Genomic DNA, 56,878 nt, shown 5'->3' with positions numbered 1-56,878 from the left:
TCTGTCCCTCGAGACCGCCGGCGTCGAGCTCCTCGGCCAGGCACGCAAGGTCGTCGTCACCAAGGACGAGACCACCATCGTCGAGGGCGCGGGCGATCCCGACGCCATCGCCGGTCGCGTCAACCAGATCCGCGCCGAGATCGAGGCGTCGGATTCGGACTACGACCGAGAGAAGCTGCAGGAGCGCCTGGCCAAGCTGGCCGGTGGCGTCGCCGTCATCAAGGCCGGCGCTGCGACCGAGGTCGAGCTCAAGGAGCGCAAGCACCGCATCGAAGATGCCGTGCGTAACGCCAAGGCAGCCGTCGAAGAGGGCATCGTCGCCGGCGGTGGCGTTGCACTTCTGCAGGCCGCTCCGGCTCTGGACGAGCTCAAGCTCGAAGGTGACGAGGCAACCGGTGCGAACATCGTTCGCGTCGCCCTCGAAGCTCCGCTGAAGCAGATCGCCTTCAACGCCGGCCTCGAGCCCGGCGTCGTTGCCGAGAAGGTTCGCAACCTGCCCGCCGGCCACGGCCTCAACGCCGCGACCAACGAGTACGGCGACCTGCTCGCTGCCGGCATCAACGACCCGGTCAAGGTCACCCGCTCGGCACTGCAGAACGCAGCGTCCATCGCGGCTCTGTTCCTGACCACCGAGGCCGTCGTCGCCGACAAGCCGGAGCGCAACGCTGCTCCCGCAGGCGACCCGACCGGCGGCATGGGCGGCATGGACTTCTGATCCAGCCCCCGGCATACGCCAGGTAGTCCTCCGCGAGGCCCGAACCCATCTCGATGGGTTCGGGCCTCGCGGCATGTCCGGAGCCTCTTCTGTTCCTGATGCGTTGGGCAGGAACGCATTCGCGGGATTACCGAGTGGACGATCTGCACAACTCGTGGCCGGTGAGTGCCCGCGCAGAGGAGTGCCCGCGTACTGGACGAGTAGCTCCCGCCCGGCTATCGCGTCTTCCTGTTTTCGCAGCCCGAGATGGGGTTCGTACGTCGGGCCCGAAGCCTTCCTTACGGCTGCGACCCCTACGGTTGCGACTCGGAATCCCACGCACAGCCCCGCTGTCCGATTCGTTCCCATTGGGAGGTCTATGGTGTATCAATTGACAGGCCTCGACTATTCGGGGCGGTAACTCAGCGTCGCCGCTTGGCTGACGAAGGCATACGGGAGGTCGGTCGAGTGATCTCGGCGTTGTTCCGGCGAGTGATTGCCACTGTAGGGATAGGGGTGCTGGTTCTCCTCGGAGCACCGGGCATTGCTTCCGCCGAGCCTGTTTCGCATCTGTCCCGCGTCGAGGTCGAGAGCGATCGCGTCGTGGTGGCCCATGTGTACTCCGCAGCGATGGATCGTGAAGTGCCGCTGCGTGTGTACACGGCGGCGGACACGAGCGTGCCGAGTCCGACGCTCTATCTGCTGAACGGTGCCAGTGGCGGGCAGGGAGTGGCCACCTGGGATGCGCGGACGAACATGGACGAGTTCTTCGCCGACAAGAACGTCAACGTCGTTACTCCGTTGGACGGCTCGTTCACCTACTACACCGATTGGCTCGAGGACGACCCGATTCTGGGCCGGAACAAGTGGACGACCTTCCTCACTCGTGAACTGCCGCCGATCATCGATGCCGAATTCGGCACGACCGGTACCAATGCGATCGCGGGACTGTCGATGTCGGGGACTTCGGTTCTGAGTCTCGCGATCGCGGAGCCGACGTTGTACAAGGCGGTGGGTGCCTACAGTGGCTGCGCCGAAACGAGTACCGAACTCGGGCAACTCTATGTCCGGACAGTGGTGGAGAGTCGCGGAGAAGCGAACGCGGAGAACATGTGGGGTCCGTACGGCGGCCCCGGATGGGCCGAGAACGATCCCTTTGTCAACGCCGAGAAGTTGCGTGGCATCGATCTCTACATCTCCTCGGCTACCGGGCTGCCGGGTGAGCATGATCGTCTCGGCGCTACCTCGGTCGGCGACGATCCGGGCTTGTTGGCGAACCAGGTGGTTGTCGGAGGCGTGATCGAGGCTGCGGTCGACAACTGCACCCGCCGGTTGGCTGCGCGCCTGGAGGAGTTGGAAATACCCGCTGTGTTCGACTTCCGTCCGGCGGGAACGCATTCCTGGGGTTATTGGGAAGACGATCTGCACAACTCGTGGCCCATGCTTGCGAACGCACTCGAGTTGAGCTGAGGCGACACCCGCCCGGTGCGCTCACTTTCGAACCGGTCATTACCTTTGATGGTGATGACCGGTTCGTTGTATGACGGCGGGACGCGCTAGCGGACGTGGGATTCGCCGGCACGCACTGCGGCCATGAGTCCCGAAGTTCGGGACTCATGGCCGTCTTCGTTCCGTGGGCCGGTTCGTCTGCGTCGGACCGAACGATTCCCCGGTCTGATCAGCTTTGCAGCGCCGGCTCGGCCGATTGCTTCGCGAGCCGGGCGGCGATCGCTGCACACACCAGCAGCTGAATCTGGTGAAACAGCATGAGGGGAAGGACGATCAGTCCGATGGGTTCTCCGGGAAACAGGACCGTGGCCATCGGCAGGCCGGTTGCGAGGGACTTGGTGGAACCGCAGAAGAGGATGGCCGTCCGGTCCTCGTACGAGAATCCGAGCTTGGGGGGCGCGTACCAGGTGAGTGCCAGCACGATCGCCAGCAGGAGGATGCACACCCCGACGAGTGCAAGCAGGCGCAAAGCAGACAACTGGGTCCAGATGCCCTCGTTCATACCGCGGCTGAAGGCCACGTAGACGACGAGCAGAATCGAACCGCGGTCGACGAGCTTGAGGGGCTTGCCGTGTGCGGTGACCCAGCCCCCGATCCAGCGGCGCAGAACCTGGCCCGCGACGAACGGGGCGAGCAGCATGAGCACGATGTCCAGCACTGCCGCGGAACTGAAGGTGACTCCTTGCGTACTCATTGTCACCGCCACGAGTGCCGGGGTGAAAAGGATGCCGAGCAGGCTCGAGGCGGATGCCGAGACGACCGCACCGGGAATATTGCCACGCGCAACGGAGACCAACGCGATCGACGACTGCACTGTCGAGGGCAACAGACACAGGTACAACACGCCCAGATAGAGCGGCTCACTGAGCAGCCACGGAACGAAGACCTTTGCCGCAAGGCCGAGGAGCGGGAAGATCACGAATGTGGTCGCGAGGATGGTCGCGTGCAGCCGCCAATGCCTCAGGCCCGCCACGGCTTCCGCGGTGGACAGGCGCGCGCCGTACAGGAAGAAGAGCAGGCCGATCGCGATCTTCGATGCCCATGTGAAGACATCGAGCCCGACGCCGTGTGCGGGCAGGGCCGCGGCGACGGCAACTGTCAGCACGATACCCACAAGGAACGGGTCGAGTCGGTTGAGTAATGGGATCTTCGCCAGCATGGTTCGACGCTAGGCCATCGCAGGTTGATTCGAGAAGCCGATTACCGTGATCACTGTCATCACAGATTGTGATTGAATGCGGGGGTGTTCGATCCCGTCCACCTCCGTAGTTTTCTCGCCGTCGAAAGCGAACGCAGTTTCACGGCGGCGGCGCGACGCCTTGGCCTGCGGCAATCCACCGTGAGTCAGCATGTCGCCAAACTCGAGGCGACTGCGGGGCGCCGGCTGTTCGTGCGCGACACCCACACCGTCGAGTTGACCGCCGACGGGAGCGCGATGCTCGGTTTCGCGCGTGAGATCCTCGAGCGCCACCACACTGCCCAGCGCTACTTCACCGAATCCACTGTCAGCGGTCGCGTGCGGTTCGGCGCGTCCGACGACCTGGTACTCCACGAACTTCCTGCCGTACTCGCCGAATTCCGGCGCGGGCATCCACGTGTGGATTTCGAACTCACCGTCGGGCTCAGTGAAAACCTGCATCGCAGCCTGGAGGACGGCGATCTCGATCTCATGTTCGGGAAGCGCCGGCCCGGCGAGCGTCACGGTGAACTGATCTTCCGTGACAAGCTCGAGTTCCTCGGGGCATCCGGCTTCGTGCCGGACCCGGAAGGTCCGATACCGCTCGTCACCTATCCGCACCCGTCGCTGACTCGGGAGATCGCGCTCGACGTGCTCCAGCGGTGCGGATACGGAGCGCGGGTGACGTGCGTCGCCGACAGTCTCATCGGGTTGAGAGCCGCCGCATTGGCCGGGCTGGGTGTTGTCCTGCATGCGAGCCGGCTTCCACCGACGGGTCTTGTTCCTGTTCGGTCCGCAACCCGCCGGTTACCCGATGCCGGTCATCTCGATTTCGTGCTCGTCTCGCGCCGGAGCGTGCTCAGTGAGCCGGAGCGTGCGCTCCGCGCAGCGATTCTTGCCAACGCCGACCGGTTGGTGCGCGACACCCACCACACCGACCCTCATTCCGGCAGCAGCATCCACAGGGCGAGGTAGAGAAGCACTGCCGTGCCGCCGGTGACGAAGGCTGCGAGCACCGCGCCCGCACGGACGAGATTGACGTCCACGTCGAAGTATTCGGCGAAGCCTCCGCAGACGCCACCGAGCATGCGCTGCGACGAGGAGCGGACGAAGGGCCGGGGGTTGTTGTTCTCGAATGTCATGATTCGATCGTGCCGGTTGTGAGCCTCCCGCACATCGGGGAGGAACCCGGATCTCTACCCTGATCTTTCTCTCGGGGTGCGATCGGATGAACCAGGATCAGGGTGAGGCCAAGTATCGCCGGGCGTGATGGGGAGGCGCAGACTCGGTGTCGTCATTCTTTTCGAGAAGGAGCTCACTTCTATGTCCGGCACCGTCAGCGATCATCGTCTCGTCGCCCTGCGTCGCCGCTATGGCGCCGACGAAGCCGAACGTGTGGGCGCACGCATCGACCCCTCGCTGTGGAATGACGTTCTCGCTGTTCAGCTCGCGCACCGGTCTGTACGGAAGTTCCTGCCCGAGAAAGTGTCCGAAGACCATCTCCGTGTGATCGTTGCTGCGGCTTCGTCGGCCGCCAGCTCCAGCAACCTGCAGTTGTGGAGTGTGATCGCGGTGACCGATCGTGAACGCCTCGGCCGCATCGCGGAACTCGCCGGAAACCAGGAGACGGTGCGCAACGCATCTCTTCTGCTGGTGTGGGTCGCCGATCTGGCGCGTGCCGCCCGGTTGGCGACGAGGCGTGGCGGAGACCTCGTCAACGTGGATTATCTCGAATCGGCACTGCTCGGAATCGTCGACGCGACCCTGGCCGCGCAGAACGCCGCACTCGCCGCGGAATCATTCGGGCTCGGCACGGTATACATCGGCGCGCTCCGCGACCACCCCACCGAGCTTGCTTCCGAACTGGCCTTGCCCGACCACAGTTTCGCCGTGGTCGGGCTGGTGGTGGGCCGTCCCGACCCGGCCGGGTATCCGGAGGTCAAGCCGCGGCTCGGTCAGGACGTCGTGCTGCATCGAGAGCAGTACGGATCTGGCGCGGAGGATGCGGAGGACGAGGGAGTCGCCGCGTACGAGGACGCCATTGCGCAGTTCTACCGGGGCCAGGGCCTACCGGACAGCTGGAGTGAGCGCGTCCTCGGCCGTTTTGCCTCGCCGGGTGCGCTGGGGCACCGGGAAGGCCTTCGGCAAGCGTTGCTGCAACGAGGTTTCGGATTGGACTGAGGACTCGGGTCACAGGCAGGTGCTCAACGACAGACGACGGTGAGTCCGATTCCGCGCCAGACCTCGGTTTCGACGCGGTCGAATGCCTTGTCCTTGTGGTCGTACTCGTAGTCGACCTCGACCCGGTTCCCCTTGTCGCGTTGGTCGGTGACGACGCAGTGGCCCGACAGGTTGCCCGACCGGTTCGTGATCGAAAATGGAACGTTGCGTTCGGTGAGTAGCTCGGCCGCCGACTGCTGGCTCATGCCTACAACGACAGGAACGGTTTGTGCTGTGGCAGTGCCGGTTCCGAGAGCGACTGCTGCCGCGCCGGCGAAGAGTGTTGCAATGACCCTGGTGCGCATGAATTCTCCCGATGGTGAGTGACCTGCGAAATCGAACACGTCGATCGTGCGCCGGACATGCACCCGAACACATCCGGGCACGTCCCCCATCTCGACCCTGAACTCGACCTCGGGGTCGAGCGGAATCCGGTCCGATGCGGGCGGATCTGCGTACGATCGGGTCCATGGCGGGACGAACGCGAGTGGCGCTTGCGCTGGGGAGCGGGGGCGCCAGGGGGTATGCGCACATCGGCGCGATCCAGGTGATCGAGGAACGCGGTCTCGAAATCGTGGGTTTGGCAGGCGCTTCGATGGGTGCGCTGGTCGGAGGTGTCTACGCGGCGGGCAAACTCGACCCGTACACGGAGTGGGCGCTGAGCCTGTCCCAGATGGATGTCGTACGTCTGCTCGACGTCTCGGTGTCGGCTCCCGGTGCCATCCACGCCGAGCGGATCCTGTCGAAGATGCGCGACATACTCGGAGAGGTCGCAATCGAGGATCTGCCGATCGCGTTCACGGCCGTGGCCACCGATCTCGCGGCGGGACGTGCGGTGTGGTTCCAGCGAGGTCCCGTGGACGCGGCGATCCGAGCGTCCATCGCAATTCCCGGTGTCATCACTCCGGTGGTGCTCAACGGCAGGGTTCTCACCGACGGAGGCACACTGTCGCCGTTGCCGATCGCACCGACCGTCGGAATGCACGCGGATCTCACGATCGGCGTCAGTCTCGCCGGAGAGGACGACGGCCGGTCGCACTCGCCCGAGAACGCGAGTTCGGAACCGCGGCCCGCCGAGGAATGGATGGGACGTTTCCGTCGTAGCGCTGCCTCGGTGCTCGACACCGACATTGTGCGATCGGTGGTCAACCGGTTCTCGGCGAGCGGCGCCGACAACGACGACTCGTTCGTGGACAAGACGGTCGTCGAGGCGGATGCCGGCACCGACGACGTGCCTACGCCGAAGTTCGGACGCGTTGCGGTGATGAACCGGTCGTTCGACATCATGCAGTCGGCCCTGTCGCGATTCCAGCTGGCCGCCTACCCGCCGGACGTGTTCGTCGAGGTCCCGCGGACCGCGTGCCGGAGTCTCGATTTCCACAGGGCCGCGGACATGATTGCTCTGGGAAGAGCGCTCACCGCGGCGGCACTCGACGAGGCCGGCATCCCGGACCCCGGCACGCGGGAGGTCGCGGCCGAACCGGCGAACGACGAGCCCGGATCGGCCTAGTCTGAGCCGGTGCAAACCGTACCGATCCAGCTACCCGACGGCACCACTACACCGGTGCGGTTGTTCGCGGGCCCCGACCACGAGCACGAAGCCCGTCGCGACTCGTCACGCGCAGTGGTCGTGATCGTGCCGGGACTCGGTGTTCCCGCCGGATACTACGAATCGTTCGCCGAGGCGCTGACCGGGTACGGGTTCGATGCGGCGATCTGCGAACTGGCGGGGCAGGGGGACAGCCGCCCCAGGCCCGGCCCCGAGAGCACCTACGGCTACCACGACATCGTCGCAGTGCATCTGCCTGCCGTGTTCGAGGTGGTACGGGAGCGCTTTCCGGATTCGACGCCCTATCTGCTCGGGCATTCGATGGGAGGCCAACTCGGCGTGCTGTACGCGTCGCGGATCCGCGGCCGGCTCGGCGGGCTGATTCTCGTCGCTGCGGGCACCCCGTACTACCGGCACTACCGGGGCGCCCGCCGCCCCGGGCTCCTGCTGGGTTCGGCGGCGATGTCGTTGACATCGAGTGTCGCGGGTTTCTGGCCCGGTGACCGGATCGACGTGGCGGGATTCGGCCGACAATCCCGCGTCCTGATTTCCGACTGGGCGCGGCTCGCGCGCGGAGGCCGGTTCGATCCGGCCGGTGCGGACATCGACTACGAGCAGCGGCTCGCCCGTCTCACCCTGCCGGTCCTGTCGATCACCATCGAAGGCGACGAGCTGACGCCCGTGGAGTCGGCCCGGCACCTGCTGGGCAAGCTGCCCGCCGCGGACATCACGACGTGGCACAACCCCCGGCAACTCGGACACAACGGCTGGATCCGCGACAACGCCGACACGGCGGCGAAGGTCGCCGCGTGGTTACGCGACCGCTAGCTCAGCTTGTCCGCCAGAAATGTGAAGGTCAGCGCAGACTTGAACGCCGCTTGCGCATTGTCGGCTGCACCGCCGTGTCCACCTTCGATGTTCTCGTAGTACCAGACCTCGTGACCCTCCTCCTCGAGGCGGGCGACCATTTTGCGGGCATGGCCGGGATGGACGCGATCGTCGCGGGTGGAGGTCGTCACGAGGATCGGCGGGTACGTCGCGTCGGCATCGGTGTTCTGGTACGGCGAGTATCCGCTGAGGAACTCCCATTCGTCGGGGTTGTCGGGGTCGCCGTACTCGGCCATCCAGGAAGCACCGGCGAGCAGCAGGTGGTAGCGCTTCATGTCGAGCAACGGCACCTGGCAGACGATCGCGCCGAACAACTGCGGATACCGGGTGAGCATCACACCCATCAGGAGTCCGCCGTTGCTGCCTCCCTGCGCGCCGAGCTGCTCCGCCGTGGTGATCCCCCGTGCCACAAGGTCTTTCGCAACGGCAGCGAAGTCTTCGAAGACTTTGTGCCGGTTCTCTTTGAGCGCCTGGGTGTGCCAACCCGGGCCGTACTCACCGCCGCCGCGGATGTTGGCGATCACGTACGTGTAGCCCTTGTCCAGCCACGCGCGGCCGATACCTCCGCTGTAGGCGGGCACCATCGAATTCTCGAACCCGCCGTAGCCGTACAGCAGGGTGGGTGCGGGGCTCGCGGTATTGCGTCCCACCACGAAGTACGGAACTTGTGTGCCGTCGTCGGACGTCGCGAAATGCTGCGCCACCGAAATGCCGGTGGCGTCGAAGAAGGACGGTGCGGCCTTGATCGGCTCGATCCGGCCGCCCACCGTGCCGGACAGCAGCGTCGCCGGGATGGTGAAACCGCTCGAATTGAGAAAGAAGTCGTCGCCGGTGAGCGGGTCCACGTCGATGATCGATGTGGACGTCGCGTCCGGCACGCCGGGCAACGGCTCGTCCGTCCAGCCGTCGGCGCCGGGGGTGAGGACCCGCATCTGGGTCTGCACATCGCGCAACGTGACGACGAGCAAATGGTTCTGCGTCCACGCGTACTGTTCGAGCGACGTGTGCTCGTCGGGAGTGAACAACACCGTCAGGTCCCGCGAGCCCGCCAGGAACGAGGGATAGTCGGCGGCGAGCAATGCGCCGGCGGGGTGCCCGAGCCATTCGGAGCGGGTACGGATCAACAGATGGTCGCGGTACACACTCACCCGCGCGTCGTGCGGAACCTCGAGTTCGACGAGTTCGCCCGACGTCGTCAGTTCGAAGCGCCGTGCCCGGTAGAAGTCGAGAGCACGATCGACGAAACTGCGCTCGTAACCGGGGGTGTCGTCGTACCACGCTGATACCGCGACATCGCCCGCTTCGCCCTCGAAGACCGTGTCCGCGTCGGCCAGTGGTGTCCCGCGCCGCCAGCGCGCGGCGATGCGGGGATATCCGGAGTCGGTCAGTGATCCGGCACCGAAATCTGTTCCCACATAGACGGTATCGGCATCGATCCAGCCGATGTCGGTCTTCGCCTCCGGCACTTCGAAGCTGTCCGGTCCGGAGACGAACTGCCGGGTGACGAGGTCGAACTCGCGAACCACCGTGGCGTCGGCGCCTCCGCGCGAGAGACTGATGAGCGCGCGCGTCTGGTCCGGACGCAGGACCTGGGCGCCCGACCACACCCAGTTCTCGCCTTCCTCCTCGGCCACGGCATCGAGATCGACCAGGACGTCCCACTCCGGGTTCTCGCGCACATACTGGTCCATCGTCGTGCGTCGCCACAGCCCGCGCACATGGGTGGCGTCACGCCAGTAGTTGTAGAGGTACTCGCCTCGGCGCCGGGCATACGGAATGCGAGCGTCGGTGTCGAGGACTTCACGGATCCGGCTTTCGAGTGTGCCGAAACCGGTGCTGCGGGTATAGGCGTCGACCGTGCGGTCGTTGTGGGCACGGACCCAGTCGAGCTGCTTCTCGCCCGTGACATCCTCGAGCCAGAGGTACGGGTCGGTGGTGGTGTCGCTCATGACTTCATTTCTACCCGGCATTACGCTGCCGAGGTGCAGCTCACCCCCGCGGACGCGCAGATGTACTGGCTCTCCGATCGAATGCCCAACGACCAGTTCCTGCTCTTCTGCTTCGCCACCGACGCCGGCGTGGACGAGGTGCGCGAGACGGTGCGCAGGCGTACCGACGTCATGGGGAAGCTGCTGTGCTGCGTCCGGGACGTACCCCGGCATCTGGACTACCCGTATTGGTTTCCAAGAACTTTCGGCGACGACCTCGTCGCCGAGCACCGGCTCGACGATCCGTCGTGGGAGAGCGTGCAGAACGCACTGGGGACGCTTGTTGCGACGGTGCTCGATGCTCGGGTGAGCCCGTGGCGCCTGCACGTATTCCCCGGAGTGCGCGACGCTCCCCTGTGTGAGGGTGCCGCCCTGGTGGTCGTCTGGCAGGTCTCGCACGCGTTCGCGGACGGCCGTGGGGCCACCGCCCTGGCCCGGACGCTGTTCGGTGCGGACGAGCCACCGGCGTCCCCGCGTCCGGAGCCAGGGCCCTTCGCGTGGGAGATGATCGTTCGTGCCGCCGCCCGGTTTCCCGCGCAGGCCTTTCGCCTGGTGCGGTCGGGCCGACGTGCGGCCGCTGCGGCACGCGCTCTCGAAGCCGCGACCGCGGCAGGTGGGATACCGGCACCGGCCGCCGGGCGGCCGCTCGTCGGCGTCAACTGCGATCCGGGCACCGAGCGGAGTGTCCGCGCCGTGGTGTTCCGGTCCGCTGCGTTCCGCGGTGGTGGATATACCGTCACCGTCGTCGCGTTGACGGCTCTCTCGGTGGCGCTGTCCAGGTTTCTCGACACGCGAGGCGAGAGCGTGCCGGACCGGCTCGGTGCGGAGGTCACCGTGGCGGTCGGGGTTGTGGGTTCGGCGAACAACAACTATCGCAATGTCGGCGTCGACCTGTTCGTCACCGAATCGGACCTGTGTGTCCGGGCTGCCCGCATCGCTGCCGATCTGGATGCGCGTCGTGAGAGAGTGACCGATCCGCTGCTCGCGCAGCGCGACGCGGCAGCCGAACATGTTCCGGCCCCCCTGTCGCGGTTCGGGATTGTTCGGTACGGGCCGTCTCTTCCCGTCACCGTCACGGGAAACACCGTGGTGTCGAGCGTCTTCCGTGGGTCTGCCGACCTCGCGCTCGCCGGTGGGCCGGTGGTGTTCAGCGCCGGATTCCCGGCCCTGTCGCCGGCCATGGCGTTGACCCACGGTGTATACGGACTCGGAGAGACCGTCACGATCGGCGTTGCCGCGGGCAGTCGGGTGATTCCCGATCTCGACGCGTACGAGCAGATGGTGCGGGATGCCGTCGCCGAGGTCGGCGCGGCGCTCTCCCCGGCGGGGTGAGCGCCGGTGGAATACCACCGGCCGCTGTGGTCCCGCGCATGTACCGTGCGGGGAGCAATCGAAATCGGCGAAGCGGGGGCAGCACGGTTATGGGCGTATACGTAGTAACGGGATCGGCGTCGGGAATGGGCAAAGCGAGCGCGGAAAGACTGCGCGCCGCAGGCCACACCGTGATCGGTGTGGACATCCGGGACGCCGATGTGGTGGCCGACCTCTCGACTCCGCAGGGACGGTCCGACGCCATCCGCGGCACCCTCGACCTGGCCGGAGCCACGCTCGACGGTGCGGTTCTTGCCGCCGGCCTGGGCCCCACTCCCGGTAGGGAACCGCTCATCGCCCAGGTCAATGTGCGCGGTGTGATCGATCTGCTCGTGGGCTGGCGTCCGGCACTGGCCGCGGCCGGAAACAGCAAGGTGGTGGTCTTCGGCTCCAACTCCACGACGACCACGCCGGGCGTACCGAATTCTGCGGTGAAGGCGTTTCTCGCGGGCGACATGGACAAGGGCGTCGCGCGGGCCACCAGGATCGCCAAATCGGGCCCGCCGTTCACCTACGCAGCGTCCAAGATCGCGGTGACGCGCTGGGTGCGCCGTACAGCCGTGACGCCGGAATGGGCGGGTGCCGGCATCCGGCTCAACGTCCTCGCCCCGGGCGCGATCTCCACACCACTGCTCGACGCACAACTCGACAGTCCGTTGAAGAGGGCGGTCGAGAGCTTCCCCGTTCCGCTCGGCGGATTCGGCGACGCCGAACAGATCGCGCAGTGGGTCGAGTTCATGGTGTCTCCGGCCGCCGACTTCATGGCCGGCAGTGTCGTCGTCGTCGACGGCGGTACCGAGGCCTACTTCCGGCCGGACGACTGGCCCGTCCGCGTGCCGTTCCGGTCGATACCCGGGTACCTGCGCAAAATGCGATCTTTCGCTCGCAGAACCGGCACCTCGGGCGACTGACCCGCATCCCCCGATCGGTTGATGTCGTGTGAGACCGTCGGGCGATGTGGCGGCCCGCCCCCGCCGGGCAAGCTCGGACCATGCCGATCGTAGAAGTGAAAGGCCTGTACAAACGGTACGGCGACCGCGCCGCCGTCGACGGTGTGAGTTTCGATGTCCGAGAAGGAGAGATATTCGGGATTCTCGGCTCCAACGGGGCAGGGAAGACCACCACCGCCGAATGTGTTTCCGGCTTGCGAGCACCGGACGAAGGGACCGTACGCGTCGCAGGGCTCGACCCGGTCGCCGACCGCCGCGTGCTGACGGAACTGCTCGGGGCACAGCTACAGCAGAGCGAACTCCAGCCGAAACTGACCGTGCAGGAGGCCTTGGATCTCTACGCATCGTTCTACCCGCGCCCCGCGGACGGGACGGCGCTGGCAGAACGGCTCGGCCTCGAGCACGTGCTCGACACCCGGTTCGCGAAGTTGTCGGGGGGACAGCAACAGCGCCTCTTCATCGCGCTCGCGCTGATCGGAACGCCGCGGGTGGTGGTGCTGGACGAACTCACCACGGGCTTGGATCCGCGTGGCCGCCGCGAGACATGGGAGCTGATCGAAGAGATCCGGGACTCGGGGGTCACGGTGCTGCTGGTCACCCATTTCATGGAAGAGGCGCAGCGGCTGTGCGACCGGGTCGCGGTATTCGACACCGGCAGGATCAAGGCGCTGGGCACGCCCTCGGAACTCATCGCCCGCACCTCGACAGCGGTCGCCGTCTCGTTCCGCCCATCGGCTCCGCTCGATCCGGATGCCCTGACGCCGTTGCCCGGAGTCCTGGCGGTGCGGCACGACCACGACCGACTGGTCGTCGAAGGCAACGACGACTCGGTCGAAGCGGTGCTCGCGCTCCTCGCTCGCGAAGGCATCTCCGCTCGACGGCTCCGCATCACAGAAGCGACCCTCGACGACGCATTCCTCGATATCACGACCCCGGAGAAGCGGCCATGACGACGACCGATACGAATCCCGTGACCGCGGTAGTGCGCACCGAAGCGCGCCTGTTCGTCCGCGAACCCGGCGCGATGTTCTGGATCCTCGCGTTCCCTGTCGTCCTGCTGACGATTCTCGGTCTCATCCCTGCCTTCCGGGAGCCAGACGCGAGTCTCGGGGGACGCCGGGTGATCGATCTCTACGTTCCGGTCGTGGTGTTGCTGTCGATGATCGTCGCGGGCATCCAGACGATGCCGGCTGTGCTGTCGTCGTATCGTGAACGCGGAATCCTGCGCCGGCTGTCGGTGACCCCGGCCCGGCCGGTGACGATTCTGCTGGCGCAGATCGTGGTACATGCCGTGGCCGTGGCCGGGTCGGTCGTACTCGCCCTGCTCGTCGGCCGCGGTGTGTTCGGAGTGGCTTTTCCGGAGCAGCCGTGGGGCTACGCGCTGGCGGTGCTGCTCACGCTTGCAGCGGCGCTGAGCATGGGCGCTGCGATTGCAGCCGTCTCGGCGACCACGCGGATCGCACAGATGATCGGCACCATCGTCTTCTTTCCGATGATGTTCTGCGCCGGGGTGTGGCTCCCGGTCCAGACCATGCCGGATCTGCTGCAGCGGATCGTCGAGGTGACGCCCTTCGGTGCGGCCTCGCAGATCCTCGACCAGGCGGCGGGAGGGGAGTGGCCCAGCGCGGGTGGGTTGACGGTGGTGGCGTTGTGGGCGGTGGTCCTGACCGCCGCAGCGGCACGCTGGTTTCGCTGGCAGTAGATTTCGGTCCGCAGCAGTGACACCGGTCGGCGGTGACATTTCGTTGGCAACGACGGCAGCACCCGTCATGCTGAACAACGTGGCGACGGACGCGATGGCAGCGCCCCCGACGGACGACTACTGGGAGCGCATCTACAGGTGGGGACCGTGGGTGCTGCTCGCGGTCGGGACGATCCTGTCCCTGGCCTCCGCCAAGCTGCTCATGACGCCGGCCGAACGGGTGTCGGCTCTCGTGCTGGTTGCCGGCGCAGTGTGCTGGGAGCGCTGGTGGTGGCGTCGCGACAAGGACGCTGTGTACTTCACCGGGCGTACTGTTCTGGCGTTCGTCCTGAGCTGGCTCAATCCGTTCTTCGTGTTCTACGCCTTCATCGGGTACTTCGATGCAGAGCGGCTACTCCCCGAGCGCTGGGTGCGCGTCGGGCTGCTCTCGACAGCGGTGACGATGGCGGGATCTCAGATCGGGGGTCTCCCGCCGTCGGGCCTCACCATGTGGATCGCGTTCGGTGCGTTGTTCGCCATCAACTCCTCGATCGCGATGATGATGCTTCGAATCAGCGCGCGAGAGGAGACGCGGACCCAGGAACGGATCGACGCGATCGCGGAACTCGAACGTACGAATCACCTTCTGGAACAAGCCATCTTCGAGAACGAGGCACTCCACGCGCAGCTCGTGCTGCGCGCACGGGAGGCCGGCATCGACGACGAGCGGCGACGTCTCGCCGCCGAGATCCACGACACCCTGGCGCAGGGTCTCACGGGGATCGTCACGCAATTGCAGGCGGCCCAGAACACCGTCGACCCGGTCGTGGCCGAGGGGCATGTGGAGCGGGCCGCGGCACTTGCGCGCCGCAGCCTGTCCGAAGCCCGTCGCTCCGTGCAGAATCTGGTCCCGCAGGCGCTCGAGCACGGCACACTCGACGAGGTGCTGGGGCGAGCGGTGAAGATGTGGGAGGCGGACTCCGGGGTAACTGCCGTATTCACCGTGACGGGTACAGCCGAGCCGTTGCACGACGACATCGGCGCGACGCTCCTGCGCATCACCGAGGAGGCACTCGCCAACGTGAGCAAGCATGCCGGGGCGGGACGTGTCGGTGTCACGGTCTCGTATATGGAGGACGAAGTGAGTGTGGATGTGCGAGACGACGGATGCGGTTTCGATCCGTCCGCAGGATCGGTGCGCGGGTTCGGGTTGAGGGGCATGCAGTCCCGGGCGGCTCGCGTTGCCGGCGAAGTGACTGTCGAATCGGAGCCCGGTGCCGGGACGGCGGTCTCGGTGCGGGTTCCGCTGGTGCGAGAGGGAACGGTCGGATGAGTGCCGACGCGATCACGGTGCTCATCGCCGACGACCATCCGGTCGTCCGCGACGGGCTGCGTGGGATGTTCGCTGCTTCAACCGAATTCGCGGTCGTGGGAGAAGCGTCGTCCGGACCGGAGGCGGTGGTGGTGACTCTGGGCCTGGATCCGGATGTGGTGCTGATGGACCTACGGATGCCGAGGGGTGGGGGAGTCGAGGCAATCGCCGAACTCACCGCCCGCAAGGTCCGGAGCCGCGTACTCGTCCTCACGACATATGACACCGACACCGATGCCTTTTCGGCTGTAAAGGCCGGGGCGATCGGCTACCTGCTGAAGGACACGCCCCGTGACGAACTGTTCGCGGCGGTGCGCGCTGTCGCAGAGGGGCGCACCGTCCTCTCGCCGGTGGTGGCGTCGCGGCTGCTTTCGCGCGTGCGCGGTCCGGGCGCATCGAGGTCGCTCAGCGCGCGGGAGCGCGAGGTACTGACCCTGGTGGCGAAGGGCACGTCGAACCGCGCGATCGCGCAGGAATTGTTCATCAGCGAGGCGACGGTCAAGACCCACCTGACCCACATCTTCGGGAAGCTCGAGGTGGCGGATCGCGCGGCGGCGGTGGCGACCGCGTACGACCGAGGAATCTTGGGCTGAAGCTGCCGATGCCCGTCACGGTGGCGGTTCCGCTCGCGGTGCGGCAGTACGGCGCGCAGCGATGAACGCGCGAGAGCCACCCTACCGATGGGTAACCGGACCATCGGCAGACAGGCGAATTGGGCAGGACTACCCTGTATGGCTGTGACCTCACACTATGACGTCGTTGTCCTCGGAGCCGGTCCCGGTGGGTACGTCGCTGCTATCCGCGCGGCACAGCTGGGATTGAGCACCGCCATCATCGAGCAGAAGTACTGGGGCGGTGTCTGCCTGAACGTAGGCTGCATCCCCTCGAAGGCGCTTCTCCGAAATGCCGAGTTGGCGCATCTTTTCACCAAAGAGGCCAAGACTTTCGGTATGTCGGGAGATGTGTCCTTCGACTTCGGTGCCGCCTACGACCGGAGCCGCAAGGTGGCCGACGGTCGCGTCAAGGGCGTGCACTTCCTGATGAAGAAGAACAAGATCACCGAGTACGACGGTCTGGGCTCGTTCGTCGATGCCAAGACCATCGAGGTTGCGCTCACCAAGGGCGGAACCGAGCAGGTGACCTTCGACAACGTCATCATTGCGACGGGTTCGGTCACCAAGCTCCTGCCGGGAACCGAACTCAGCGAGAACGTCGTCACGTACGAGGAGCAGATCCTCACCCGCGACCTTCCGGGCTCGATCGTCATCGTCGGCGCCGGCGCCATCGGCATGGAGTTCGGTTACGTCCTGAAGAACTACGGTGTCGACGTCACGATCGTCGAGTTCCTCGATCGCGCGCTCCCCAACGAGGACGCCGACGTTTCCAAGGAAATCGCGAAGGCGTACAAGAAGCTCGGCATCACCATCAAAACCGGCGCAGCCGTCCAGAAGATCTCCGACAACGGCACGAACGTCACTGTCGAGATCAAGGACAACAAGTCCGGGAACGTCGAGACGATGACCGTCGACAAGGTGATGCAGTCGGTGGGATTCGCCCCGCGCGTCGAGGGTTACGGTCTCGAGAAGACCGGTGTCGAGCTGACCGATCGCGGGGCGATTGCGATCGACGGGCGGATGCGCACCAACGTGGAGGGCATCTACGCGATCGGTGACGTCACCGCGAAGCTTCAGCTCGCACACGTCGCCGAGGCGCAGGGCGTCGTGGCGGCCGAGACCATCGGCAACGCCGAGACCCTCGAACTCGGCGACTACCGCATGATGCCGCGCGCGACGTTCTGCCAGCCCCAGGTGGCGTCCTTCGGATTGACCGAGCAGCAGGCGAAGGACGAAGGCTACGACATCAAGGTCGCGACCTTCCCGTTCACCGCGAACGGCAAGGCCCACGGTCTGGGCGACCCGACCGGCTTCGTCAAGCTCATCGCCGACAAGACCCACGGCGAGCTCATCGGCGGCCACCTCATCGGCCCCGACGTCTCCGAGTTGCTCCCCGAGCTGACCCTCGCCCAGAAGTGGGATCTGACCGTCAACGAACTGGCGCGCAACGTCCACACGCACCCGACGCTCAGTGAGGCGCTGCAGGAGGCCATTCACGGTCTCGCAGGCCACATGATCAACTTCTGATCCTTCGGTCGGGCGGATCCGTTCGGATGTACCGGCTCAGCCCGGGGCGACTCGACCGTCGTCCCGGGCTGACGTCGTTCCGGGACCGGTGACGGTCGCGTCGTCCTGCCGTCCGGATGTGAGCACCGGTTCGCCGGAGATGTGCTGCGAGACTCGGATGCACGTGCAAGGGTGCTGCAGATGCATTCGACATTCACGAAATACAAGAAGAACCTTGTTGCGATCGAGGTCATCGCGAGAAAGAAGGCGGCGTGACGACAACGGACGGCAAGGACGGCGAGATCACCGTCATCGAGGGCGTGGCCACACTCAACGCCCAGAGCGGGGACACCCCGCGCATCGAGAAACTGGCCGCGGGAACCGGCGCGACGGTGATCCGTATCAGCTTCAGCGCGGGACAGACGATGGCAGACCATCAGGCGAAGTTCCCGATTCTGGTGCAGACCGTCGTCGGCGACGTCTCGTTCTCGACCGAGGAGCGAACCGTGTCGCTGGTCCCCGGCACGGTCGTGCACCTCGATGCGGGCATTGTGCATCGTCTCGAGGCCGAGATCGACTCCGTGGTGATGTTGACGATCCTGAGGTGACGACGCGGCGGAGCCGTCCGGTTTGTCGCAGAGCCGGCGGCACCGCGCGTTAAGGTGACGAAATGGCGGAACGCGGCGCTCGGCCCCATGTACATCCGGTTCGCAAGTGGCTGCTGCACGCGGTGCGGCGACTGTTCACACCTCTCGAACCGGACCACTACCTCGAGATGATCAACCCGCTCTGGTCCACCCGTGAGCTCCGCGGACGGGTGGAGCGGGTGGTTCCGGAGAGCGAGGACACGGCCTCGGTCCTGATCCGGCCCGCGTACGAGTGGCCCGGGCACGAACCGGGCCAGTACGTCCGCCTCGGAGTCATCATCGACGGTGTCTACCACTGGCGGGCTTATTCTCTGACATCCGACCCGGACCCCCGGGACGGACTCATCAGCGTCACTCCGAAAGTCGTCGAGGGCGGGGTCGTGTCGCCCCACCTCGTACGGAAGATCGCCCCGGGCGACATCGTGCGCCTCGGCGAGGTGGAAGGTGTCTTCACGCTGCCCGAGCCGGTCCCCGCCCAACTGCTGTTCATCAGCGCAGGTAGCGGCATCACGCCCATCATGAGCATGCTGCGCAGCCTTGACCACCGGAACCTGCTCCGGGACGTCGTGGTGGTGCATTCTGCGTCGGCCCACGACGACGTGATCTTCTCGTCGGAACTGCGCGACCTCGACGCCCGCCATCCGGGTCTGTGCCTGGAGGTCTGGATCAGTGGCGAGCGGGGGCGGATCACACCCGACGACCTGGACGATGTGTGTCCGGACTGGCGCGCGCGGGAAACCTTCGTCTCCGGGCCGCGTGAGCTGCTCGACGTGCTCGAGGAACATTGGAACGACCACGCCGACTCGCAGCGATTCCACCTCGAACGTTTCCAGCCCGTTATCGGGGGGAATGCGGGAAGCGGCGAGGGCGGCACCATCCACTTCCTCGAAAGCGAACAGGACGTCGAGTGCGACGGGGGAACCCCGATCCTGGTCGCGGGCGAGAACGCCGGCCTCAAGTTGCCGTACGGCTGCCGTATCGGTATCTGCCACACCTGCGTGGGGACGTTGCGTTCCGGGCAACTCCGGGACCTGCGAACCGACGAGGTGAGCGAACCCACCGGGGCTTCGGTGCGTACCTGCATCCACACCGCGGAGGGTGACATCGAAATAGAGCTGTGAGCGGCACGCGCTGCGACAGCTCCCGACGAATGGGGCACGTATGACGAACACCGAAGAGACGACCGCACCCGCGTCTCCAGAAGTGGAAAGCCCGCTCGCTCATCTGAGCGCAGAGACACTCGAACGACTGGCCGAAGAATTCGACGCGATCCACGACGAGGTGTACGCCAGCCTCGGCGAGAAGGACCGTAAGTACATCAAGTCCGTCATCGCAGCGCAGCGGCAGCTCGTCGTGGCCGGCCGCGTGATCTTGTTCGCGTCCTCGTCGAAGCCCGCCTGGGTGGCCGGGACAGCGTGCCTCGGGATGGCGAAGATCCTCGAGAACATGGAAATCGGCCACAACGTCATGCACGGCCAGTGGGACTGGATGAACGACCCGGACATCCACTCCTCCGTGTGGGACTGGGACACCGCGTCCACGGCCGAAGCCTGGAAGCACTCCCACAACTACATCCATCACACGTACACCAACATTCGTGGCCTGGACAAGGATCTCGGATACGAGATCATGCGGATCGACCCGAAACAGCGGTGGCATCCGGTCTACCTCGCCCAGCCCTTCTACAACGCCCTGCTCACCGTCCTGTTCGAATGGGGCGTCGCCCTGCACGACCTCGACCTCGAGGCGCTCTGGGCGGGCGAGAAGTCGCCCACGCAGGTACTCGAAGAACTCAAGGGCATCGCCGGAAAGGCGAAAGCCCAATTCGTGAAGGACTATGTGGGGTGGCCACTGGTCAGCGCCGCGGTATTCGGCCTGGCGCAGGTCGCGATGCGCGGAAAGCTGCCGCAACCGAAGACCTCCCGCGTAGGCGGATGGCTGCGCCGATCCGGTAGGTGGGGCGCGGGCGCCGACATCGCCGACCGGTGGCTGCCCGGCGTGGAAAAGACCTTCCTGTCGACCGTGCTCGCGGACGTCACCGCCAACATCATCCGCAACGTGTGGGCCCACGCCATCATCTTCTGCGGGCATTTCCCGGACCAGACCTACACGTTCGGGAAGAAGGAAGTCGAGAACGAGACGCGCGGCGGCTGGTATGTCCGCCAGCTCGTGGGTTCGGCGAACATCGAGGGAAGTCCGCTGTTCCACATCATCAGCGGCAACCTCGGCTATCAGGTGGAACATCACCTGTTCCCCGACATGCCGAGCACCCGGTACTCCGAGGTGGCGCCCAAGATCAAAGACATCTGCGAACGCTACGAGCTGCCGTACAACACCGGGCGGTTCGGGCAGCAGTGGTGGATGGTGCACCGCACCATCGCCCGTCTCGCGTTCCCCGGCGGTGAGGCACGCCCGAAGCCGGGTCCCTACCGCAGTTCCGCGGATCCGACGGGCGAGCCGGCTCCGAGTGAAGCGGCACGATTCCGTCGCCGGTTGCCCGCGGAGCATCCTGCCGCCGGCCCGGAGCACGAGCGCGGCGGCGTCGAGGTCGATCCGCCGCCGCGCTGAGCGGTTTCTCGCCTACCGCCCGGAGCGGCGGTAGGCGACCCACCCGCCGAACTCGGTGATGTCGGCGGCGTCCGCGACCGCGTCGTGGGTGCACCCGAAGCCGACGACCGAGCGTCCGTCCGAGAGTTCCACGCTCGTCAGCGTCATCGGAGCGGGAAGGGCCGCCAGAAAACGGCCCAGTCCCGCTTCGGAGATGCGGAACAGTTCGCCCGCGATCGAGGCCCCTGCTCCGGCACTGTGGCGCACCAAGCCGGGCTTCGGCGGTGTGGTGTCCAGTGCCATCAGGCGATAGGCATCGGACGTGCGGATCTCCTCGGTGAAGCGCGCTCCGAGGTTCTCGAGCTGGAAGTGGAGCGGTTGCCCGCGCAGGTGTGCTCCGAACACGGCGAGGTCCACGCCGGAGTCCACGAAGCGCGGTGCCCTGCCGCCCGTCAGTGCCGCCGCGACGTCGACCGCGATCTGATCGTGGAACGCCGGCACGACCACCATGACGCCGAACGGGTTGCCCGCGGCCGTGGGTTGTCCCGGCACCGCCACCGCCGCCATGTCCAGCAGGTTGCAGAAATTCGTGTACGTCCCCATGCGGCGGTTGATGCCTAGTGGATCATCTTGTACCGCAGCGATAGTCGGATGTTCGGTCGTCGTGGGCAGTAGCAGTCCGTCGAAGCCTTCGAGGAGTCGCACCGCCTCAGCCTTCGCGCGGGTGAGGGTGTCGAGGTCCGCGACGAGTTCGTGCGCGGCAGGTTTCTTCGCCCCGGCGACGATCGCGGCGACGGTCGGGTCCGCACCGGCCGGCGCGGCGGAGAGGAACTCGCCCACCGCGGCGTAGCGTTCCGCGACCACGGCACCGTCGTAGAGCAGAGTTGCCGCGTCGAGGAGAGGGGAGATGTCCACCTCGTCGACGTCGATTCCGCGCTGCTGGGCCGCGACCACCGTGAGGGCGAACGCTTCGCGATACTCGTCGCACAGTGCGTCGAGGTCCTCCGGCCGCGGCATGGCCAGGCGCACCGCCGAAGACGCGGCGAGACGGACGTCGGCGGGCCAGGAGCGGCTCCGTGCATCGCGCGGGTCCGGACCCGCCATCACTGCTGCTGCGGCTGTGGCGAGGTCGAGGTCTCGCGCGAGGACGGTCAAGCAGTCGTAATCGATACAGGCAGGAACGACGCCGTACGTCGGGATGACACCGAGCGTGGCTTTGATACCGACGATGCCGTTCAGCGCTGCGGGCACCCGTCCGGATCCTGCTGTGTCCGTGCCGATTCCGATGTCGGCAATGCCCAACGCGACCGCGACGGCCGAACCCGAGCTGGATCCGCCGGAGACGCGATCCGGGTCCCACGCGCTCCGCACGGCACCGTAAGGACTGCGGGAGCCCACCAGCCCGGTCGCGAACTGGTCGAGGTTCGTCTTGCCGAGCACCACGGCACCGGCCTCGACGAGTCGCGCGACGCCGGTGGCGGTGATCTCGGGCGTATAGGCGAATTCGGGGCACGCCGACGTCGTGGGCATCCCCGCGACGTCCACGTTGTCCTTCACGGCAACGAGCAGCCCCGCGAGGGGCAGACTTTCACCCGCGGCGACGCGTGCGTCGACCGCGGCGGCGTCGGCAAGAATATCGGTCGTGTCGCGGAGGGTGATCCACACCTCGGGCCGATCCACTTCCTCGATGCGGCGCAACGCATCCCGGGCTCGTTCGGTAGCGGTGATCGCGCTTTCCGGGGAGAGGGCCGCACTGCCGTCCGTTGCGCTGCCGGTACTCACGGTCATGCTGCTGCTCCGATCACGAGGAGTGGGGTACCGGGTGCCACTTTGCTACCGGGTTCCACGAGGACTTTCAGAACTGTGCCCGCCACGTCGGTGAGGACGGGCATCTCGAGCTTCATCGCTTCGAGAATAACTGCGGTGGTACCCGAGGCCACGTGGTCGCCTTCGGTCACTTCGACCCGCCAGACGTTGCCGACCATCGGTGCCTCCACGACCGTCGCACCCGCAGGCATTCCGTCGAGGGGGTCGACGGGTGCGGATACCTCGACGGGTTCGGCATCGACCCGGTCGAACTCACCGGATGCGTGCCACGCGCGCTTCTCGATTTCGAACGCCTCGGATTGTTTCTCGTCGAACGCTGCGATCGACTCGGCGTTGTCTTCGAGGAAGCGGAGATGGTCGGCGAGAACGAACGTGCCCTCCGAGACGTCGGCGTCGAACCGCCCGGCCTTCGACGCGGCCCGGTACTCGAGCAACTGCTCCGGTGTCACCGGCTCCCAGACGATGCGGTCGAAGAACCGGAACAGCCACGGCTTGCCCTGTTCGAACGGTCCGGTCTGCCGGTAGCCGGACCAGATGGGGACCGTCCGGCCCACCAACTGGTACCCGCCCGGTGACTCCATGCCGTAGACGCACAGATACTTCCCACCGATACCGACGGCGTCGGACGGGGTCCAGGTGCGCGCCGGGTTGTACTTGGTGGTCACGAGGCGGTGCCGAGGATCGAGGGGCACGGCAAGGGGAGCACCGAGATACACGTCGCCGAGTCCGAGGACGAGGTATTCGGCGTCGAAGACGGCGTCGCGCACCTGCTCGACGGACTCCAATCCGTTGATGCGACGGATGAATTCGATGTTCGACGGCAACCAGGGCGCCTCGTCACGGACACCGCTGCGGTACCGGGAGATCGCCTCGGAGATCGACGGGTCGTCGAAGGACAGCGGAAGACGCACGGTGCGGCTCGGCACCACGAGGTCGCGTGTCGCGGGGAGTTCCGTCTCGAGATCTTGCAGCACACCGAGCAGGCGGTAGGCCGGCAGCACATCCGGATCGAAATGGATGTGCAGCGACCGCACCCCTGGCGTCACGTCCACGATCCCCGGAAGACCGGTGGCTGCGAGAGCCTCGGAGAGCGCGTGCACTCGCATGCGCAACCCCAGGTCGAGGACCATGTCCCCGTACTCGACGAGTATGTTGTCGTCGCCGCCGCGCAGATAGACGGCCTCGGGACGGTCGAGGACGGCCTCCGTCCGGCCCAGTCGGCCGCCGTCGGAGGCGATCTGCCGTTCCACCGGCGGAAGGTCCGCGCCGCGGACGGTGCCGGTGCGCAAGGCGGCCGCACCGGCGTCGGTCACCGGGACGAACCGCAACGAGTCACCCGGCCGGATCTGTCCCAGCTTCCAGCGGTGACCGGACACGACGGTCAGCGGGCATGCGAACCCGCCGAGGCTGGGGCCGTCGGGACCGAGCAGGATCGGGGTGTCACCCGAGACGTTGAGAGCGCCGACGCTGTAGGGATTGTCGTGCAGGTTCGACGGGTGGAGGCCGGCGTCCCCGCCATCGGTGCGCGACCAGGTGGGTTTCGGGCCGTCGAGCCGGATACCGGTGCGGTTGGCGTGGCTCTGCACCGTCCAGGTGGTGTCGTAGAACTGGCTGATGTCTTCGGGGGTGAAGTAGTCGGGTGCCGGTTGCGGACCCTCGGTGACCGCGAGGTGCCACGTGTGCGTGAACTCCGGCCGACCCTCGGCCGGCACAGGGGCGGGCTCGGTGTCGATGTCGGTGTCGGCGACGCCCAGGACGTCACCGGTGGCCACGGCCCGGCCGGTGATGCCACCGAAGCCGCCGAGTGTGAAGGTCGACGCGCTGCCGTGGAACAGCGGTACGTCCAGGCCACCGCGCACGGCGACGTAGGTGCGCAGGCCGGTGTCGGCGGGGGCGCCCACGTCGAGCACCGAACCGGCGGGAACCTCGATCGGCTCCCACATCGGTACCGGCGCGCCGTCCAGCGTCACCTCTGCCGGAGCGCCGGTGACACACACGAAGGTGGCGTCGGAGAACTCGAGGCGTGGGCCCTGCAGCGTGCATTCGAGACCGGGAGCGCCCTCGGGATTTCCGACGGCCACGTTCGCCGCACGCAACGACAGGTCGTCCATCGGCCCGGACGGCGGAATTCCCACCTCCCACAACCCGGTACGGCCGGGAAAGTCCTGGACGGTGGTCATCGTGCCCGCCCGCAACACGTCGATACGGTGACCGGTCGCGCGCAGTCCCGCCAGGGTGGAGGTGGCATGCTCGGCGGCCAGAACCGGAGCGGCCGTGCAGATACGGCGAAGCTGGGGCAGGTTCGTCTGGACGCCGTAGAGATGGGTGTCGTCGAGCGCGTCGGCCAATGCGGCGAAGGCGGTGCGACGGGACTCGCCGTGCACGATCACCTTGGCGAGCATCGGGTCGTAGAACGAGCTGACCTCGGTCCCGGTGTCCACCCACGTCTCGATGCGGGTGTGCGCGGGGAACTCCACCTGGGTGAGCAGGCCTGCGCTCGGCCGGTAGTCGTGTCCGGGATCCTCGGCGTAGACCCGCGCCTCGACTGCGTGCCCGCTGATCGCGGGTCCGGTGTCGGGCAGCGCGTCGAGCATGTCGGTCTCACCGCGCGCGAGCCGGAGCATCCACTCGACGAGGTCGACACCGGTGACCTCCTCGGTCACCGGATGTTCCACCTGGAGCCGGGTGTTCATTTCGAGGAAGGATGCCTCGCCACGGTCGATGTCGTAGACGAACTCCACCGTTCCCGCAGACCGGTAGCGCACGGAGTCCGCGAGCGCGCGGGACGACGACAGCAGCTGTTCGACGATCTCGTCGGGAAGGTTCGGAGCGGGCGCTTCCTCGACGACCTTCTGGTTGCGGCGCTGCAGGGAGCAGTCGCGGGTGCCGAGACTGAGGGTGCGGCCGTGCCCGTCGCCGAACACCTGCACTTCGATGTGTCGCGCATGTGCCACGAATCGTTCGAGGAACACACCGGACGAGGAGAAATTGGCCGACGCCAGGCGCAGCACCCGTTCGTAGGCGGAGCGAAGATCGTCGGGACCGAAGCACGCCTGCATGCCGATGCCCCCGCCGCCACCGACCGCTTTGAGCATGACCGGATATCCGATGTCCTCGGCCGCGACGAGGGCGTCGTCGAGCGAGCCGAGCAGTCCGCTGCCCGCGACGAGCGGGACGCCCACGGCGCGCGCGGCCTCTCTCGCGGTGTGTTTGTCACCGAACACGCGTAACTGTTCGGGAGTCGGCCCGACGAACGCGATACCCGCGGCCTCGCATGCGGAAGCGAAATCGGCGTTCTCGGAGAGGAATCCGTAGCCGGGGTGGATCGCGCCGGCGCCGGTTGCCTGGGCAGCCTCGATCACCAGATCGGCGCGCAGATACGACTCGGCTGCGGGGGCAGGGCCGAGTCGCACAGCCACGTCGGCGAGTTCGACGTGCGCGGCCGAGGCGTCGGCATCGGAGTACACGGCGACGGTCTTGAGGCCGAGCAGATGGGCCGAACGCATGATGCGGCAGGCGATCTCGCCGCGGTTGGCAACGAGCAGGGTATCGAAGGCGTAGGTCAAGACGAGCTCCTCGGATAGGGGCGGGACGGCAGCGCTGTCAGTCGGCCAGCGACATCGCGGTGACCGCGCGGGTCACCCTGTCGAGAACAACGGAGAGAGATTCGCCGATATGGCGGTGGAGCAGGGTACGAGCGGTAGGCAGGTCGTCGTCGAGGACGGCGTCGAGGATGCCGAGATGCTCTGCGATAGACGTTTCGATGCGGCTGTTGACCATGAAGTCGTACATCCGCACATGGCGAATCCGGGAGTTGACGGATTCGAGGGCGGTCACGAGTTCGGTGTTTCCGGACGACGCCAGCAGCGCCACATGGAACTCCTCGTCGGCGACGACGAAGCCCGGTTCCTGCGCCGGCGGGTCGTCGGCAAGTGCCCGCCACCGCGTACGTTCGGATTCGAGCGCCGTCCGGTCGTGCCGCACGGCCGGATCGTCGAGTGCGCGGGTGATGCCCTGCAATTCCAGGGTGATTCGCAGTTCGTACAGGTTCCGGATGCGCGGAATGCTCGGTGGCTGGGGTGAGAATCCGTAGTCTTCTCTGCGAATGAGACCGTCGGAGACGAGCATCGCGAGTGCTTCGCGTACTGGGGTGCGTGAAATGCCGAACCGTGCAGCGAGTTTCGGCTCCGTCATGCGGTCGCCGACACGGACCGATCCGTTCATCACATCGTCACGCAACTGGCGGTAGACCTGGAGCCGCAGCGGCTCCGGTGTCCCTGTGTCCGTTTCTGTCGACATAGCTGTATACGCTATTGACCTGCGATGACACCGTTGTGACGCCGTGTTACGGCGGGGTTAGAGGATGCTCACTGTTCACTGTGTGAGCACGTGCCGGGTGAACTAGCCGAAGTCGCGGTCGAGGCGGAGCGTGCCGATCGTGGTGGCAAGACCGTCGTATTGGGTGACCAGCAAGCAGAATTCGATGAGCTTTCGATCGTCGAGATGATCCGCGAGTGTCGACCACGTCTCGTCCGAGAGATCTTTCGTCGATACCAGTTCGTCGACGGCGCCGAGGATCGCGCGGTGACGGGGGCTCCAGCCCTCGGCGTCCGGCCCGGCGACGATGCGCGCATGGAGGTCGTCGGTGATGCCGGCGCGACGGCCCAGCCGGGTGTGATGGTCGGTCTCGTATGCGCTGCCCCGCAGGTGCGCGACTCGCAGGATGATCATCTCGCCCTCGAAGCGGCCGAGCCTGCCGAAGGGCATCAACATGCCGGAATAGTGCAGCCACCCACGGAACAACCGCCCGGTCCGTCCGAGCGTGCTGAACAGGTGAGCGTCGGTGGTGCCCGCCGCCGCGGAGAGCGCTTTCCATGCAGCCCAGTTGAGCGGGCCGAGTTCCCTGAAACGTCCGGGCCGGATGCGGGGCGTCATACCCGCCAGTGTCGCACGATCACTCACGGACCGCCCGGGCAAGCCGTGCCACGTTCAGGGCTTCCTCCGAGCGCCGTACGACAACTGTTCGGGAGGTGCCGATGTGCTCGAGGAGCATGCGGTGCGCGTCGTCGAGTCTGTTGTCCAGGACGAGTTCCGCGACCGCGATGTGCTCGTCGACGGTGTCAGAGATCCGGTCCGGTGTGAGGTAGTCGAACATGCGCACCGGCCGCACTTTCTGATTGACCACGGCGAGTGCGTCGCACAGCGCACGATTTCCGGACGCTGCCAGCATCGTGAGATGGAATTGCTCGTCGAGGGTCACGAAGCCCGCGTCGGGTTCCGGAAGATTTCGGCGGATGACGTACCAGCGGTCGAGTTCGGGACCGAGAATGTCGGGGTCGTGCCGGATGGAGTCGTCGTCCCGCGCGCGGCGGATCCCTCGAAGTTCCAAGGTGATCCGGAGTTCGTAGAGGCCCGCGAGATCTTCGAGGCGCGGGCGATACGGAAACAGCCCGTACTCACGACGTTCGACGAGGCCGTCGGACACGAGCCGAGCCAGCGCCTCGCGCACCGGGGTGCGTGACACACCGTAGTGCTCGGCGAGCCGTTCCTCGCTGAGGCGTTCGTCGGGGGTGAGGTCGCCGGACATCAGGTCGGTGCGCAGGGCCCGGTAGACCTGTTCCCGCCGGGTGACGCCGGGACGCATCAGATCGCCATCGCCGCGCGGACGGTTGTCGCGGCGTCCGCGCCACCCTCTCCGGTGGAGGTGACGCGCCCGGATTCGAGGACGTAGTAGTGGCGCGCGTTGTCGAGGGCGAAACCGATGTGCTGTTCGACGAGCAGGACACCGAGGTTTCCGCCTCGACTGAGTTCGACGATGGTGTTCTCGATCTCGGCGACCACCGACGGCTGGATGCCTTCGGTCGGTTCGTCGAGGATGAGCATGCGCGGCTCGGTGATCAGGGCGCGTGCAATCGCGAGTTGCTGACGCTGGCCACCGGAGAGCAGGCCCGCCCGACGGTCGAGCAGCGGGACGAGTGCGGGGAAGAGGTCGAGCATGTCGGCGACGAGCTTCTTGCCGTTCTTGCGACCGTCCGCGACCACCTGCAGGTTCTCGCTACAGGTGAGCTGCCCGAACGACTGCTGGCCCTGCGGCACGTAGGCGAGCCCCCGGGCCACGCGTGCTGCCGGGCGGAGTCCGCTGATGTCGTGCCCGTCGAACAGGATCTTGCCCGAGGAGATCGGAAGGAGACCGACGGCGGCGCGCAGCAGCGTGGTCTTCCCGGCGCCGTTGTGGCCCATCACGGCGGCGACTCCGTCGGAGGGAACGGTGACCGAGACACCGTGGATAACTTCGGTGCGGCCGTAACCGGCTCGCACGTCGACGAGTTCGAGCATCATGCCTCCTGGAAGGTGTCGGTGCCGTCGGAACCGACCGCAGCTGCGGTGCCGAGGTAGACCTCTTGGACCTGCGGGTCGTTCTGCACCTCTTCGACGGTGCCGTCCGCGATGACCTTGCCGCGGGCCAGCACGGTCACCGAGGTGGCGAACGCACGCATGAAGTCCATGTCGTGTTCGACCACCACAACGGTGCGCTGCGCCCCGATACGGCGCAGCAGCCGGCCGGTTTCCTCGCGTTCGTCGCCGCTCATGCCGGCGACCGGTTCGTCGAGCAGCAACACGTCGGCGTTCTGGACGAGGAGCATTCCGATCTCGAGCCACTGCTTCTGGCCGTGCGCGAGGATGCCCGCCGGGGTGTCGCGGTGAGCGGACAGGCCGATCGTCTCGAGGGCTTCCTCGATTTCGGGCAGCACGTCTTTACGGCGGCGCAGTAGTTGCCACGGGGAGCGCCCGGCGCCTGCGGCGATGTCGAGGTTCTGGAGCACCGAGAGTTCCTCGAACACCGACGCGGTCTGGAACGTCCGGCCGACGCCGAGGCGGGCGATCTTGTGCGTCTTCTTGCCGACGAGTTCGATTCCGGACTTGGTGATGGAACCGGTTGCGGGGACCAGGCCCGTGACCGCGTCGACGAGGGTGGTCTTGCCGGCGCCGTTGGGTCCGATCAGGAATCGCAGGTCGCCTTGCAGGAGTGTGAGGTTCACTCCGTCGACGGCGTGGAAGCCGTCGAAGGTGACTCGCAGGTCGCGGATTTCGAGGTAGTCGCTGGCCATGCCGGCGTTGCCGCCGTAGACGGGTGCGTTCATCGTGCCGGCTCCAATTCGGTCGTCGCTGCGGGTACGTCGTCGGCGGGTGGTTCGGGCCGGGACCGGCGGCGCCGGCGCCATACGGTGGCGAGTCCGGCCAGGCCGGCGGGGAAGAAGCCGACCACCACGATGAACAGCAGTCCCTGGGCGTAAGTCCAGGCCGACGGGAAGTTCTCCGACAGCGCGGTCTGGGCCCACGCAACTCCGATCGCGCCGAGGACCGGCCCGAGCAGGGTGCTGCGGCCTCCGATGGCGACGCCGATGAGGAAGGCGATGGACGGAACGATGCCGATGTCGGCGGGGGAGATGATGCCGACGATGGGAACGAACATCGCTCCGGCGATGCCGGCGAAGAACGCGGCGACGGTGTAGGCCACCACCTTGATGTTGGCGGGGTCGTAGCCGAGGAACCGGACGCGTTCCTCCTGGTCGCGCACCGCGACGAGCAGTTCTCCGTAGCGGGACTGCATCAGCTGCCGGGTGGCGGCGACGACGAGCAGCAGGATGGCTGCCACGATGAAGAACAGCATCCGCTTGTTGACGGGATCGGACAGCTCGAAGCCGAAGAAGGTGCGGAACCGGTTGAGGCCGTTGGAACCGCCGGTGGACTGCTGACCGACGAGCAGGATGGCGAAGGCGGCGGCGAGAGCCTGGGACAGGATCGCGAAGTAGGCGCCCTTCACACGCCGTTTGAACACACCGAGCCCCAGCAGCGCCGCGACCAGCGCCGGGACGATGAGGATCGCCAGGATCGCGACGAACGGTGAGGTGAACGGCACCCAATATGCCGGTAGCTCACGGATTCCCGCGATCTGCATGAAGTCGGGAACGGAGTCCTCACGCAACTGCGCGTCGGCGATTTTGAGATGCATCGCCATGATGTACGCGCCGAGCCCGAAGAACACGCCCTGCCCGAGGGTCAGCATGCCGCCGCGCCCCCATGCGAGCCCGATTCCGACGGCGACGATCGCGAAGCACAGGAACTTGCCGAGCAGGCCGAGCCGGAAGTCGGACAGGAACGCCGGCGCGATGCCGAACAATACGAGTGCGGCGAGCGCGAATCCTGCTGCGGTGCGGACGGGTCCGGGTTGTGTCAGGGACCGGGGGGAGAACGTCACAGACATCAGACCAGGCTCCTCGTCTTGACGGCGAACAGGCCTTGGGGACGGACCTGCAGGAAGATCACGATGATCACGAAGACGATCACCTTCGCGATCGAGGCGGTGGTGGAGTATTCGATGAACGAATTGAGCAGACCCAGGGCGACGGCGGCAAGCACGGCGCCTTCGATCCTGCCCAGGCCGCCGATGACGACGACGAGGAACGCGTCGATCAGGTACGCCTGCCCGATGGTGGGGCTGGTCGAGCCGATCAGCGTCAGCGCCACGCCGGCGAGGCCCGCGAGACCGGAACCGAGAAAGAACGTGGTGATATCGGTTCGGCGCGAGGAGATTCCGACGGTTTCCGCGAGGTCGCGGTTCTGCACGACCGCGCGGATCCGCCGGCCCATCGGGGTGTACTTCATCGAAGCGATGAGTGCGATCACGCAGATCACCGACAGCACCAGGATGAACAGGCGGGTTTTCGGTACCACCGCGCCCAGGATCTCGACACCACCCGACAACCAGGCCGGGGCCACGACGTTGACGGCGGGTGCGCCGAAGATGTCGCGGGCGGCCTGCTGGAGCAGCAGGCCCACACCGAACGTGACGAGCAGGGTGTCGAGGGGCCGGTGGTACATGCGGCGGATGAGGGTGACCTCGAGCAGGACACCCATCGCCCCACCGACCAGGAAGCCGACGAGCAGCGAGACGAACAGGGACAGACCCGCGGACGAGATCACCTGCTGGACGACGAAGGCGGTGTAGCTGCCGGCCATGATGAACTCGCCGTGGGCCATGTTGATCACGCCCATCTGCCCGAAGGTCAGCGACAGGCCCAGTGCCGCCAGCAGCAGGATCGAACCGATACTCAATCCTGTGAACAACTGTCCTACAAGGACATCCATGGTGCCTCCCTGGTCGGCTTCCCGGTCGCGAGCGTCAGTTTCCGGACAGTCCCGCGGCCCAGTCGTAGGACTCGAGGTACGGATCGGGATCGATGGCGCCGTCCGACTCCCACACGGTGTAGATCAGGCCGTCACCGCGGATTTCACCGATACGGGCGGTCTTGGTGATGTGGTGGTTGTCGCCGTCGATCGTCACGGTGCCTTCAGGAGCGTCGAAAGAGACTCCGTCGGAAGCTTTCACGACGTCCTCGACCGCAAACGACTCGGCCTTCTCGACGCTGTTCTTCCACAGGTAGACGGAGGTGTAGGCAGCTTCCATCGGGTCGGACGTCGGCTTGTTGGCGCCGTACTTGGCCTTGTACGCTTCGACGAACGACGCGTTCTCGGGGGACTCGACGGTCTGGTAGTAGTTCCATGCGGTGAGCTGGCCCTCGATGTTCTGCGCGCCGATACCCACGACCTCTTCCTCGGCGATGGACACCGAGACGACCGGCATGTCCTTCGCGTTGAGACCCGCGTTGGTGTACTCACGGAAGAACGCGACGTTGGAATCGCCGTTCAGCGTGTTGAATACGGCGTCCGCGTCGGCGGTGCGGACCTTGTTGACGATGGTGGAGAAGTCCGTCGACCCGAGCGGAGTGTAGTCCTCACCCTTGATCTCGATGCCGTTCGCTTCGGCGTAGGCCTTGATGATCCGGTTCGCGGTCTGCGGGAACACGTAGTCGCTGCCCACCAGGTACAAGGACTTCACGCCCTGTTCCTTGAGGTAGTCGAGCGCCGGCACGATCTGCTGGTTGGTGGTCGCACCGGTGTAGAAGATGTTCGACGACGACTCGAGGCCCTCGTACTGGACCGGGTAGTACAGCAATGCGTTGCGATCCTCGAACACCGGGAGCATCGCCTTGCGGCTGGACGACGTCCATCCTCCGAATACTGCTGCGACACAATCGGAGCTGATGAGCTTCTCGGCCTTCTCGGCGAACACGGTCGGCTCCGAGGCGCCGTCCTCCGCGACGACCTGGATCTGCTTTCCGAGGACGCCGCCGTCCGCGTTGATCTCTTCCACGGCAAGGGCGATCGAGTCACGCACGGTGACCTCGGAGATCGCCATCGTGCCCGAGAGCGAGTTCAGCGAACCGACCTTGATGGTGTCGCCCGAGGTGTCGACACAGGACGTGCCGCCGGAAGCACCCGCCGACGTGTCGGGCGTGTCTCCCGCGCGGCTTCCACAGGCGGTCAGGACGAGACCGACGGCGACCAGCGCTGCAGGCGCCGCGATGGCGCGAGTGGCGAACTTGGACCTGGCAACTGACATGAAGGTGCCCTTCCTTCGAAGGTGGGACCGGAGAGGACCGGTGTATCCGGCGGCGTATACAACTCTGTATCCGCGAGGCCAAACACTAGAAGGGCGTTGTTGCGCCAGAATATCTCCCGGTCACAGTTGTGTGACGCGGGTGACGAGTGTGTTACATCGTCCTTACAGCGCTGTGTGCGAGTCGGTGACCCGTCGTCAGCGGACGAGATACGGAGACACCGAACTGCGGTGCTCGTTGATGTCGATCTCCTTGCCGAGGGGCGGGAACGCCCGCTGCGGGCAGTTCACGCGCTCGCACACGCGGCAGCCCGACCCGATCGGGGTACCGGGGTTGCTTTCGTCGAGGTCGAGACCGTCGGCGTAGACGAGACGGTGGGCGTGGCGCAGTTCGCAGCCCAGCCCGATCGCGAAGGTCTTGGACGGCTGCCCGTAGCGAGCCGCGCGGCGCTCGACGGTGCGGGCAACCCAGAGATAGCGCCGGCCGTCGGGCATCTGCGCGATCTGCGTCATGATCTTGCCGGGGTACGCGAATGTCTCGTACACGTTCCACAGCGGGCAGGTTCCACCGCTCGTCGAGAAGTGGAATCCCGTCGCGGACTGCCGTTTCGACATGTTGCCGGCGCGGTCGACCCGGACGAAGGAGAACGGGACGCCGCGCAGCTTGGGCCGCTGCAGTGTGGAGAGGCGGTGGGTGATCGTCTCGTAGCTCACGCCGTAGAAGGCGGAGAGCCGCTCGATGTCGTACCGGAAGTTCTCGGAGATCTCGTGGAACTGCGTGTACGGCAGGAGCAGTGCGGCTGCCCAGTAGTTGGCCAGGCCCAAGCGGGCGAGCGTGCGCGACGCGTCGCTCGTGAACGCACCTTCGTCGACGAGCCGGTCGATGAGGTCTCCGCATTCGAGGTACGCCAGCTCGATGGCGAGTTTGAACACCTGCTGGCCACCCGACAGCTGGGGCGCTACCTCGAGGATCCGGGTCTCCGGGTCGAAGCGATGCAGAATGTTCTCGCCGAGATCGATCCGTTTCACGATCTGGACGTCGTGTGCGGTCTGCATGCGCTTGGCGATCTCGCCGCCCACGTCGCCACGGTGGAACCGGATCCGGTTGGCGAGCTCCTCCGCTGCTGTATCGAGATCGTGCAGGTAGTTGTGGCGCTGATAGAAGTAGTCGCGCACTTCTTCGTGCGGCATGGTGATGGAGCCGCTGCCGCTGCCGTCGCTGTAGCGATCTTCGGTGGCCGCGGCGAGTTGCGCGGTGGTGTTCCGGAATCGGCGGTGCATGTTGACCATGGCGCGCGCCAGGTTGGGATGCGCCGCGACCATCTCCGCGATCTCCTGTGCATCGGTCTCGATGCCCATCTCCTGATCGAGCGCGACCTCCCGCAGCTCTGCGATGAGCCGGGTGTCGTCCTGGGAGGAGAAGAACGTGGTGTCGACGCCGAACACTTCGCTGATGCGCAGGAGTACCGGCACGGTGAGAGGCCGGACGTCGTGTTCGATCTGGTTCAGGTAGCTGGCGGAGATCTCGAGCGTCTTGGCAAGCGCGGCCTGGCTCAGTCCCCGCTCGGTGCGTAGCTGGCGCAAGCGGGCGCCGACGAAGGTCTTGGCCATTCGCCCAGGGTAAAGCCCGGTCGGGGTGCTTTGCAATGTGTTGTTCGCAAGTTGTTAAGAGAAGCGCCCGTTGCGCGCCGGGGGAGGCGGATCCGGCCGGTGCCGGGCATGTGAGTGCGCTCACAGAGGCGTGGGTTCGGTCGCGACTGCCGGGCCCGGTCGCGGGCCCTCCGGCTCCGGGTGTCGCCACATTACTTTTCCGGCAAAAGCCGAGGTAGGAACCTACCGACGGGTAACCAAACGGTAAAAAACCCGGCCGTTGGCGCGGCCACTTATTAGCAAGATTTGCAAGCGTCGGTTCGAACGTAGCCAAGATTGGCATTAGCAACAGGTAGACGGGGTTTTTCGGCTGTGTCATTGTCATGGAGTACATCCGAAGGGAACGCAAAGAATGTGAAGCCGTACACACGTACTGCTGAGCGTTCCATGGCGGATTCAGATCGAGAGAGTGGAGCTTTTTGATGTCGACCACCGGCACCCCGCGCACCGTTGAGGAAATTCAGAAGGATTGGGACACCAACCCCCGCTGGAACGGGGTTACCCGTAACTACACGGCCGAGCAGGTCGCGAAGTTGCAGGGCACCGTCGTCGAAGAGGCCACCCTCGCGCGTCGCGGCTCCGAGATCCTCTGGGATCTCGTCAACAACGAGGACTACATCAACTCCCTGGGCGCCCTCACCGGCAACCAGGCTGTGCAGCAGGTCCGCGCCGGCCTCAAGGCCATCTACCTGTCCGGCTGGCAGGTTGCCGGCGACGCGAACCTGTCGGGTCACACCTACCCGGACCAGTCGCTGTACCCGGCGAACTCGGTTCCGCAGGTCGTGCGCCGTATCAACAACGCACTGCTGCGCGCCGACGAGATCGCCAAGGTCGAGGGTGACACCTCGGTCGAGAACTGGCTGGCACCGATCGTCGCCGACGGCGAAGCCGGCTTCGGTGGCGCGCTCAACGTCTACGAGCTGCAGAAGGCCATGATCGCGGCCGGCGTTGCCGGTTCCCACTGGGAGGACCAGCTCGCTTCCGAGAAGAAGTGCGGCCACCTCGGTGGCAAGGTGCTCATCCCCACCCAGCAGCACATCCGCACCCTGACCTCGGCTCGCCTCGCAGCCGACGTCGCCGACGTCCCGACGGTCGTCATCGCCCGTACCGACGCGGAGGCAGCCACGCTGATCACCTCCGATGTGGACGAGCGTGACCGTGAGTTCCTCGACGGCACCCGTACCGCCGAAGGCTTCTACGGCGTCAAGAACGGCATCGAGCCCTGCATCGCTCGCGCCAAGGCATACGCCCCGTACTCCGACCTCATCTGGATGGAGACCGGCGTGCCGGACCTCGAGGTTGCGAAGAAGTTCGCCGAGGCCGTCCGCAGCGAGTTCCCGGACCAGCTGCTCGCCTACAACTGCTCCCCGTCCTTCAACTGGAAGGCACACCTGGACGACGCGACCATCGCGAAGTTCCAGAAGGAGCTCGGCGCGATGGGCTTCAAGTTCCAGTTCATCACGCTGGCGGGCTTCCACTCGCTCAACTACGGCATGTTCGACCTGGCACACGGCTACGCCCGCGAGGGCATGACCGCCTTCGTCGACCTGCAGGAGCGCGAGTTCAAGGCTGCTGCAGAGCGTGGCTTCACCGCCATCAAGCACCAGCGTGAGGTCGGCGCCGGGTACTTCGATTCGATCGCCACCACCGTCGATCCCAACACCTCCACGGCTGCCCTGAAGGGCTCCACCGAGGAAGGCCAGTTCCACTAGGAACAGCGCCACCCAAGGTCCACCCCGCGGCGGGATCCCTCAGGTCCCCGATATCCCGCCGCGGGGTGCGCGCGCATCCAGCGACGACCTCTCACGACCCCACAAACGAGAAGGAGCTGACGTGACCAGCGAAAAGATTCAGCGCGTCGGCGTGATCGGCGCCGGCATCATGGGCGCAGGTATCGCCGAGGTGTGCGCACGCGCTCATGTCGACGTACTCGTGTTCGAGCAGACCCGCGAACTCGCGGCAGCCGGACGCGCCCGCATCCTCCGGTCGCTCGACCGTGGGGTGAGCACCGGCAAGATCACCGAACGCGAGCGGGAGCAGGCCGCATGGCGGTTGCGCTTCACCTCCGATCTCGGTGACTTCGCCGACCGTCAGCTCGTCGTGGAGGCCGTCGTCGAGGACGAGAAGGTGAAGAGTGAAATCTTCGCCGAACTCGACAAGATCGTCACCGATCCCCACGCGGTGCTGGCGTCCAACACGTCGTCGATCCCGATCATGAAGCTCGGCATCGCGACCGCGGCTCCCGAGCGAGTCATCGGAATGCACTTCTTCAACCCGGTGCCCGTGCTCCCGCTCGTCGAACTGGTCACCACGCTGAAGACCGGCTCCACGGTCGCTCGGCGCGCGGAGGCGTTCGCTGCGGATGTGCTCGGCAAGCAGGTCGTCCGTTCGTCGGACCGTGCCGGCTTCATCGCGAACGCACTGCTCGTGCCGTACCTGCTGTCGGCGATCCGGATGGTCGAATCCGGGTTCGCAACCAAGGACGACATCGACAAGACGATGGTGCTGGGCTGTGCTCACCCGATGGGCCCCCTCGCACTGACCGATCTCGTCGGCCTCGACACGGTGAAGGCGATTGCCGACTCGATGTACGAGGAGTTCAAGGAGCCCCTGTACTCCGCTCCGCCGCTGCTGCAGCGGATGGTCGAGGCAGGGCTCGTCGGAAAGAAGTCGGGCGCCGGCTTCTACGAATACGCCGACAAGGGCCGCGCGATCAAGAAGGCCAGCTAGCCAGTCAGCACCAACGTACTTCGGCGCCCGTGCTCCGACAGCAGTGCTTCACGCACCGGCTGCCGGTGCACGGGCGCGAAGTGCATGAGGGAAAGGTCGACTCCGACATGGCAACTCCTGCCGACGGATACGGGTCAAGCATCCTCGGGTATCCGCGTATCGGGCCCCGCCGTGAACTCAAGCGTGCTCTCGAGTCCTACTGGCACGGCACGAGCACGCGCGACGAACTCGTCGCCGTCGCCCGCGACATCCAGGAAGACACCTGGCGCGAGCTCGCAGCGACCGGCCTGACCCAGGTCCCCGGAAACACGTTCTCCTACTACGACCATGTGCTCGACAACGCCCTGTTGTTCGGCGCGGTCCCCAACCGGTTCCGCCCACTGCTGGGTGAACTCGACCCGCTCGATTTCTACTTCACGATGTGCCGCGGGCGTGAGGATTTCCCGCCCCTCGAGCTCGTGCGCTGGTTCGGCAGCAACTATCACTACCGCCAGCCGGAACTCGACGAGAACACGGTCTTCGAGCTGAACTCGGCAGCGGTTCTCGACGAGTTCGAACGGGCGAAGGCCGACGGCATCGAACTCCGGCCCGTCGTGCTCGGCCCGGTGTCGCTGCTGCTGCTGTCCAAGGTCGCGCCGGCCTCCGCACAAGAAGGTTTCCGGACCCTCGACCTTCTCGATTCGCTGCTCCCGCAGTACGAGAAGCTGTTCGAGCAGCTCGCCCGCGCCGGCGCCACGTGCGTCCAGCTCGACGAGCCGTCGTTCACCGAGGATCGCAGCGACGACGAACTGGCCGCGCTGCGCCGCGCATACGACGTGCTGGCGCATGCCCCGCTGCGTCCGCGCATCCTGGTCACGGGACCGTACGGATCCTTCGGTGAGGCGCTCCCCATCCTGGCGGCGTCGAAGGTCGAGGCGATCGGTCTCGATCTCGTCAACGGCAGGATGAGCGCCGACGAGTTCGCGGCAGTGCCCGGTCTCAAGCGGAAGCGGATCTACGCGGGTGTCGTCGACGGACGCAACGTCTGGAAGACGGATCGCCGTCGCACCCTCGAATACATCCAGTCGATCGCGGCGATTGCGCCGGACCTCGTCGTCTCGACGTCGTGCTCGTTGCTGCACGTCCCGTACGACCTGCTCGTGGAGTACGACATCCCCGGTGATGTCGCCGACCGCCTCGCATTCGCGAAGCAGAAGGTCGGTGAGGTGGTCTCGCTCGCGAAGGCGCTGACCACCGGCGCCGAGGAGCGGTGGCGGAGGCCACCGGTGTCGGTGCACTTCAAGCAGAAGCACACCGTCCGAGCCCGGATGAACGCGCTGACGCCCGCGCATCGCCACCGCGCACCGTACGAGGAGCGGCGGGCTGCGCAACAGGCACGGCTGAATCTTCCGCCCGTGCCGACCACGACGCTGGGGTCGTTCCCGCAGACCGACGAGACCCGCAAGGCTCGGTACGAGCTGGGGCAGGGACGGCTGTCGTGGGAGGAGTACGTCAAGCGCATCCAGGAAACGATCGAGTCCACAATCCGTCTCCAAGAGGACATCGGACTCGATGTGCTCGTGCACGGTGAGCACGAACGCAACGACATGGTGCAGTACTTCGCCGAACTGCTGGAGGGCTTCGCGACCACCCACTTCGGGTGGGTGCAGGCCTACGGTTCGCGCTGTACTCGTCCACCGGTTCTGTACGGCGACATCGTGCGGCCGAAACCGATGACGGTGGAGTGGATTTCGTTCGCTCAGTCATTGACGGACAAGCCGGTCAAGGGAATGCTCACCGGCCCGGTCACCATGCTGGCCCGTTCGTACGTGCGGCAGGACCAGCCTCTGCACGAAACGGCCGATCAACTCGCGCTCGCGATCCGTGACGAGATCGCCGATCTCGAGCGAGCGGGCATCGCGATCATCCAGGTCGACGAACCCGCTATCCGCGAGTTGCTTCCGCTGCGGCAGGACGGCCGGGCCGAGTACCTGGACTGGGCGGTCGACGCGTTCCGTCTCGCGACCGGTGGCGCCAAACCCGAGACGCAGATCCATACGCACCTGACCTACTCGGGTCAGGAGTCGGTGGTCGACGCGATCGAACGACTGGACGCGGACGTCACCGCCATCGTGGCAACGCGGTCCATCGGCTGGGTGCTCGAAGCGATCAAGGACGGGGCGCTGTCCCACGGTGTCGGGCCGGGTGTGTACGAATCCCGGTCCGCCCGGATCCCCGACATCGACGAGCTCGACGAACTGCTCTCGGAGGCAGCACAATCCGTGGAGCTCGACCGGTTGTGGGCGAACCCGGACGGTGGGCTCAAGACGCGTCACTACTGGCAGCTCGAGCCGTCGCTGCGCAACCTCGTGGCCGCTGCACGCAGGCTCCGGCGCCGGGCGTCCTCGAACGCCGGGTAGTCGCAACCCGCCCGACACCACGCCGCCCCCGACCGGAATCCGGTCGGGGGCGGCGTGCTGTTCGGGGGTATCTGCGATCAGAAGTTGTCGCCGAGTTGCTCGCGCAGTTGCGCGAGCGTCTTGGTGAGCAAGCGGGACACGTGCATCTGCGACACCCCGACACGCTCGGCGATCTGCGTCTGGGTCATGTTGCCGAAGAACCGGAGCAGAACCACCGTGCGTTCGCGGGCGGGAAGCGCCTCGAGCAGTGGACGCAGTGCCTCGTGGTTCTCCACCTCGTCGAGGGCCGCGTCGTAGTCGCCGAGTGTGTCGGCCAGTGTCAGGCCGTCGTCACCCGACGGGGACGAACGATCCACGGACACGGTCTGGTACGCGTTGCCGGCAACCAGGCCCTGCATGACCTCTTCTTGGTCGATCCCCAGTTCTGCCGCGAGTTCCGCTGCTGTAGGGGCCCTGCCCAGGTGCTGCGAGAGTTCGGAGGTCGCCTTGCTCAAGGAGAGGTGGAGTTCCTTCATGCGACGCGGAACGCGCACGGCCCATCCGGTGTCGCGGAAATGACGCCGGACCTCGCCCATGATCGTCGGCACCGCGAACGACACGAAGTCGGACCCGCGTTCGGTGTCGAAGCGGTCGACGGCATTGACGAGGCCGAGGCGCGCGACCTGAAGCAGGTCCTCGAACGCTTCACCTCGGCCGTCGAAGCGGCGCGCGATGTGCTCGGCGAGCGGCAGGCAGCGCTCGACGACCGCATCGCGAATCGCCGACCGTTCCGGGTCGTCCTGACTCAGCGTCAGGAGCTTGCTCAAGGTTTCGGTTACGTCGGCGTACTCGTCGCTCGATCTTGCTGGATTTCGGCTCACCGAGCGGCACTACCTTCTGCGATGGACATATCGATTGTGGAATGGGTGCCGTCCCCGTGATCCTCCGACGACACGGAGATGGAATCGGTCAGCGAGTTGAGCACGTGCCACCCGAACGAACGGGGTTGCCCGACCGCGTTGGCGTTCGCGGTGGGGGCGGTCAAGGCGATACGGAGCCGGCCCGGCATCAGCTGGAAGCTGCACGAGAGGGTAGCGCCATCCGGTGCACCCATGATGAGACGGGTCGCGGCCTCGTCCACGGCGAGTTTCACGTCGGCCACCGTATCGAGATCGAAGTCGTGTTGCAGCGCGATCGCGGCCGCAACAGCACGAAGTACGGACAGCTGGGCGGGGTCGGCCTGGACTCGCAGTTCGACTACCGGGGTGGTGTGGTCTCGTGCCGATTCGATCGACGCGGAATTGGCCATGAGGTTTTGATCTCCAAGAGGGGGTCGAAGCAGGTCAGGGGGGTCGTTCCTATAGGGGTCTGGGCAAGGCTACCCACACTGCCGCATGTTCAACCTCCCGCCTACCTCATGAGCAGGGAAAGTGGCCCCTTCGGCGACCGTTCCCGCAGGAGTAGCGGGTCGAGGTCACGGCCTGGGCCCCTCCTCGCCGTCGAGGTCGTTGCCTACTCGACGTATGCCTGGAATCCCGCCCGCCTCGGGCCGGAAAATCGGGGCCTGCGACGCACGTCGTGGGCGCTGTCGGAGGCATGATCACGACACCCGCCTCGAGTAACGCCTAGCGTCAGCGGTTGTCAGGATCACACCAAGTGCCTTCCGGTGCTGCACATCTCGATTGCGATTCCGGCGCGCCTCGGAATTCATTACGCGCGCAGATTCGCGCCGCGCGGGACGGCCACGCTCGCAGTCGGCCGTCGACCAACTGGCGAGACTGTCGATCTGTGCCGGGTCGGGACACCCGGGACGCCGGTCGGCGGTTGAGAGCTGGCGCCGGTTGCACTACAGTTTTGGGAAGGTTGAGCACACAGCCGGGAACTCGAAAGCGCCACGCGGCCTCGAGGTTTTTTCGGTACGTAGCCGGAGTGCCACCGCTGTCGTCGCGCTTATCAACATCGTCCGTGTTGGGAAGTGTCATGACAGTTTCTCAGCGAATCGCATCGCCTCATCGATGGTCGGCCGCGTCTACGTGGTCGGTTTGCCCGGCACCCTCCGACGTCCCGGTCGAGCAGTGGTTCGGAGCAGAATTCAGTGCCCTGCCGATCGGCTCCGACGTCATCCAGATCAGGGTGCGTGGAGAGATCGACATCCGTAATGCGCTCGCCTTGCGTGACTTCGCAGCCCGCCACCTCGAATCGTCCCGCATCGTGCTCGACCTCTCCGACGTCGACTTCTTCGGCGCTGTCGGTCTCAGGGTCTTCGAAGACCTGGAGACGCACAGCAGAGGGGGCGGATATCCCTGGGCATTGGTAGGGGGCAGGCCCGTCCAGCGCTTGTTCCGCGTGCTCGGAGCCACGATCCCCGTCGTCGCGCACTCGTCGCTCGACAACGCTCTCGCCACGCTCGGGTTCGACCGGGCGTCCTGAGTACGGCGCCCCCGGGCGCACCGGGCGAGCGGTTAAACCGCTATCCCGGCGGCAAAGCCCGCGTAGAGCACCATCAGTACGAACAGCGCCCATCCGGTGCCGTGCCAGATCTGCCACCTGTCGGCCGCCTGCCACACCCGGTAGGTCTGCACGAAAGCGCCGAGCCCGCCGAGGAGCAGGATCAGAACCGGACCGAATGCGAGGATCGCGCGAGCGGGGTCGGTACAGACCGCGAAGTCCGCGTCGGCGCAGGTATCGCCGGTGTTGAGGGCCGCCCACACGATCACACCTGCCGCGACGACGGCGGCAAGCGCGATCACGCCTGCCGCATACCACATCGCGGTGCGTGCGAGCCGTGAGTCGTTCCGGGGGTTCTTGACGTCAGGTGTCATGGAATATCCTGTGTTGTAAGTAATTTCGATCGTCCGTTTGCGTCACGCCCGGATTCTGGCGGTGTTGCCGAACTGCTCGTCCGTGCGCGGGGCACTACACGATGACTACCCCGTACACCGGTATCTAATCCCCGGCGTGGAGCACGTTCGTCGGGGCCGGATGCCGTCGGCGCGGTTCGAACAGCGGGGCCCGGGTACTCCCCGGGGGAACGCCGAGTAGGGCAGCGAACCCGCCGTTCACGAACCGAAGCGACGACCTCGAGGAGGATATGTGACTGTCTCCGATCCCGAACCGCACCGCAACACCGATCCCGATCCGGCCACGACACCCGACCTGGAGCCGGGAGGCGGGGTCAGTCCCGGTTCCACGCCGCCTGAGTCCGGCCAGACCTCCGGGTTGTCCGCTCCGGAACCGGAAACGAGAAACCACTTTCCCGTCAGTGGATGGGTCGCACTGATTTCCATCGCCGTGATCGTGGCGATCTTCGTGGCGGTCATCGTCGCGGTGCTGCTCTGAGCTCCGCCAACTCTGAACTCCGCCGGGCTCTGCGCTCTCCGCACCGTTGTGGACGAATGAGCGGGCACGGAAGTTGGCCTCCTGCTACTCGCTCCCGACGCGCTCGTGCAGCGTCATGAGCAGATGGTCGAACTCCGTCCGGCTCATCGCTTCGGTGCCGGGGCCCGCGGTGATGTCGGCGACGAGCTGCTCCGCGAGCACCCGAAGTTTGACGTTGGTTTCCTGCGACCGCCAGGCCAGCACCTCGAAGGCGTGCTGAGGCGAGATGCAGTACACGAGCATGAGCGCGCCTTTGGCCTGTTCGATCACGGCGCGGGATTCGGCCAGTGCGTTCACGGCCAGGTCGACACCCTCGCGGACCTCTTCCTCGAAGGCGTCCGACAAGTCCAGATAGAAGCCCGAGGTACCGAGTAGGGTGCCGTCCTCGTCGAGGAGCCGGTCCCCGATCACGGCGACACGCTTTACGTTCCCTGCGGTGTCGATGATCCGGTGCCGGCTACTGAACGGTTCACCCGCCGAACGGACCGCGTCGAGAAGTATCGCGATGTGTTCTTTGTCGTCGGGGTGTTTGTGTTGAAGAAGCAGGTCGGTGGTCGGTGTGACGGTGCCGGGCTCGTAACCGTGCATCCTCGCGACGGCATCCGACCACTCCCAGGTGTCGTCCGCGAGCAAGTACCTGAAGCTACCCACATGCTGGGTCGCGCCGTCGCCGGCGTTCCACGCCAGGGCGGGCTCCTCCGGGATCCTGCGGTCCGTCATAGGCTCGATTATGCGGCACCTGCCGGGGACCCTCGCCACCGCCTCGAACGAGGCGATGACGGATCACAGGCCACTTGTGGGGAGGGTCGTCGGTGGGCGTGCCTATCCTGTGCGTCACATGTGGGTGGCCGCTTTCACCGATCCTCGGTGAGATGAGCCAGGAACGAGTTCGCCCAGCGGTCGACGTCGTGCGCCATCACGTGTTTGTGCATGGAACGCATTCGGCGGGCGGCGGTCGCCCGGTCTTCTCCCACGGCGTTCACCACGGCACGTTTGACGTCCTCGAGATCATGCGGATTCACCACGTGCGCACGCCGCAACTCCGCGGCGGCCCCCGCGAACTCGCTGAGCACGAGCGCCCCACTCCCGTCGCCGTGACACGCCACGTACTCCTTCGCGACGAGATTCATCCCGTCGCGGAACGGGGTGACAACCATGACGTCTGCCCCGGCGTACATCGCTACGAGTTCGTCGCGATCGACGGGCCGGTGCAGGTAATGCACCACGGGCCGTCCGAGCTGCCCGAACTCGCCGTTGATGTTTCCGACCTGCCGTTCGATGTCGTCGCGCAAGGACGCGTACGCGGAGAGCCGCTCGCGGCTGGGGGTGGCGAGCTGGACCATGACGACCTTTTCGGGGTCGAGCGTGCCCTCGACGAGCAACTCGCGCAGTGCCTCGAGCCGGACGCTGATCCCCTTGGTGTAGTCGAGCCGGTCGACACCCAGGAGAATTGTCTCCGGGTCGCCCAGTTCGGCACGTATCTCCTTGGCGCGCAATTTCGTTGCGGCGGTAACCGAGTGGTCGCGCAACTGTGCGGAATCGATCGAGATCGGATACGCGCCGACCCGCACGCGACGATCCCCGAGATCGATGGTGCCGCCCCCGGTAGTTCCGCGAGGCGAACTCGGGAGGTCGAGCAGTCGCCGGGCGAGGTACAGGAAGTTCTCGGCGCCGCCGGGCAGGTGGAAGCCGACAAGGTCGGCACCCATGAGTCCTTCGAGGATCTCCTTACGCCACGGCAGCTGGAGGAACAGTTCCGTGGGAGGGAAGGGGATATGCAGGAAGAACCCGATCCTCAGATCGGGGCGCAGATCGCGGAGCATTCGGGGGACCAGCTGAAGCTGGTAGTCGTGAACCCACACGGTGGCTCCGGGCGCTGCCGCCCGAGCGGCTTCCTCGGCGAACCGCCGGTTGACCTTCTCGTAGGTGCGCCACCAGTCGCGGTCGAACGTGGGCGCGATCACCGCGTCGTGGTAGAGCGGCCAGAGCGTTTCGTTGGAGAAGCCCTCGTAGTACTCCGTGACTTCCGCTTCGCTCAATCGCACCGGATGGAGGGTCAAGCCCTCCTCGACGAACGGGTCGAGGTCCACGTCGGGGGTGCCGGGCCAGCCGACCCACGCGCCGTCGGCAGAACGGAGGACCGGTTCGAGTGCCGTCACGAGTCCGCCGGGGCTCCGCCGCCACACCCCTGGTCCGCCGTCCGGCGAAGTCTCCAGGTCCACCGGAAGCCGGTTGGCCACGACCACGAATCGATTGGAGGACGTCTCACTCATCGTTGTTCAACTTTCGCATCAGTATGCGGCCGGCAGGCTGTGAGCTGGGAAGTCACGCCTCCAACCGCTCCACGTCGACGGCCTGCACTTCGTCGAACATCGCGTCGATGCGGCGCTTGATTTCGGCGGTGCTGAAACGTGCCACGGCCGCGGCGGGCGAAGGCGTCGCCGCAGCGGGGCCGGGGAGGGTGTGGGCCTCAACCATCGTCGAGGGGTCCTTTCTTCTCACAACAAGTTCTTCTCACAACACGGCACGTGCACTATCGGACGGTTTCCCCGTCACCTGTCTCGGTCAGGAGCGAGCCGAACCTGCCTCGGCGACCACGTCGATGACCGCCGCGCAGAAGGCGGGAAGGTCGTCCGGGTTCCGGCTCGACACCAGGTTGCGATCGATGACCACCTCTTTGTCGACGACGGTTCCACCGGCATTCCTGATGTCGGTGCGCACGCTCGGATACGAGGTCAACGTGCGGCCGTCCACGACTCCGGCCTCGACCAACGTCCACGGCCCATGGCAGATCACGCCGACGGGCTTGTCCGACTGCACGAAGTCCCGCACGAAGGCGACAGCGTCGGGATCCTGGCGCAGGTGATCGGGGTTGGTGGTGCCGCCCGGCAGCAGCAATGCGTCGAAATCGGAGACATTCGCGTCGGCTACCGCCCGGTCCACAGGGTACTTGCCGGCTTCGTTCACATCCTGCTGCATCGCCTGGATCTCGCCGGTCCGGAGCGACAACAGTTCGAGTGTTGCGCCCTCGTTTTCGACGGCCTTCCAGGGCTCGACGAGCTCGACCTCTTCGACACCGTCGGTGGCGAGGACGGCAAACCTGCGCCCCGCCAGACGGCCTTGTCCCGCTGTAGTCATGTCTATCGTGCCTTTCTCGATCCGGACCCGGTTACCCCGGGCCGTGCGTCAGGAAACGTCGCGGTCAGCGGCGATGTAGGTCACTCGTCGCCGGTCCTTCGAGCAGGGTGCCGTCGGCGGCGAAGCGGGAGCCGTGCAGGGGGCAGTCCCAGGACGCTTCTTCGTCGTTCCAGCGCAGTACCCCTCCGAGGTGCGGGCACACCGCCGACACCCGCTGGGTCCGGCCGTCGACCGTGGATATGCCGACCGGAAGGCCGCAGTCGCGCGCGACGCGCCCCTCGCCTTCGCCAGGTGCGGTCGCGGAGTCCGAGCTGGTCTCTGCGCTCCACCATCCGCGGGCGAGGTTGATGCCCACGCCCGCGTTGAGCTTGACCGCGCTCGGGACATCGAACAGCTGGGACGGGCTCCACGCCGAATACCCGGGTGCCCATGCCTCTATCTCGGGATCGCGTTCACCGGTGATCCGGGTGCTCAGCAGGTGCGCGGCGGTGACCGCGTTGGTCATACCCCATTTGCCGTAGCCGGTCGCGACCCACAGGCGGTCCGTTGTCGGGAGCAGTGGACCGACGTACGGCAGCGAATCGAGGGTGCTGTAGTCCTGCGCCGACCACCGCGCGACCGGCTTCGCTCCCGGGAAATGCCGCTGCGTCCACGCGACGAGGTCCGCGACGGCAGCACGAGTCGATCCTTTGTGTCGGCCCACCACGTGGCCGTTGCCGCCGACGAGCAGCAGGCGGCGGTCGTTGCCGGACGAGGAGGCGTCGTGAGGACTCGCCGCGGGGGCGGTCCGGATCGAGCGGGTGGGCGAGTCCACCGACAGGTACATGCCGCTGGGCGGTGTCTCGGCCACCTCGAACGCGCAGGCATACGAGCGTTCCGGTTCGAGTCGCGCGAAGAACCCGCCTCGATCCAGGATCGGCATGCCCGTGGCCAGTACGACGTGTGCGGCGCGCACGCTTCCGGATTCGGTCTCGACGGTGCAGCCGTCCTTGTCCGTCGCGGCCGAAACGGCGCGGATCCCGGTGAAAACCTCGCCGTCGTTCGCCCGAAGTTCGCGCACGGCAGCGCGCAGCATGGGCATCGGGTCGAACTGGATCTGATTCGGCAGCACGACCGCCGAGGCGACGGGATAGGGCAACTCGGTGTCGGTCACGGTCCGCGTCGGCAGTCCCGCCGCGCGGCAACTGCGATGTTCTGCCTCCACTGAGCTCACGCTCTCGCCGCTCACGGCGTACGTGTAGGCGTCGGCGGTCTCCGTCGCCACGTCGTTGTGCTTGCAGAACTCGGCGATCCACCGCTGGGCGCCGAGGTTGCCGTCCACGTAAGCCTGCACGACCGGCCGGGAATGCCGGCGCGAGATCTGTGACAGGGCGGTCCCCTGGAGGAGGCTCACCTTGGCGGTGGTGTTGCCGGTGGTCACGGCCCCGATATCCCTGGCTTCCAGAATGGCGACGCGTTGCCCGGACCTGGCGAGCAGCAAGGCTGTGACGACTCCTGTCAGCCCCGCGCCGACGACGACGGTGTCGTACACCTCGCGTCGCTGCGTCCAATCGTCGCTGGTGTGGGCGCCGGCCTCGGCGTCTCGTGCGAGCCACAATGACGTCACGTGCGATCTCCTTCGTGGTGGGGTCGGGGCGGGTGCGCATCGGTCGATCCGGGATCTCGTGCCCGGCGGATACCCCGATCGGCGCGGTTAACCCCGGTGGGGGCCGGGTAGCCCGGAATCACCTGCAATCCACAGCGGAGGAGTTCCCGATGAAGGCAGTGACATGGCAAGGTCGTCGAAAGGTCAGCGTCGACAATGTCCCGGACGCAAAGATCGAGAAACCGACCGACGCCGTCATTCGAGTCACGACCACCAACATCTGTGGGTCGGACCTGCACCTGTACGAGGTGCTCGGCGCCTTCATGAGGCCCGGCGACATTCTCGGGCACGAACCGATGGGGATCGTGGAAGAAGTCGGCGCCGGTGTCACCAGCCTGACCCCGGGAGACCGAGTGGTCATCCCGTTCCAGATATCGTGCGGCAGTTGCTTCATGTGCGACCACGGACTCCAGTCGCAGTGCGAAACCACTCAGGTTCGCGAAGAGGGGAGTGGCGCAGCGCTTTTCGGCTATTCGAAGCTGTACGGCAGCGTGCCGGGCGCGCAGGCGGAGTATCTCCGGGTGCCCCTGGCCGATTCGACGCACATCAAGGTTCCCGACGGGCCGGCGGACGACCGCTTCGCTTACCTCTCGGACGTGTTGCCCACCGCCTGGCAGGCCGTGGAATACGCGGACATTCCGGACGGCGGCACCGTGGCGGTGCTGGGGCTGGGGCCGATCGGCGAGATGGCAGGACGTATCGCCATGCATCGCGGTGCGCGCGTGATCGCGGTTGATCTGGTACCGGAACGGCTTGCTCGTGCCGCTTCCCGCGGTATGGAGACGATCGACCTCCGCGATGCGGGCAGCGATCTCGGAGACATCATCCGCGACCACACCGACGGGCGCGGCACCGATTCGGTGATCGACGCGGTGGGGATGGAAGCGCACGGGTCGCCGGTGGCCAAGCTTGCCCAGACGGCAGCAGGATTCCTGCCTTCGGCGATCGCGGAGCCCCTGATGGAGAAGGCAGGAGTGGACAGGCTTCACGCGCTGTACACGGCCATCGATATCGTGCGACGCGGCGGCACCATCTCGCTCAGCGGCGTGTACGGCGGGATGGCCGACCCCATGCCCATGATGACGATGTTCGACAAGCAGATCCGCCTGCGCATGGGCCAGGCCAACGTCCTCCACTGGGTCCCGGAGATCCTTCCGCTGCTGACCGACGACGATCCGCTCGGGGTGGACACCTTTGCGACACACAGGCTGTCCCTGGCGGAGGCGCCGCACGCGTACGAGATCTTCCAGCGCAAGGAGGACGGCGCCATCAAGATCGCCCTGCGGCCGTAGCCGATCCGTCCGTACTCGGCACCGCGCCCCACGTGGAGATCCACGTGGGGCGCGGTGCCGTCGGTGCTGTGACCCACGTGCCGGGAGGCACGTTCAGGAAGGGGATGCACCGTCCCGGGAGAAACCGAGGTCGCTGAGATCGGACCCCGCCATCTCGAACGGCATCTGCAGGACGGTCGCGGTGGCCCACCCGCGGCTCAGCAACACGGCGTCGGTGTCGTCCGGCCCGTGGATGTCGATGGCCCGGAACGACATCGTCACGGTGCGGGTGTCGTCGTCATCGTATTGATCGTTGTAGTCCTCCTCCGAATCGGCGATCTCGGCCTGAACCGCACCGAATTCGGCCAGCTGGGCCTCGCGCAGCCCGTGCAGTTCGTCGACCGGAACATCGGGGATGTTCACGTTGAGGACCTCGCCGGGTTCTCCGTGCTCCATCGACCACCGCACCGCACGCTCGGCGATGTATTCCGCGGTGTCCCACGACGAGGGATCGGATGCGTTGAGCGACAACGCGACCGCGCGAGCCCCGTGAGCCGCCGCGGTGAGAGCGGCGCCCACGGTTCCGGAATGAAGGATCGCGCGACCGGTGTTGGGTCCGACGTTGATCCCGGACAGCACGATGTCGGGGGTGTCGCCGAAGGCGCCGTACGACGCGACGAACGTGATCAATGCCGGGGACGCGTGGACCGCGAGAACCTCCACGTCGGGAAGCTCCGAAATGGACCGCCGCGATACCTTCAGCTTTCCCTCGTCTTCGAGGGCACTCAGCGCTGCGCTGGCGCCGCTGCGTTCGATGTGGGGTGCTGCCACCTGGACGTCGAGGCCCGCCGCGACGGCGACCCGGGCCAGCGCGGCCAGTCCTGGACTGTCGACTCCGTCGTCGTTGACGATCAGCGCCTTCATGTGGGGTCCTTCTCCAATCGTCGCACCTGCACGTTCTCGGTCATCTTCTCGATCGAGTGCCGCTGACCGGTGGCGAGTCCTCGTCGCGTGACGTTGACTGCGCCGGCGGCGGCACCGAGCCGCAGAGCTTGCTCGAACGGGAGACCGCCGGCGTAGCCGACGGCGAGGCCCGCGGTCATCGAGTCGCCGGCGCCGCGGTGGTCCACCGACTGGACCGGGGGCGCCTCGACCTCCCAGATAACTCCGTCGTGCAGTGCGATCGCCGGATCGGCCGCACGCGAGATCACTACGCTTGCGGCGCCTTCCTTGTGCAGCGAATGCATCGCCGTGATGAGGTCGTCGAGGTCCTCCGAGGCGGCGCGGCCGTCTTCGATGAGATCCTCGTGGCTCACCTTCAGCAGCGAGACTCCGCCTTCCAGCGCCGCGGTCAGGGTCGGACCCGAGAGATCTGCCACGACCGGGATCTTCAAGGCGGACAGGTCGGCGCAGAGCCGGGTGTAGAGCTCGGTGGGTATGGCGTCGTTGCAGTGCGGTCCGCCGATGATCGCAACATCGGCGGACATACCTGCGCCGAGAGAGGCGCTGAAGAGGTCGTCCGTCTCGTGGCGGGTGAGCGTAGGGGGGTCGACCTCCACGACCACCTCGCGTTCGCCGCCGCGACGGTCGTGGACGTAGGAGCCGTTGTCGGAGGCGGCGGACACCGGATGGACCGTGATGCCTTCGCGGCCGATGAGGTCGACGAGAATGCCGCCGGACTCCCCGCCGAACGGACCGCACAGATGCACGTCCATGCCCAGGATGGATGCCATCCGGCCGATCCAGAAACCCTGTCCACCGGGATGCACGTGTAGTTCTGTGCTCCCGCTCGGCGCTTTTTCGATCGTGACGGTCAGCAGGGGTGAGGGAGCGAACACGAAAGCAGATGCTCCGGGTTGCGCGTCGTCGGACTGTGTGGGTTCGTTTCTGTCTGCGGGCATGTCGCTTCAGGTACCCCTCCGCTTCTCGTCTCACACCCGCGCGCGAGGCGCCGGTGTGGGCCGGAGCGGTCGCGGGTATGCCCCCCGGCAGGGACCGCCGGCCGGTCCGCGGACGAGGAGGGATTCGGGGATGACCAAAGTCGCGCGCAGGGAAACCACCGCTTCACCGAGCCGGGTGTGGGATGTCCTGGCGGACGGGTGGAGCTATGCCACGTGGGTCGTCGGAGCCTCCCGAATCCGGAAGGTCGACGCGACCTGGCCGGCCGTCGGCAGCCGCATCCATCATTCGGTCGGACTGTGGCCCATGCTGCTCGACGACTGCACCGAGGTCCTCTCGGCGACCCCCGAGCAGGAACTCGTCTTGCGCGCACGCGCATGGGTTTTCGGTCAGGCCGAGATCCGGTTGACGATCGAACCCGCGTCCGGAGGCGGGTCGACGGTCACCATGTCCGAGCATGTCGTGAGCGGGCTACCGAGCATGCTGCCCGAGTTCGTCCAGGAGACTGCGGTATGGCCGCGGAATCAGGAGTGCCTGTCGCGGTTGACGCTCCTCGCGGAACGTGCGACTCCGGAAGGGCCCGCGCGATGAGCACCGAGACTGTCGATGCCGTCGTCATCGGTGCCGGTCCCAACGGCCTCACCGCGGCCGCGGCACTCGCTGACGCCGGCTGGGACGTACTGGTGCTCGAGGAGCAACCGCAACCCGGTGGCGCCGTACGCAGCGCCGAACTCCATCCGGGCTTCCGGGCCGACCTGTTCAGCGCGTTCTATCCGCTCGGAGCCGTGTCACCTGCCTTTGCCGCACTCGACCTCGAGTCCCACGGTTTGACCTGGAGCCGGTCGCCCAACTCGTTCGGTCATCCGCTCGGTCCCGACGACGAGGACGCGGTGGTGGTCTCGCACCGTGCCGAAGACACCGCCGCCGATCTCGAGCGCCGCTGCGCCGGTGACGGGCAAGCCTGGATGACACTCGTCGAGCAGTGGAACGAGGTGCGCAGCTCACTGCTGAAGCTGCTTCTTTCCCCGTTCCCGCCGGTTCGGGGTTCGACGTCGCTGCTACGCGCACTCGGGCCCGCCGAATCTCTGCGCTTCGCCAGGATGCTGGCGCTTCCCGTCCGTCGCCTGAGCGAGGAACTGTTCGACGGAGAAGCCGCCCGCCTGCTCCTGCTCGGCAATGCCATGCACTCCGACATTCCGCCCGACGCGCCGGGCAGTGGCGTGATGGGTTACATCTTGACCATGCTCGCCCAGGACGTGGGTTTCCCGAGTCCGGTCGGTGGTGCGGGTGCGCTCACCGACGCTCTGGTCCGCCGCGGTGAACATGCGGGTGTGCAGATCCGATGTGGCGATCGCGTCACCGATATCGACGTCGACGACGGAACCGCCGTAGCGGTGCGGACTGCGAGCGGACGACGGGTGAAGGCCCGCCGGGCGATCCTCGCGGACGTGTCGGCGCCAGCGCTGTACGAGAAGTTGCTCGAGAGTTCCTCCGTCACCGAACGTGCCCGTGCCGACCTGCAGGGATTCGAATGGGACACGCCGGTGGTCAAGGTGAACTACGCGCTCGCCAGTCCTGTGCCGTGGCGATCGGAGTCGTTGTCCCGGACGGGCACCGTGCATGTCGGTGCCGATTCGAACGCAATGGTCCACTGGTCGGCGGATCTCTCGACAGGGGTGGTCCCGGAATCCCCGTTCCTGCTCGTCGGGCAGATGACGACGACAGATCCCACCAGGTCGCCCGCCGGGACCGAAAGCGCATGGGCATATACGCACCTGCCGCGCGGCGTCACCGACAACGAGTCCGCAGACCTTCTCGCCGAAAGGGTCGATGCCCAGCTCGAGGCGTACGCGCCCGGATTCCGGAACACGATTCTGGGCCGGACGGTGCAGCGTCCCGCCGATCTCGAAGCGGCTGACGCCAACCTGGTCGGTGGGGCGGTCAACGGTGGTACCGCGCAGATCCACCAGCAGTTGTTCCTACGCCCCGCGCCAGGACTCGGCGGGTCGCGGACCCCGGTGAACAAGCTGTATTTGGCCAGCGCAGGAGCGCACCCCGGCGGCGGGGTACACGGAATGTGTGGGTGGAATGCTGCCGACGCCGCGCTTCAGGATCAGCGAGCGACGGGGCCGCTGCGACGCGGCCTGCACGCCCTGGGGCGCCGGGTGATGTCCTGACAGAGAAAGCCGTGGTCGTAAACATCAGGTTTCGTGGATCTGGGCCGCGGGTATTCGCCGCCATGACCGAATACCCGCTCGATGGGGCGTCGTGGGCGTCGTCGACGGGAAGATGTGCCCTCCACACGGTCGGCTCAGGCATTGGCTGGTGCGTAGTCGTCGACTCCGCACATCGAACCCCGGGGTGATGTAGCTGTGACCACTTCTCCAGTCCTCGACCGTCCGGATTCCCCTCGAGTGTGGCGTCTGCCCGGCGTGTACCGACCCCAAGAGGATTCTTTTCTTCTTGCGCGGGCGCTCCGCGACGCCGGAGGTGCACAGGACGCCAAAGTCCTCGATTTCTGTACCGGAAGCGGGTTTCTCGCAATCGCGGCCGCCAGGGCGGGGGCCGCCGCGGTGACTGCGCTCGATATTTCACGTAGGGCGGTTCTCACCGCGCGTGCGAATGCCCTGTCGCGGCGACTGCCGATTTCGGTGCTTCGCGGAAGTCTGGACGTGGCCGTGGAACACGGCCCGTTCGACGTGGTTCTCTCCAACCCGCCGTATGTGCCGGACAACGGCCAGAGCAACGAGGATCCGCGCTGGGATGCGGGCCCGGACGGGCGATCAGTGCTCGACCCGTTGTGCGACTCCTTGCCCCAGCTCTTGTCCCCACGCGGATTCGCGCTGCTCGTGCACTCGGAATTCACCGGGGTCGACGAAACACTCGAGCGTGTGCGCGCCGCCGGCCTTTCGGGCTCGGTCGTGGCCCGCGAACGCATCCCCTTCGGCCCCGTCCTGCAGAGGCGCCTGAGCTATCTCCAGGAAGTGGAGCTTGCACAACAAGGCATCGATACCGAAGAGGTGGTGGTTATCCGTGCGGGCAGGCACTGGGAGTGAGGGCGGTCGCCGCGTAGTGAACGCGACTACCGGCAGCGCAGAGGACGTCACGGTCGTCCGCACAGTGAAGGGCGGACCGATGCTCGTGAACGGTCCGGTTCGGATCGAGACCGAGGACGGGTCCGTGACGGAATCGGACCGGTTCGTCGTGGCAGTGTGCCGATGCCGGCGTAGCGAGTTGTATCCGCTGTGCGATACCAGTCATCGCCGGCCCATACGGCCCCGGGACTGATCACGGCAGAAAGCCCGAACGCGGGATTCCCGGACATGGGAGTCGGGTTCCGTCGAACGGGCTTTCTTTCGTGGCTTGCCGGTACCACATAACAGCCGAAGTCCGGACGCCGTAGCGTCCGGACTTCAACCGTTCTGAGGATCAGTACCAGTGGGCGCGACCACCGACGGCCTTGCCGGTGGCTCCCAGGATTGCCATGATGACGCCGATCACCAGGAGGATGACACCCAGTGTCGTCAGGATCGAGATCCCGGTGAAGAATCCGACCACTAGAAGAATCAGGCCCAGAACAATCATTGCGTCCACCTCGCTGTCTTGTCCGATGTCGAGCGACTCCGGATCCAAGTCCTGAATACCCGGATTGTCCGCATCGAAACACACGCCTGAAAAAAATTTGTGTGCACGCCCACCGGAGTGCCCCCTGGGTGTCACGCGACGGGTCTTCCTCAGGGATTGACCACCCGCACCGGGGGTAGTCCCCTGGTCATGACCAAAAGCGAAGTCGAGGGCGCGACGGTGGAGCGTCGGCCCGAAAGAGGCAGGAGTTTGCTGGCGGGCGCGTTCCTCGGATTGGGCGCGGTCGCGATGACGGACGAGGTGATCTTCCACCAGATACTGCATTGGCATCACTTCTACGACCGGTCCACCACCTCGGCGGGTCTCGTGTCGGACGGGTTGTTCCACGCGTTCAGCTGGTTCGCCACCGTCGCCGGCTTCTATCTGGTGGTCATGGCGATCCGTGACCGGACCTTGTGGGTGCGGGCCCTGGTGGGGGGCTTCGTGACGGCGGTGGGCGCGTTCCAGTTGTACGACGGCCTGGTGCAGCACAAGCTGATGGGTCTTCACCAGATCCGATACGAGGTCGATCTACTCCCGTACGACCTGACGTGGAACATTCTTGCCGCAGTGCTGCTCGTGTGCGGTGCTGCGATGGTCGCATCCACGTACCGGCGGGCGTCGGTGAGGGCGGCATCGCGATGATGTCGCTCGTCGTCTGGAGCGTGGCGATCTGCGCCGTGGTGGCCTACTGGGCGGCAGCCGCGGCAGCAAAGTCGTGGTCGCTCGCGCGCACCGCCGGTTGGACGGTGGGCTGGCTCGCGCTCGCCGCGGTGTGGGGGAACTCGGTATCCGCGGACGGCCCGGCGCACGGCCACGGCGCGCAGCACGCTCACGGTGCTGCCCACGAATCCTTCGATTTCGTGGGCCATATGGTGTCCCATGTGGTCGCCGGCATGGCGGTACCGCTGTTGCTGGTGCTCGCCGCCCCGGTCACCCTCGCGTTGCGTGTGCTCCCCGTGCACTCGGCCCGACGCGTCTCTCGGGCGCTGCGCTCCCGGCCCTGTGAAGTGCTCACCCACCCGCTCGTCGCGGCGACGCTGAACGTCGGCGGGCTCTGGCTTCTCTATCGGACATGGCTGTTCGAGTACATGCACAGCGGAACGTGGGTGATGTGGCTGATCGAGTTCCACATCGTCGCAGCCGGATACCTGTACACCTATTCGCTGGTCGGAGTGGATCCCTCTCCTCACCGCACGTCCTTCGGGCTAAGGGCCACAGTGCTGGTCGTGTCTATCGCCGCACACAACATCCTCGCGAAGACGCTGTACGCGGACCCGCCTCCCGGCGTCTCCACAGAGCAGGCAGAACTGGGCAGCCAGATCATGTATTACGGGGGATTGCCCTTCGAACTGGCTCTGGTCGTACTGCTGTGTCATCGATGGGCGGCACGTGCTCGCCGCCGGCCCGAGATGTCCGCGCCGGATCTCCTCCGCACGACCTGACAGCGAGCGGTTACTCGTGCGAAGGGTTTGAGCAGTGCCGTTTTCGGGGTATGCGATTGCCACGCAAACAAAAGCACTTGGAGGAATCGCAATCATGTCGAAATACACGGTGCCCGGTTTGAGCGGCAAGGACGGAACGAAAGTTGCCCGTGTCCTGCAGGAGCGCCTGAGCGCGTACAACGACCTGCATCTCACTCTCAAGCACATTCACTGGAACGTCGTCGGTCCCAACTTCATCGGCGTCCACGAGATGATCGATCCCCAGGTTGAACTCGTGCGTGGGTACGCGGACGAAGTCGCAGAGCGCATCGCGACGCTCGGTGAATCGCCGAAGGGCACGCCGGGAGCCATCGAGAAGAACCGGACATGGGACGACTACTCGGTGGGCCGCGACACCGCTCAGGCTCACCTCGCCGCGCTCGACCTCGTCTACGACGGTGTGATCACCGGCAACCGCAAGGCCCTCGAGAAAGTCGGCGAGATCGATCCGATCACCGAAGACGTCCTTATCGGGCACACCGGTCAGCTCGAGAAGTTCCAGTGGTTCGTGCGTGCGCACCTGGAGAATGCCGCCGGGGCGCTGGCCCACGGAAACGCCTCGACCGAGAAGGAAGCGGCCGACAAGGTCCGCTGACCGGAGGCAGGAGCCGCTGCGCGTCTCGCGCAGCGGCCCGAATCCCCCGAGATCACAGGGGTCGCGCGCCGGATACCTCCGGCG

The 56,878-nt window shown here is 66.2% G+C and carries 55 protein-coding genes (1 of these 55 cut by a window edge); 29 read left to right on the top strand and 26 right to left on the bottom strand.

Annotated elements, in window-relative coordinates:
* Positions 1-715 carry the final stretch of a chaperonin GroEL gene (groL, locus tag ACFWU2_RS17690; RefSeq protein ID WP_378608545.1) on the top strand. It extends 911 nt beyond the left edge of the window, so only the last 715 of its 1,626 coding nucleotides appear in the window; its start codon lies off the left edge, out of view; it ends in the stop codon at positions 713-715.
* A gap of 447 nt (positions 716-1,162) precedes the next feature.
* The gene (locus tag ACFWU2_RS17685) at positions 1,163-2,164 is read left to right on the top strand and encodes an alpha/beta hydrolase (protein ID WP_378608757.1); all 1,002 of its coding nucleotides are present in this window, start codon (positions 1,163-1,165) and stop codon (positions 2,162-2,164) included.
* 208 nt (positions 2,165-2,372) lie between these two features.
* Here the strand turns inward: ACFWU2_RS17685 and ACFWU2_RS17680 are convergent, their stop codons facing one another.
* Positions 2,373-3,362 carry a bile acid:sodium symporter family protein gene (locus ACFWU2_RS17680; protein ID WP_378608542.1) on the bottom strand — a complete coding sequence of 330 codons (990 nt, stop codon included), beginning with the start codon at positions 3,360-3,362 and terminating at the stop codon, positions 2,373-2,375.
* 84 nt (positions 3,363-3,446) lie between these two features.
* On the opposite strand from ACFWU2_RS17680, the gene ACFWU2_RS17675 reads away from it, so the two are divergent.
* Positions 3,447-4,355, top strand: coding sequence for a LysR family transcriptional regulator (locus ACFWU2_RS17675; RefSeq protein ID WP_378608539.1), 909 nt, complete (start codon positions 3,447-3,449; stop codon positions 4,353-4,355).
* Here the strand turns inward: ACFWU2_RS17675 and ACFWU2_RS17670 are convergent.
* Complete coding sequence (locus ACFWU2_RS17670; protein WP_378608536.1) at positions 4,322-4,522, bottom strand: PspC domain-containing protein; 201 nt, start codon at positions 4,520-4,522, stop codon at positions 4,322-4,324. The two genes, ACFWU2_RS17675 and ACFWU2_RS17670, sit on opposite strands and share 34 nt — an antisense overlap.
* Before the next feature lie 181 nt (positions 4,523-4,703).
* On the opposite strand from ACFWU2_RS17670, the gene ACFWU2_RS17665 reads away from it, so the two are divergent.
* Positions 4,704-5,561 carry a nitroreductase family protein gene (locus ACFWU2_RS17665; protein WP_378608533.1) on the top strand — a complete coding sequence of 286 codons (858 nt, stop codon included), beginning with the start codon at positions 4,704-4,706 and terminating at the stop codon, positions 5,559-5,561.
* 23 nt (positions 5,562-5,584) lie between these two features.
* Here the strand turns inward: ACFWU2_RS17665 and ACFWU2_RS17660 are convergent, their stop codons facing one another.
* Positions 5,585-5,806 carry a hypothetical protein gene (locus ACFWU2_RS17660; protein ID WP_378608531.1) on the bottom strand — a complete coding sequence of 74 codons (222 nt, stop codon included), beginning with the start codon at positions 5,804-5,806 and terminating at the stop codon, positions 5,585-5,587.
* A 263-nt stretch (positions 5,807-6,069) separates the two neighbouring features.
* On the opposite strand from ACFWU2_RS17660, the gene ACFWU2_RS17655 reads away from it, so the two are divergent.
* Complete coding sequence (locus ACFWU2_RS17655; protein ID WP_378608527.1) at positions 6,070-7,110, top strand: patatin-like phospholipase family protein; 1,041 nt, start codon at positions 6,070-6,072, stop codon at positions 7,108-7,110.
* Between the two features lie 9 nt (positions 7,111-7,119).
* Positions 7,120-7,977, top strand: coding sequence for an alpha/beta fold hydrolase (locus ACFWU2_RS17650; protein ID WP_378608524.1), 858 nt, complete (start codon positions 7,120-7,122; stop codon positions 7,975-7,977).
* Here ACFWU2_RS17650 and ACFWU2_RS17645 read toward each other — a convergent pair.
* Positions 7,974-9,986, bottom strand: a complete 2,013-nt coding sequence (locus ACFWU2_RS17645) for a prolyl oligopeptidase family protein (RefSeq protein WP_378608521.1) — start codon at positions 9,984-9,986, stop codon at positions 7,974-7,976. The two genes, ACFWU2_RS17650 and ACFWU2_RS17645, sit on opposite strands and share 4 nt — an antisense overlap.
* Before the next feature lie 33 nt (positions 9,987-10,019).
* On the opposite strand from ACFWU2_RS17645, the gene ACFWU2_RS17640 reads away from it, so the two are divergent.
* The 10 genes from ACFWU2_RS17640 to ACFWU2_RS17595 all read left to right on the top strand — a co-directional run bounded on the left by ACFWU2_RS17640 (position 10,020) and on the right by ACFWU2_RS17595 (position 20,734).
* Entirely contained in the window at positions 10,020-11,357 is a 1,338-nt protein-coding gene (locus tag ACFWU2_RS17640) for a WS/DGAT domain-containing protein (protein ID WP_378608518.1), read from the top strand.
* A gap of 89 nt (positions 11,358-11,446) precedes the next feature.
* Positions 11,447-12,307 (top strand): SDR family oxidoreductase, encoded by an 861-nt coding sequence (locus ACFWU2_RS17635; RefSeq protein ID WP_378608515.1) that lies wholly within the window; start codon positions 11,447-11,449, stop codon positions 12,305-12,307.
* An 80-nt stretch (positions 12,308-12,387) separates the two neighbouring features.
* A complete protein-coding gene (locus ACFWU2_RS17630) occupies positions 12,388-13,296 on the top strand; it encodes an ATP-binding cassette domain-containing protein (protein ID WP_378608512.1) in 909 nt (302 codons plus the stop codon).
* The gene (locus tag ACFWU2_RS17625) at positions 13,293-14,048 is read left to right on the top strand and encodes an ABC transporter permease (RefSeq protein WP_378608509.1); all 756 of its coding nucleotides are present in this window, start codon (positions 13,293-13,295) and stop codon (positions 14,046-14,048) included. Before ACFWU2_RS17630 ends, ACFWU2_RS17625 begins: the two co-directional genes overlap by 4 nt.
* A gap of 43 nt (positions 14,049-14,091) precedes the next feature.
* The gene (locus tag ACFWU2_RS17620; protein ID WP_378608507.1) at positions 14,092-15,360 is read left to right on the top strand and encodes a sensor histidine kinase; all 1,269 of its coding nucleotides are present in this window, start codon (positions 14,092-14,094) and stop codon (positions 15,358-15,360) included.
* Entirely contained in the window at positions 15,357-15,992 is a 636-nt protein-coding gene (locus tag ACFWU2_RS17615; RefSeq protein WP_378608504.1) for a response regulator, read from the top strand. Before ACFWU2_RS17620 ends, ACFWU2_RS17615 begins: the two co-directional genes overlap by 4 nt.
* A 144-nt stretch (positions 15,993-16,136) precedes the next feature.
* On the top strand, positions 16,137-17,540 hold the full coding sequence (gene lpdA, locus ACFWU2_RS17610; protein ID WP_378608501.1) for a dihydrolipoyl dehydrogenase: 1,404 nt from the start codon (positions 16,137-16,139) through the stop codon (positions 17,538-17,540).
* 251 nt (positions 17,541-17,791) lie between these two features.
* Positions 17,792-18,127 carry a cupin domain-containing protein gene (locus ACFWU2_RS17605; protein ID WP_378608498.1) on the top strand — a complete coding sequence of 112 codons (336 nt, stop codon included), beginning with the start codon at positions 17,792-17,794 and terminating at the stop codon, positions 18,125-18,127.
* Positions 18,128-18,189: 62 nt separating this feature from the next.
* Positions 18,190-19,287: a ferredoxin reductase gene (locus ACFWU2_RS17600; RefSeq protein WP_378608496.1), complete on the top strand. Its 1,098-nt coding sequence runs from the start codon at positions 18,190-18,192 to the stop codon at positions 19,285-19,287.
* A 40-nt stretch (positions 19,288-19,327) separates the two neighbouring features.
* Positions 19,328-20,734 carry a fatty acid desaturase family protein gene (locus tag ACFWU2_RS17595; protein WP_378608493.1) on the top strand — a complete coding sequence of 469 codons (1,407 nt, stop codon included), beginning with the start codon at positions 19,328-19,330 and terminating at the stop codon, positions 20,732-20,734.
* Between the two features lie 12 nt (positions 20,735-20,746).
* On the opposite strand, the gene atzF is transcribed toward ACFWU2_RS17595, so the two are convergent.
* From atzF to ramB, 11 genes are all read right to left on the bottom strand, one after another.
* Positions 20,747-22,495, bottom strand: a complete 1,749-nt coding sequence (gene atzF, locus ACFWU2_RS17590) for an allophanate hydrolase (RefSeq protein WP_378608754.1) — start codon at positions 22,493-22,495, stop codon at positions 20,747-20,749.
* Between the two features lie 2 nt (positions 22,496-22,497).
* Positions 22,498-26,106 (bottom strand): urea carboxylase, encoded by a 3,609-nt coding sequence (uca, locus tag ACFWU2_RS17585; protein WP_378608490.1) that lies wholly within the window; start codon positions 26,104-26,106, stop codon positions 22,498-22,500.
* A gap of 37 nt (positions 26,107-26,143) precedes the next feature.
* On the bottom strand, positions 26,144-26,839 hold the full coding sequence (locus ACFWU2_RS17580; RefSeq protein WP_378608487.1) for a GntR family transcriptional regulator: 696 nt from the start codon (positions 26,837-26,839) through the stop codon (positions 26,144-26,146).
* Positions 26,840-26,941: 102 nt separating this feature from the next.
* Positions 26,942-27,475: a carboxymuconolactone decarboxylase family protein gene (locus tag ACFWU2_RS17575; protein ID WP_378608484.1), complete on the bottom strand. Its 534-nt coding sequence runs from the start codon at positions 27,473-27,475 to the stop codon at positions 26,942-26,944.
* Positions 27,476-27,494: 19 nt separating this feature from the next.
* Complete coding sequence (locus tag ACFWU2_RS17570) at positions 27,495-28,184, bottom strand: GntR family transcriptional regulator (protein WP_378608482.1); 690 nt, start codon at positions 28,182-28,184, stop codon at positions 27,495-27,497.
* Positions 28,184-28,876, bottom strand: a complete 693-nt coding sequence (gene urtE, locus ACFWU2_RS17565; RefSeq protein WP_169619603.1) for an urea ABC transporter ATP-binding subunit UrtE — start codon at positions 28,874-28,876, stop codon at positions 28,184-28,186. The genes ACFWU2_RS17570 and urtE overlap by 1 nt, the downstream gene beginning before the upstream one ends.
* Positions 28,876-29,682, bottom strand: coding sequence for an urea ABC transporter ATP-binding protein UrtD (gene urtD, locus ACFWU2_RS17560; RefSeq protein ID WP_169619302.1), 807 nt, complete (start codon positions 29,680-29,682; stop codon positions 28,876-28,878). The genes urtE and urtD overlap by 1 nt, the downstream gene beginning before the upstream one ends.
* Complete coding sequence (gene urtC / locus ACFWU2_RS17555; RefSeq protein WP_378608479.1) at positions 29,679-30,806, bottom strand: urea ABC transporter permease subunit UrtC; 1,128 nt, start codon at positions 30,804-30,806, stop codon at positions 29,679-29,681. The genes urtD and urtC overlap by 4 nt, the downstream gene beginning before the upstream one ends.
* Positions 30,806-31,690 carry an urea ABC transporter permease subunit UrtB gene (gene urtB / locus ACFWU2_RS17550; protein ID WP_378608476.1) on the bottom strand — a complete coding sequence of 295 codons (885 nt, stop codon included), beginning with the start codon at positions 31,688-31,690 and terminating at the stop codon, positions 30,806-30,808. The genes urtC and urtB overlap by 1 nt, the downstream gene beginning before the upstream one ends.
* A 34-nt stretch (positions 31,691-31,724) precedes the next feature.
* Entirely contained in the window at positions 31,725-33,005 is a 1,281-nt protein-coding gene (gene urtA, locus ACFWU2_RS17545; RefSeq protein WP_378608473.1) for an urea ABC transporter substrate-binding protein, read from the bottom strand.
* Between the two features lie 195 nt (positions 33,006-33,200).
* Complete coding sequence (ramB, locus tag ACFWU2_RS17540; protein ID WP_378608470.1) at positions 33,201-34,613, bottom strand: acetate metabolism transcriptional regulator RamB; 1,413 nt, start codon at positions 34,611-34,613, stop codon at positions 33,201-33,203.
* A 461-nt stretch (positions 34,614-35,074) separates the two neighbouring features.
* Here ramB and aceA point away from each other — a divergent pair, with 461 nt between their 5' ends.
* From aceA to metE, 3 genes are all read left to right on the top strand, one after another.
* Complete coding sequence (aceA, locus tag ACFWU2_RS17535; RefSeq protein WP_378608467.1) at positions 35,075-36,364, top strand: isocitrate lyase; 1,290 nt, start codon at positions 35,075-35,077, stop codon at positions 36,362-36,364.
* Between the two features lie 121 nt (positions 36,365-36,485).
* On the top strand, positions 36,486-37,382 hold the full coding sequence (locus tag ACFWU2_RS17530; RefSeq protein WP_169619314.1) for a 3-hydroxybutyryl-CoA dehydrogenase: 897 nt from the start codon (positions 36,486-36,488) through the stop codon (positions 37,380-37,382).
* A 107-nt stretch (positions 37,383-37,489) separates the two neighbouring features.
* Complete coding sequence (gene metE, locus ACFWU2_RS17525) at positions 37,490-39,781, top strand: 5-methyltetrahydropteroyltriglutamate--homocysteine S-methyltransferase (protein ID WP_378608464.1); 2,292 nt, start codon at positions 37,490-37,492, stop codon at positions 39,779-39,781.
* 77 nt (positions 39,782-39,858) lie between these two features.
* Here the strand turns inward: metE and ACFWU2_RS17520 are convergent, their stop codons facing one another.
* Both ACFWU2_RS17520 and ACFWU2_RS17515 read right to left on the bottom strand, forming a co-directional pair.
* Positions 39,859-40,641, bottom strand: a complete 783-nt coding sequence (locus ACFWU2_RS17520) for a SigB/SigF/SigG family RNA polymerase sigma factor (protein WP_169619316.1) — start codon at positions 40,639-40,641, stop codon at positions 39,859-39,861.
* A complete protein-coding gene (locus ACFWU2_RS17515; RefSeq protein ID WP_378608461.1) occupies positions 40,638-41,069 on the bottom strand; it encodes an ATP-binding protein in 432 nt (143 codons plus the stop codon). Before ACFWU2_RS17515 ends, ACFWU2_RS17520 begins: the two co-directional genes overlap by 4 nt.
* A 671-nt stretch (positions 41,070-41,740) precedes the next feature.
* Here ACFWU2_RS17515 and ACFWU2_RS17510 point away from each other — a divergent pair.
* Positions 41,741-42,190 (top strand): STAS domain-containing protein, encoded by a 450-nt coding sequence (locus ACFWU2_RS17510; RefSeq protein ID WP_378608458.1) that lies wholly within the window; start codon positions 41,741-41,743, stop codon positions 42,188-42,190.
* Between the two features lie 32 nt (positions 42,191-42,222).
* Here ACFWU2_RS17510 and ACFWU2_RS17505 read toward each other — a convergent pair whose 3' ends face one another.
* Positions 42,223-42,582 carry a hypothetical protein gene (locus ACFWU2_RS17505; protein ID WP_378608455.1) on the bottom strand — a complete coding sequence of 120 codons (360 nt, stop codon included), beginning with the start codon at positions 42,580-42,582 and terminating at the stop codon, positions 42,223-42,225.
* Between the two features lie 271 nt (positions 42,583-42,853).
* Between ACFWU2_RS17505 and ACFWU2_RS17500 the strand changes: the two genes are divergently transcribed.
* On the top strand, positions 42,854-43,099 hold the full coding sequence (locus tag ACFWU2_RS17500) for a DUF6480 family protein (protein WP_378608452.1): 246 nt from the start codon (positions 42,854-42,856) through the stop codon (positions 43,097-43,099).
* Positions 43,100-43,183: 84 nt separating this feature from the next.
* Here the strand turns inward: ACFWU2_RS17500 and ACFWU2_RS17495 are convergent, their stop codons facing one another.
* The 5 genes from ACFWU2_RS17495 to ACFWU2_RS17475 form a co-directional block, all read right to left on the bottom strand.
* Positions 43,184-43,858 carry a PAS and ANTAR domain-containing protein gene (locus ACFWU2_RS17495; RefSeq protein ID WP_378608449.1) on the bottom strand — a complete coding sequence of 225 codons (675 nt, stop codon included), beginning with the start codon at positions 43,856-43,858 and terminating at the stop codon, positions 43,184-43,186.
* 134 nt (positions 43,859-43,992) lie between these two features.
* Positions 43,993-45,411 carry a trehalose-6-phosphate synthase gene (locus tag ACFWU2_RS17490; protein WP_378608446.1) on the bottom strand — a complete coding sequence of 473 codons (1,419 nt, stop codon included), beginning with the start codon at positions 45,409-45,411 and terminating at the stop codon, positions 43,993-43,995.
* Between the two features lie 52 nt (positions 45,412-45,463).
* Positions 45,464-45,616, bottom strand: a complete 153-nt coding sequence (locus ACFWU2_RS17485; protein WP_378608444.1) for a hypothetical protein — start codon at positions 45,614-45,616, stop codon at positions 45,464-45,466.
* A gap of 87 nt (positions 45,617-45,703) precedes the next feature.
* A complete protein-coding gene (locus ACFWU2_RS17480; protein WP_378608441.1) occupies positions 45,704-46,276 on the bottom strand; it encodes a type 1 glutamine amidotransferase domain-containing protein in 573 nt (190 codons plus the stop codon).
* Between the two features lie 64 nt (positions 46,277-46,340).
* Positions 46,341-47,882: an FAD-dependent oxidoreductase gene (locus ACFWU2_RS17475; protein ID WP_378608438.1), complete on the bottom strand. Its 1,542-nt coding sequence runs from the start codon at positions 47,880-47,882 to the stop codon at positions 46,341-46,343.
* A gap of 149 nt (positions 47,883-48,031) precedes the next feature.
* Between ACFWU2_RS17475 and ACFWU2_RS17470 the strand changes: the two genes are divergently transcribed.
* A complete protein-coding gene (locus ACFWU2_RS17470) occupies positions 48,032-49,213 on the top strand; it encodes a zinc-dependent alcohol dehydrogenase (RefSeq protein WP_378608436.1) in 1,182 nt (393 codons plus the stop codon).
* Between the two features lie 93 nt (positions 49,214-49,306).
* Here the strand turns inward: ACFWU2_RS17470 and surE are convergent, their stop codons facing one another.
* The gene (gene surE / locus ACFWU2_RS17465; RefSeq protein ID WP_378608435.1) at positions 49,307-50,116 is read right to left on the bottom strand and encodes a 5'/3'-nucleotidase SurE; all 810 of its coding nucleotides are present in this window, start codon (positions 50,114-50,116) and stop codon (positions 49,307-49,309) included.
* Positions 50,113-51,093, bottom strand: coding sequence for a 1-phosphofructokinase family hexose kinase (locus tag ACFWU2_RS17460; protein WP_378608434.1), 981 nt, complete (start codon positions 51,091-51,093; stop codon positions 50,113-50,115). Before ACFWU2_RS17460 ends, surE begins: the two co-directional genes overlap by 4 nt.
* Positions 51,094-51,223: 130 nt before the next feature.
* Between ACFWU2_RS17460 and ACFWU2_RS17455 the strand changes: the two genes are divergently transcribed.
* The 4 genes from ACFWU2_RS17455 to ACFWU2_RS17440 all read left to right on the top strand — a co-directional run bounded on the left by ACFWU2_RS17455 (position 51,224) and on the right by ACFWU2_RS17440 (position 54,379).
* A complete protein-coding gene (locus ACFWU2_RS17455; protein WP_378608432.1) occupies positions 51,224-51,682 on the top strand; it encodes an SRPBCC family protein in 459 nt (152 codons plus the stop codon).
* Positions 51,679-53,268, top strand: a complete 1,590-nt coding sequence (locus ACFWU2_RS17450) for a phytoene desaturase family protein (protein WP_378608429.1) — start codon at positions 51,679-51,681, stop codon at positions 53,266-53,268. The genes ACFWU2_RS17455 and ACFWU2_RS17450 overlap by 4 nt, the downstream gene beginning before the upstream one ends.
* A gap of 255 nt (positions 53,269-53,523) precedes the next feature.
* Complete coding sequence (locus ACFWU2_RS17445) at positions 53,524-54,147, top strand: HemK2/MTQ2 family protein methyltransferase (protein ID WP_378608750.1); 624 nt, start codon at positions 53,524-53,526, stop codon at positions 54,145-54,147.
* Between the two features lie 79 nt (positions 54,148-54,226).
* A complete protein-coding gene (locus ACFWU2_RS17440) occupies positions 54,227-54,379 on the top strand; it encodes a CDGSH iron-sulfur domain-containing protein (RefSeq protein ID WP_378608747.1) in 153 nt (50 codons plus the stop codon).
* Positions 54,380-54,520: 141 nt separating this feature from the next.
* On the opposite strand, the gene ACFWU2_RS17435 is transcribed toward ACFWU2_RS17440, so the two are convergent.
* A complete protein-coding gene (locus ACFWU2_RS17435; RefSeq protein WP_378608744.1) occupies positions 54,521-54,676 on the bottom strand; it encodes a DUF6131 family protein in 156 nt (51 codons plus the stop codon).
* A 189-nt stretch (positions 54,677-54,865) separates the two neighbouring features.
* On the opposite strand from ACFWU2_RS17435, the gene ACFWU2_RS17430 reads away from it, so the two are divergent.
* The 3 genes from ACFWU2_RS17430 to ACFWU2_RS17420 all read left to right on the top strand — a co-directional run bounded on the left by ACFWU2_RS17430 (position 54,866) and on the right by ACFWU2_RS17420 (position 56,794).
* Complete coding sequence (locus ACFWU2_RS17430; protein ID WP_378608426.1) at positions 54,866-55,360, top strand: DUF2243 domain-containing protein; 495 nt, start codon at positions 54,866-54,868, stop codon at positions 55,358-55,360.
* Positions 55,357-56,160, top strand: a complete 804-nt coding sequence (locus tag ACFWU2_RS17425) for a cytochrome c oxidase assembly protein (protein WP_378608423.1) — start codon at positions 55,357-55,359, stop codon at positions 56,158-56,160. Before ACFWU2_RS17430 ends, ACFWU2_RS17425 begins: the two co-directional genes overlap by 4 nt.
* Positions 56,161-56,254: 94 nt before the next feature.
* Positions 56,255-56,794, top strand: coding sequence for a Dps family protein (locus ACFWU2_RS17420; protein WP_378608420.1), 540 nt, complete (start codon positions 56,255-56,257; stop codon positions 56,792-56,794).
* Positions 56,795-56,878 lie beyond the last annotated feature (84 nt).

The sequence above is a fragment of the Rhodococcus sp. NPDC058639 genome (genome assembly GCF_042717545.1).
Classification (GTDB): domain Bacteria; phylum Actinomycetota; class Actinomycetes; order Mycobacteriales; family Mycobacteriaceae; genus Rhodococcus.
The sequence above is the reverse complement of the archived record's forward strand: the minus strand, read 5'-3'. Positions and strand labels throughout refer to the sequence as shown.

Coding starts and splice junctions, on each gene's coding strand:
- ACFWU2_RS17680 (WP_378608542.1), bottom strand. CDS start 3,362: ATGCTGGCGAAGATCCCATTACTCAACCGACTCGACCCGTTCCTTGTG.
- ACFWU2_RS17670 (WP_378608536.1), bottom strand. CDS start 4,522: ATGACATTCGAGAACAACAACCCCCGGCCCTTCGTCCGCTCCTCGTCG.
- ACFWU2_RS17665 (WP_378608533.1), top strand. CDS start 4,704: ATGTCCGGCACCGTCAGCGATCATCGTCTCGTCGCCCTGCGTCGCCGC.
- ACFWU2_RS17660 (WP_378608531.1), bottom strand. CDS start 5,806: ATGAGCCAGCAGTCGGCGGCCGAGCTACTCACCGAACGCAACGTTCCA.
- ACFWU2_RS17655 (WP_378608527.1), top strand. CDS start 6,070: ATGGCGGGACGAACGCGAGTGGCGCTTGCGCTGGGGAGCGGGGGCGCC.
- ACFWU2_RS17645 (WP_378608521.1), bottom strand. CDS start 9,986: ATGAGCGACACCACCACCGACCCGTACCTCTGGCTCGAGGATGTCACG.
- ACFWU2_RS17635 (WP_378608515.1), top strand. CDS start 11,447: ATGGGCGTATACGTAGTAACGGGATCGGCGTCGGGAATGGGCAAAGCG.
- ACFWU2_RS17630 (WP_378608512.1), top strand. CDS start 12,388: ATGCCGATCGTAGAAGTGAAAGGCCTGTACAAACGGTACGGCGACCGC.
- ACFWU2_RS17625 (WP_378608509.1), top strand. CDS start 13,293: ATGACGACGACCGATACGAATCCCGTGACCGCGGTAGTGCGCACCGAA.
- ACFWU2_RS17615 (WP_378608504.1), top strand. CDS start 15,357: ATGAGTGCCGACGCGATCACGGTGCTCATCGCCGACGACCATCCGGTC.
- ACFWU2_RS17600 (WP_378608496.1), top strand. CDS start 18,190: ATGGCGGAACGCGGCGCTCGGCCCCATGTACATCCGGTTCGCAAGTGG.
- ACFWU2_RS17595 (WP_378608493.1), top strand. CDS start 19,328: ATGACGAACACCGAAGAGACGACCGCACCCGCGTCTCCAGAAGTGGAA.
- ACFWU2_RS17580 (WP_378608487.1), bottom strand. CDS start 26,839: ATGTCGACAGAAACGGACACAGGGACACCGGAGCCGCTGCGGCTCCAG.
- ACFWU2_RS17575 (WP_378608484.1), bottom strand. CDS start 27,475: ATGACGCCCCGCATCCGGCCCGGACGTTTCAGGGAACTCGGCCCGCTC.
- ACFWU2_RS17570 (WP_378608482.1), bottom strand. CDS start 28,184: ATGCGTCCCGGCGTCACCCGGCGGGAACAGGTCTACCGGGCCCTGCGC.
- urtE (WP_169619603.1), bottom strand. CDS start 28,876: ATGCTCGAACTCGTCGACGTGCGAGCCGGTTACGGCCGCACCGAAGTT.
- urtD (WP_169619302.1), bottom strand. CDS start 29,682: ATGAACGCACCCGTCTACGGCGGCAACGCCGGCATGGCCAGCGACTAC.
- urtC (WP_378608479.1), bottom strand. CDS start 30,806: ATGTCTGTGACGTTCTCCCCCCGGTCCCTGACACAACCCGGACCCGTC.
- urtB (WP_378608476.1), bottom strand. CDS start 31,690: ATGGATGTCCTTGTAGGACAGTTGTTCACAGGATTGAGTATCGGTTCG.
- urtA (WP_378608473.1), bottom strand. CDS start 33,005: ATGTCAGTTGCCAGGTCCAAGTTCGCCACTCGCGCCATCGCGGCGCCT.
- ramB (WP_378608470.1), bottom strand. CDS start 34,613: ATGGCCAAGACCTTCGTCGGCGCCCGCTTGCGCCAGCTACGCACCGAG.
- aceA (WP_378608467.1), top strand. CDS start 35,075: ATGTCGACCACCGGCACCCCGCGCACCGTTGAGGAAATTCAGAAGGAT.
- metE (WP_378608464.1), top strand. CDS start 37,490: ATGGCAACTCCTGCCGACGGATACGGGTCAAGCATCCTCGGGTATCCG.
- ACFWU2_RS17515 (WP_378608461.1), bottom strand. CDS start 41,069: ATGGCCAATTCCGCGTCGATCGAATCGGCACGAGACCACACCACCCCG.
- ACFWU2_RS17510 (WP_378608458.1), top strand. CDS start 41,741: ATGACAGTTTCTCAGCGAATCGCATCGCCTCATCGATGGTCGGCCGCG.
- ACFWU2_RS17505 (WP_378608455.1), bottom strand. CDS start 42,582: ATGACACCTGACGTCAAGAACCCCCGGAACGACTCACGGCTCGCACGC.
- ACFWU2_RS17495 (WP_378608449.1), bottom strand. CDS start 43,858: ATGACGGACCGCAGGATCCCGGAGGAGCCCGCCCTGGCGTGGAACGCC.
- ACFWU2_RS17490 (WP_378608446.1), bottom strand. CDS start 45,411: ATGAGTGAGACGTCCTCCAATCGATTCGTGGTCGTGGCCAACCGGCTT.
- ACFWU2_RS17485 (WP_378608444.1), bottom strand. CDS start 45,616: ATGGTTGAGGCCCACACCCTCCCCGGCCCCGCTGCGGCGACGCCTTCG.
- ACFWU2_RS17480 (WP_378608441.1), bottom strand. CDS start 46,276: ATGACTACAGCGGGACAAGGCCGTCTGGCGGGGCGCAGGTTTGCCGTC.
- ACFWU2_RS17470 (WP_378608436.1), top strand. CDS start 48,032: ATGAAGGCAGTGACATGGCAAGGTCGTCGAAAGGTCAGCGTCGACAAT.
- surE (WP_378608435.1), bottom strand. CDS start 50,116: ATGAAGGCGCTGATCGTCAACGACGACGGAGTCGACAGTCCAGGACTG.
- ACFWU2_RS17460 (WP_378608434.1), bottom strand. CDS start 51,093: ATGCCCGCAGACAGAAACGAACCCACACAGTCCGACGACGCGCAACCC.
- ACFWU2_RS17455 (WP_378608432.1), top strand. CDS start 51,224: ATGACCAAAGTCGCGCGCAGGGAAACCACCGCTTCACCGAGCCGGGTG.
- ACFWU2_RS17450 (WP_378608429.1), top strand. CDS start 51,679: ATGAGCACCGAGACTGTCGATGCCGTCGTCATCGGTGCCGGTCCCAAC.
- ACFWU2_RS17440 (WP_378608747.1), top strand. CDS start 54,227: ATGCTCGTGAACGGTCCGGTTCGGATCGAGACCGAGGACGGGTCCGTG.
- ACFWU2_RS17435 (WP_378608744.1), bottom strand. CDS start 54,676: ATGATTGTTCTGGGCCTGATTCTTCTAGTGGTCGGATTCTTCACCGGG.
- ACFWU2_RS17430 (WP_378608426.1), top strand. CDS start 54,866: ATGACCAAAAGCGAAGTCGAGGGCGCGACGGTGGAGCGTCGGCCCGAA.
- ACFWU2_RS17425 (WP_378608423.1), top strand. CDS start 55,357: ATGATGTCGCTCGTCGTCTGGAGCGTGGCGATCTGCGCCGTGGTGGCC.
- ACFWU2_RS17420 (WP_378608420.1), top strand. CDS start 56,255: ATGTCGAAATACACGGTGCCCGGTTTGAGCGGCAAGGACGGAACGAAA.